The 48603-nt window shown below is 40.5% G+C and carries 38 protein-coding genes, 1 tRNA gene and 1 pseudogene; 33 read left to right on the forward strand and 7 right to left on the reverse strand.

From position 1 onward, the window contains the following. Window positions 1–264: ISAon1 family transposase N-terminal region protein (locus tag DDV96_RS15940; protein WP_116693169.1), on the reverse strand; the 264-nt coding region annotated here is incomplete at its 3' end. A 157-nt stretch (window positions 265–421) separates the two neighbouring features. Beyond that, window positions 422–494, reverse strand: a tRNA-Lys gene (locus tag DDV96_RS14610). 163 nt (window positions 495–657) lie between these two features. On the opposite strand from DDV96_RS14610, the gene DDV96_RS14615 reads away from it, so the two are divergent. Further along, window positions 658–1179 (forward strand): shikimate kinase, encoded by a 522-nt coding sequence (locus DDV96_RS14615; protein ID WP_206074033.1) that lies wholly within the window; start codon window positions 658–660, stop codon window positions 1177–1179. Here the strand turns inward: DDV96_RS14615 and DDV96_RS14620 are convergent. Continuing rightward, a complete protein-coding gene (locus DDV96_RS14620) occupies window positions 1171–1671 on the reverse strand; it encodes a phosphoribosyltransferase family protein (protein WP_116695564.1) in 501 nt (166 codons plus the stop codon). The two genes, DDV96_RS14615 and DDV96_RS14620, sit on opposite strands and share 9 nt — an antisense overlap. Window positions 1672–1823: 152 nt before the next feature. Then, window positions 1824–2201, reverse strand: a complete 378-nt coding sequence (locus DDV96_RS14625) for an RNA-binding S4 domain-containing protein (RefSeq protein WP_116695531.1) — start codon at window positions 2199–2201, stop codon at window positions 1824–1826. A gap of 77 nt (window positions 2202–2278) precedes the next feature. Here DDV96_RS14625 and DDV96_RS14630 point away from each other — a divergent pair, with 77 nt between their 5' ends. From DDV96_RS14630 to DDV96_RS14640, 3 genes are all read left to right on the forward strand, one after another. Further along, complete coding sequence (locus tag DDV96_RS14630; RefSeq protein WP_240607746.1) at window positions 2279–3202, forward strand: FKBP-type peptidyl-prolyl cis-trans isomerase; 924 nt, start codon at window positions 2279–2281, stop codon at window positions 3200–3202. Window positions 3203–3350: 148 nt separating this feature from the next. Continuing rightward, window positions 3351–5972 carry a M1 family aminopeptidase gene (locus DDV96_RS14635; protein WP_116695533.1) on the forward strand — a complete coding sequence of 874 codons (2622 nt, stop codon included), beginning with the start codon at window positions 3351–3353 and terminating at the stop codon, window positions 5970–5972. A 126-nt stretch (window positions 5973–6098) separates the two neighbouring features. Beyond that, the gene (locus DDV96_RS14640) at window positions 6099–6731 is read left to right on the forward strand and encodes a hypothetical protein (protein WP_116695534.1); all 633 of its coding nucleotides are present in this window, start codon (window positions 6099–6101) and stop codon (window positions 6729–6731) included. 39 nt (window positions 6732–6770) lie between these two features. Here the strand turns inward: DDV96_RS14640 and DDV96_RS14645 are convergent, their stop codons facing one another. Beyond that, window positions 6771–7235 (reverse strand): hemerythrin domain-containing protein, encoded by a 465-nt coding sequence (locus DDV96_RS14645; RefSeq protein WP_116695535.1) that lies wholly within the window; start codon window positions 7233–7235, stop codon window positions 6771–6773. 322 nt (window positions 7236–7557) lie between these two features. On the opposite strand from DDV96_RS14645, the gene DDV96_RS14650 reads away from it, so the two are divergent. From DDV96_RS14650 to cls, 18 genes and pseudogenes are all read left to right on the forward strand, one after another. Further along, a complete protein-coding gene (locus DDV96_RS14650; protein ID WP_116695536.1) occupies window positions 7558–8673 on the forward strand; it encodes an NAD(P) transhydrogenase subunit alpha in 1116 nt (371 codons plus the stop codon). Between the two features lies 1 nt (window position 8674). After that, window positions 8675–8971: an NAD(P) transhydrogenase subunit alpha gene (locus DDV96_RS14655; RefSeq protein WP_116695537.1), complete on the forward strand. Its 297-nt coding sequence runs from the start codon at window positions 8675–8677 to the stop codon at window positions 8969–8971. 6 nt (window positions 8972–8977) lie between these two features. Beyond that, complete coding sequence (locus DDV96_RS14660; RefSeq protein ID WP_116695538.1) at window positions 8978–10366, forward strand: NAD(P)(+) transhydrogenase (Re/Si-specific) subunit beta; 1389 nt, start codon at window positions 8978–8980, stop codon at window positions 10364–10366. Between the two features lie 130 nt (window positions 10367–10496). Then, window positions 10497–11078: an RNA polymerase sigma-70 factor gene (locus tag DDV96_RS14665; protein ID WP_116695539.1), complete on the forward strand. Its 582-nt coding sequence runs from the start codon at window positions 10497–10499 to the stop codon at window positions 11076–11078. Between the two features lie 183 nt (window positions 11079–11261). Then, window positions 11262–12410 (forward strand): FecR family protein, encoded by a 1149-nt coding sequence (locus DDV96_RS14670; RefSeq protein WP_116695540.1) that lies wholly within the window; start codon window positions 11262–11264, stop codon window positions 12408–12410. 165 nt (window positions 12411–12575) lie between these two features. Beyond that, window positions 12576–16007, forward strand: a complete 3432-nt coding sequence (locus DDV96_RS14675; protein ID WP_116695541.1) for a SusC/RagA family TonB-linked outer membrane protein — start codon at window positions 12576–12578, stop codon at window positions 16005–16007. 12 nt (window positions 16008–16019) lie between these two features. Then, complete coding sequence (locus DDV96_RS14680; protein WP_116695542.1) at window positions 16020–17438, forward strand: RagB/SusD family nutrient uptake outer membrane protein; 1419 nt, start codon at window positions 16020–16022, stop codon at window positions 17436–17438. Between the two features lie 71 nt (window positions 17439–17509). Continuing rightward, window positions 17510–18541 carry a TlpA family protein disulfide reductase gene (locus tag DDV96_RS14685; RefSeq protein ID WP_116695543.1) on the forward strand — a complete coding sequence of 344 codons (1032 nt, stop codon included), beginning with the start codon at window positions 17510–17512 and terminating at the stop codon, window positions 18539–18541. Between the two features lie 141 nt (window positions 18542–18682). Further along, a complete protein-coding gene (locus tag DDV96_RS14690) occupies window positions 18683–21484 on the forward strand; it encodes a M16 family metallopeptidase (protein WP_116695544.1) in 2802 nt (933 codons plus the stop codon). Window positions 21485–21574: 90 nt separating this feature from the next. Continuing rightward, window positions 21575–23593: a protein-disulfide reductase DsbD family protein gene (locus DDV96_RS14695; RefSeq protein ID WP_116695545.1), complete on the forward strand. Its 2019-nt coding sequence runs from the start codon at window positions 21575–21577 to the stop codon at window positions 23591–23593. 11 nt (window positions 23594–23604) lie between these two features. Then, complete coding sequence (locus DDV96_RS14700; protein ID WP_116695546.1) at window positions 23605–25089, forward strand: aminotransferase class V-fold PLP-dependent enzyme; 1485 nt, start codon at window positions 23605–23607, stop codon at window positions 25087–25089. Between the two features lie 125 nt (window positions 25090–25214). Continuing rightward, window positions 25215–25994: a TrkA C-terminal domain-containing protein gene (locus DDV96_RS14705; protein ID WP_116695547.1), complete on the forward strand. Its 780-nt coding sequence runs from the start codon at window positions 25215–25217 to the stop codon at window positions 25992–25994. Window positions 25995–26128: 134 nt separating this feature from the next. Further along, complete coding sequence (locus DDV96_RS14710) at window positions 26129–27289, forward strand: MFS transporter (protein WP_116695548.1); 1161 nt, start codon at window positions 26129–26131, stop codon at window positions 27287–27289. A 169-nt stretch (window positions 27290–27458) separates the two neighbouring features. Next, entirely contained in the window at window positions 27459–28088 is a 630-nt protein-coding gene (locus DDV96_RS14715; protein WP_240607747.1) for an HdeD family acid-resistance protein, read from the forward strand. A 253-nt stretch (window positions 28089–28341) separates the two neighbouring features. Next, window positions 28342–30063: an amidohydrolase gene (locus DDV96_RS14720; RefSeq protein WP_116695550.1), complete on the forward strand. Its 1722-nt coding sequence runs from the start codon at window positions 28342–28344 to the stop codon at window positions 30061–30063. A gap of 4 nt (window positions 30064–30067) precedes the next feature. Further along, window positions 30068–30813: pseudogene (locus DDV96_RS16160) on the forward strand (SDR family NAD(P)-dependent oxidoreductase). 16 nt (window positions 30814–30829) lie between these two features. Beyond that, window positions 30830–31606, forward strand: a complete 777-nt coding sequence (locus DDV96_RS14730; protein WP_116695551.1) for a glucose 1-dehydrogenase — start codon at window positions 30830–30832, stop codon at window positions 31604–31606. 145 nt (window positions 31607–31751) lie between these two features. Next, complete coding sequence (gene cls / locus DDV96_RS14735; RefSeq protein WP_116695552.1) at window positions 31752–33206, forward strand: cardiolipin synthase; 1455 nt, start codon at window positions 31752–31754, stop codon at window positions 33204–33206. Window positions 33207–33296: 90 nt separating this feature from the next. Here the strand turns inward: cls and DDV96_RS14740 are convergent, their stop codons facing one another. Beyond that, complete coding sequence (locus DDV96_RS14740) at window positions 33297–35966, reverse strand: cation-translocating P-type ATPase (protein ID WP_116695553.1); 2670 nt, start codon at window positions 35964–35966, stop codon at window positions 33297–33299. Window positions 35967–36432: 466 nt separating this feature from the next. Between DDV96_RS14740 and DDV96_RS14745 the strand changes: the two genes are divergently transcribed. The 11 genes from DDV96_RS14745 (at window position 36433) to DDV96_RS14790 (ending at window position 46795) form a co-directional block, all read left to right on the forward strand. Then, entirely contained in the window at window positions 36433–36975 is a 543-nt protein-coding gene (locus DDV96_RS14745) for a ferritin (RefSeq protein WP_116695554.1), read from the forward strand. 117 nt (window positions 36976–37092) lie between these two features. Next, window positions 37093–37992, forward strand: coding sequence for a DMT family transporter (locus tag DDV96_RS14750; protein WP_116695565.1), 900 nt, complete (start codon window positions 37093–37095; stop codon window positions 37990–37992). Between the two features lie 490 nt (window positions 37993–38482). Then, entirely contained in the window at window positions 38483–39598 is a 1116-nt protein-coding gene (locus DDV96_RS14755) for a mechanosensitive ion channel family protein (protein WP_116695555.1), read from the forward strand. Window positions 39599–39712: 114 nt separating this feature from the next. Next, window positions 39713–40531 (forward strand): universal stress protein, encoded by an 819-nt coding sequence (locus tag DDV96_RS14760; RefSeq protein WP_116695556.1) that lies wholly within the window; start codon window positions 39713–39715, stop codon window positions 40529–40531. A gap of 52 nt (window positions 40532–40583) precedes the next feature. Continuing rightward, window positions 40584–41495, forward strand: coding sequence for a PD-(D/E)XK nuclease family protein (locus DDV96_RS14765; RefSeq protein ID WP_165806020.1), 912 nt, complete (start codon window positions 40584–40586; stop codon window positions 41493–41495). A gap of 54 nt (window positions 41496–41549) precedes the next feature. Next, window positions 41550–42626 carry a sensor histidine kinase gene (locus DDV96_RS14770; protein ID WP_116695558.1) on the forward strand — a complete coding sequence of 359 codons (1077 nt, stop codon included), beginning with the start codon at window positions 41550–41552 and terminating at the stop codon, window positions 42624–42626. Between the two features lie 4 nt (window positions 42627–42630). Further along, entirely contained in the window at window positions 42631–43980 is a 1350-nt protein-coding gene (locus tag DDV96_RS14775; protein ID WP_116695559.1) for a sigma-54-dependent transcriptional regulator, read from the forward strand. 184 nt (window positions 43981–44164) lie between these two features. Continuing rightward, window positions 44165–44338: a hypothetical protein gene (locus tag DDV96_RS15885; RefSeq protein ID WP_165806021.1), complete on the forward strand. Its 174-nt coding sequence runs from the start codon at window positions 44165–44167 to the stop codon at window positions 44336–44338. Between the two features lie 138 nt (window positions 44339–44476). Next, window positions 44477–45772 carry a Glu/Leu/Phe/Val family dehydrogenase gene (locus DDV96_RS14780; RefSeq protein WP_116695560.1) on the forward strand — a complete coding sequence of 432 codons (1296 nt, stop codon included), beginning with the start codon at window positions 44477–44479 and terminating at the stop codon, window positions 45770–45772. Between the two features lie 23 nt (window positions 45773–45795). Then, entirely contained in the window at window positions 45796–46215 is a 420-nt protein-coding gene (locus DDV96_RS14785; RefSeq protein WP_116695561.1) for a GreA/GreB family elongation factor, read from the forward strand. 187 nt (window positions 46216–46402) lie between these two features. Then, window positions 46403–46795, forward strand: coding sequence for a hypothetical protein (locus tag DDV96_RS14790; RefSeq protein WP_116695562.1), 393 nt, complete (start codon window positions 46403–46405; stop codon window positions 46793–46795). 124 nt (window positions 46796–46919) lie between these two features. On the opposite strand, the gene DDV96_RS14795 is transcribed toward DDV96_RS14790, so the two are convergent. Next, window positions 46920–48389, reverse strand: coding sequence for a T9SS type A sorting domain-containing protein (locus DDV96_RS14795; protein WP_116695563.1), 1470 nt, complete (start codon window positions 48387–48389; stop codon window positions 46920–46922). Window positions 48390–48603 lie beyond the last annotated feature (214 nt).

Consider the following 48603-nt stretch of genomic DNA (forward strand, 5'->3'; position numbering starts at 1 on the left):
TCTTCGCTTCAAGCTTAAGCTTACCAAATTATCTCTGATTGGGTAATCCTCAATTATTCGGGGCTCCATAAAGCCGCTAGCTTTATATTGGTGATTTTTATAGGCTTCGGGGATTTCCTTTTTTTCTTCTAAATAAATGGTCAGCCGATTAACGTATAAGGGGTCTTTAATGGGTTTTTTATCAAACCCAACAATGGTAAAGTAAGTTAGTAAACCTTCAGGAAGGATTAAGCTTAGCAGGGGTAAATCAGTCTCTTTATTCATTGGAAAATATTTATCCGCAAAGAAAACTATTTTTCACTCTAGACCCAACTTTTGGACTTGATCCAAAATGTTCTTGATCCATAAACCTCTCGCCATCTGCGAAATAGGCATAAAATAAAAAAACCCGCTCAAAACGAACGGGCATCTCTTTGTTTAGTGACCTGGCTGGGGCTCGAACCCAGGACCCTCTCCTTAAAAGGGAGATGCTCTACCAACTGAGCTACCAGGTCATTATTTCTCTTTAAAACTTTTGCTTTAAAGTGCTATTGCAGTTGCTTGCCTTAGCGGGTGCAAATATACTATCATTAATTTTATTTTTCCAAAGGATTTTCAATTAAATTTGAGGGAAATTACAAAGTCAGTGAAAATCAGTAAAAACCGAAACTAATTTTTATGAAAATCATACTTATCGGGTATATGGGAAGCGGTAAATCGACCGTTGGAAAACCTCTTTCAGAAAAACTGAACTACCCTTATAAAGATTTGGATACCGAAATTGAACACAGGGAAGGTAAACCTATCGCTTCTATATTTGCTGAAAAAGGGGAAATTTACTTCCGAAAAAAAGAAGCAATAGTTTTACAAGAAATACTTTCAGAAAAAAGTAATATGGTGTTGGCTACCGGCGGAGGTACACCTTGCTATGGCACGGTAATGGATGATCTTAATAAAGCAGAAAACGTAATAACCGTTTACTTAAAAGCTTCGGTAGAGGAGTTGACAGCACGTCTTTTTCCAGAAAAAGAAACCCGCCCCTTGATTGCGCATTTAAAGGCGGAAGAAGACTTAAAGGATTTTGTACGGAAACACCTTTTTGAACGCGCCCACGTGTATAACAAAGCCGATTTCGTGATTCACACAGATGGGCTGCATACTTCGAAAATCACTGAAAAGTTGATCTCGCACTTATTCTAAAATCGCCCTATCATTTCCTTTTTCAAAAATCACCGCTACGTTTTCATTGAGCGATGTGGATAGGGAAATTCCTTTAAAGTCAGCTTTAATAGGATATTTCTTATGGTTTCTATCTACCAATACCGCCGTTTTAAACTGTTTTAAAGGCACTTCCAGAAAATGCTTTACCCCATAAATGAGCGTGGTGCCAGAATGCAGCACATCGTCCACCAAAACCAACGATTTATTGGTGTATTCTTGCTCGGGGATAGATGTTTCTATAGGGTCTGTAGGTTTTTTCTTGTTGATGGAAACCTCGCATAGTGTAGCTTGTATGGGGGAAATCTCCTCAACAGCAGCCTTGAGTTTTTTTGCAAGCGTAAATCCATTGTTCTTTATGCCGGCAATGACCACTTCGTGCTCCGTTACGTTGGTTTCATAGATTTGATAAGCTATTCTTTTTATTTTATGCTCAATTTGCTTCTTGTTGAGAATAACGGTCTGTTCTTGCATAGTTGAATGTTTTATGGAGCTGCCACTTTTATAAGGTTTGGTCTTTTTTTTGGATGCTATGGGTTTCAAAAGTTCTTTTCTGAAATTTTAATCATTGATACCCTGCTTTAGGCTACTTTTCCGATTGTGCTTCAAAGATAGTAAATGGTTGGCTATTGGTCGTTTTGTGAATCGGTAAAATCCTCCAAGTCCCTTCGGTCTTTTTTGGTTGGCCTTCCCGTCCCTTTTTTTCGATAGTATTTTTTGGCGTATTGCAGTGTTTCTTGGCCTTCAAAAGCTTCTTTTGGGGTGGTGTCTTTTCGGTATATATCCACCAATTTTGCGCCTAACCGGTTTTTGGGCAGGTCCAGCACTTCCAGTTGATAATTTATTTGGTTTTTGCGCACTTTTATCTCGTCGCTGGGATATACGTCACGGGAGGGTTTCACGGCATCTCCATTTACTTGTACAGCTCCTTTTTTACAAGCCCTGGTAGCCATGCTTCGGGTCTTGTAATAACGGACGCACCATAAATATTTATCGACTCTCATAATAGGGTTCAAAAATCTACGTTAATACATACTGCAAAAATAACGGAAAATTGTATCTTTCCGCCCCGAAAAAAACGATGATGAAAAAATTAAATGCTATACTTTTTGCAACACTAATATGTGGTGCGCTGTTTACCTCCTGTAAAAATGATGATGACAATGGCCCAGAAGTGATCCCACCGAGGGATAGAGGCGAAGAAGCCGCTGCTGCTGAAGCCGAAATAACCGCTTTTTTGGAAACCCATTTCTACAATTACGAAGAGTTTGAAAATCCACCACAAGGGTTTGACTACCAAATTAAATTTGATACCATCGCTGGTGAAAATGCCGATAAAAAGCCCTTGATGGAACAAGTAAAGATAAAAAAAGTAAAAGACCGGGTAGAAGAAGAGCTGGAGTACAACCTATATTTTCTTAAAGTAAGACAGGGTGGAGGCGAATCCCCAAACTTCACCGATGTCGTTTTAATGAAATACCGAGGCATGTTTTTAGACTTAGAGCCTTTTGATGCTTCCATCATTCCTACAAATTTAGACCTTCCCGGGAGTGCTCCGGGCCGTGGTATAATTACCGGTTTTCAACAAGCAGTGGTCGAGTTTAACGCAGCTGCTTCGTTCACCAACAACGAAGATGGCACCACCACTTTTACCGATTATGGCGTGGGGGCGGTGTTCATTCCCAGTGGTTTGGGCTATTTTAACGCCAGTACACCAACCATTCCAAGCTATTCCCAGTTGATCTTTACCTTTCAAGTGCTCGATTTTACCGTGGGCGATCAAGATGGCGACGGGATCATTTCCATATTGGAAGACCTTGACAAAAACAAAATCGTGAAAGACGATGATACCGATGGGGACGGTATTCCCAATTACTTGGACCCCGACGACGATGGTGACGGCATTCCCACAAGTGTAGAAGTAGAATTTGACGAAGACGGAAATATCATCTTTATGGATAGTGATGGCGATGGCATTCCTAACTATTTAGATAAAGACAGTTGATTTTTTTTATACGTAAAAAAACAGCCCTCAAAAACAATTGTTTGTGAGGGCTTTTTTAATGGAACATTGTTAACCATCTCTTAATTTCAAGTTGTTTCCCTTTGCTTTTTTTACTTTTGATTACCGTAAATAAAAATCCATTTTTCTTATGAAACCTTCCATTAAATCATGCTTCTGCATGCTGTTATTTGGTGCTTTAAGTTTTAGTGCCTTTGCACAAGAGCAACCAGAAAACGACAAGGCTCCAAAATCCATTTTTAATAAATACGAAGCATTTAGCCCCTTGTTCATGAACGAACATGCAAACGCGTTTCACAGCGCTACGGGCCACCCGGGACCAAAATATTGGCAAAATCAAGCCAATTACAAAATAAAGGCGACTTTAGATACCCTAAATCATTCGGTTAGGGGCAATATGACCATAACCTATATCAATAACAGCCCATACGATTTGGATTTTCTATGGTTGCAACTGGACCAGAACACTTTTAAAAGAGACTCCCGGGGATCGGCGCTCTATCCCGCCACAGACCGAAATGGCGTACAAACCTATACCAATGGGTATAAATTTAATAAGGTAGCCATTAAAATGGGCCGTGACACACAACAAGCAAATTATATTGTAAACGATACCCGCATGCAAATTCGGTTACCTGAAGCCTTGGAAGCAAAAGACGGAGAAATGGAAATAAGCATCGATTATGCTTTCGACATCCCCAAGCACGGGAAAGACCGAATGGGGCGTGTAAAAACGAAAAATGGTTGGATTTATACCTTGGCGCAATGGTATCCACGTATGGCGGTTTTAGATGAAGTAGAGGGCTGGAATACTTTGCCTTATCTGGGTACCGGCGAATTTTATTTGGGATACGGAAATTTCGACTATCAAATCACCGCTCCAGCAAATATGGTGGTGGTCGGGTCTGGCGAGCTCCAAAACCCAAAAGAGGTATTGACAGATTATGAAAGAAAACAATTGGAAAAAGCCAGAAACAGCGATAAAACCGTCATGATTCGTTCTAAAGAAGCGATGAAAGCCGGCAAGCATGCCAATGGCAAGAACGGCATGCTCACGTGGCATTTTGAAATGGAACAGAGCAGGGACATTGCGTGGGCTGCGTCAAGTGCTTTTATTTGGGACGCTGCGCGCATTAACCTGCCCAAAGGTGAAAAAGCCTTGGCGCAATCGGTCTATCCTGTGGAAAATTCAGGAGAGGACGGCTATGCTAGGTCAACCGAGTATACCAAAAATTCAGTAGAGTTTTATTCTGAACAATTGTACCCTTACACTTATCCAGTAGCGACCAATGTCGGGGCACACGAGGGTGGTATGGAATATCCCGGAATCGTTTTTTGTAGCTATAAAAGCAAAAATGCCAGCTTGTGGGGCGTGATCGACCACGAATTTGGCCACAATTGGTTTCCCATGATTGTGGGTTCCAATGAACGTAAATATGCGTGGATGGACGAAGGCTTCAACAGTTTTATCAACGAACTTTCTACAAAAGCGTTCAATAATGGGGAGTATTACCAAGAAAAGGAAATGCAAAGCTTGGGCAAAACCATGTTCAACGAACAATTGGACCCACTTTTTACTGTTCCAGATGTTATCCACAACCAGCGCAACCTTGGGATAGAAGCGTATTATAAACCAGCAACTGCACTCATGGTGTTGCGCAATTCGGTATTGGGAGAAGACCGTTTCGATTATGCCTTTAAAAACTACATCAAGAGATGGGCATTCAAACATCCAAAACCTTGGGATTTTTTCAACACCATGAACAATGCGGCAGGCGAAGATTTAAGCTGGTTCTGGAAAGGATGGATCATGAACAACTGGAAACTGGACCAAGCAGTGGAATCTATAGATTACGTAAATGGCGACCCCAAACAAGGTTCGCAGATCACCTTGCTCAACAAGCAAAAAATGGTCATGCCAACCACCTTGAAAATAACTCAGGAAAACAATACCAGCGAAACGGTAAAGCTTCCTGTAGAGATATGGATGACGGGACCAGAATACGTTTATACCTATCCCTCTACTTCAAAAATAGTTTCAGTAGAGATCGATCCAGAAAATGAGGTGCCAGATTATAACCCATATAACAATATATTGGTAAAATTAATGGATGCCCCAACAGGACAAACGGCAAAAAAAGTAATCGAGTCATACCTTGAAGCCATCGGAGGGCGTAAAGCTTTAGAAAATGTGAACGATATTTCCATGACGATGTCGGCCAATGTACAAGGCGCAAACGTAAATATCATAACCAAGAAAAAACGTCCGGGAAAGTATTCCTTGGAAGTATTTGTTCCGGTCATGAACCAAACAATGGTGCAATACTTGGTTAATGACGATGAGGTGACCGTCTTTAGCCAAGGCCAAGAACAAGAAATCAACGAGGAACAAAAAGAAGCCATTAAAAAAGGGGCCGAAATGTTCCCCGAATTAAACTATGGAAACGAGAATTATACAAGTACCCTGTTGGGCATGCAAAACAGCGACGGCAAACAGTTGTATGTAGTAGAAACAATCACGCCTGATGGTGAAGTGATAAAAGAATATTTCGACACGGACAGTGGCTTAAAAATAAAACAGGAAATACAAGCCGATGGTACCGTGTCGACTACTGCCTTCGGAAACTATAAAAACGTGAACGGGATTATGCTGCCCTTTGAGCAAACATCTGATACGTTTGGCCAAACCCTTACCTTAAAAGCAACCGATGCTAAAATAAACAGTGGTATAAAAGATACCGAGTTTGAATAAAGGTTTTATTGCTTGGTAGTGTGTTATCTAAAGAAGATATCTGATTCATTTCAAGTCATATAGGTTGCCATATTGGCGTTTGAACAAATAATCCGTATCTTTAAAAGGAACAAAAAATGTAGTATTATGAAAAAAGCAATTCTTCTCTCACTTATGGTATTAATCGGTTTTGCCACTGAGGCACAAACACCTACCGTACTTCCCGAAGCTGTACAAATCAATATGGCCAGCCAAGTTGCTCCCGAAAAAGACCGGGAAGCAGTGACCGTTTATGGTTATGACGAGTCAGGCAAGCTAAAGCTACTTAAAAAAGGCACCAACAACCTTATTTGTTTGGCCGATGATCCTAATAAAAAAGGAGTTCATATAAGTTGTTACAGTGTGAAACTGGAACCTTTTATGGCACGTGGCCGCGAACTGATAGTCGAAGGGAAAAGTGTACCCGAAATGCGTGAGATCCGTAAAAAAGAAGCAGAAGAAGGAAGCCTGCAATTGCCCGATGTACCCAGCATGCTTTACGTACTGGACGGGGAAGAAGCTAACTTGAACCAAGAAACAGGCGAACTTACCAACGGATTTGAACGCTACGTAATCTACACGCCTTATGCCACCACCGAATCAACAGGCTTGCCCGATGCCCCTTTTGCTCCGGGAATGCCTTGGCTTATGGATCCTGGCACGCACAGGGCACATATTATGGTAACCCCGCCCAGGGACAAGAAAAAAAACAAAGTTGATGATATGGGGCATAAACATTGATTTTCCTTTTTTTGAAATATAGTGTAAAGCTATGGTATGTTAAGCAATCCAAAATTTGTCCTTCCATTCTTTATCTGAAAAAGATACAGCTTCATGGTGTTTTTTAATATCCTGAAGCTGTTTTTTTGTTGCCACAGCCTGGATTTCGTTGTACAATATCCGTTCTTCAAAACGAATATAACGCCCTATTTCTTCCTCTATTCTATTAAGCGATTTATACACATTGGTTGTATCGTTAAATAAACGTAAAAGGCGTCTATGGTTTGCCATTGCCTTTTTAACGCGAACGTTATCCATACCAAGGATAGGGAACACATGTTTTTTTTCAATTTCAGTGTGTGGTTCTAAATACTTTTCTTTAAACCAATCGGCATAGGCTTTTATGCGTTCGGTTTCGATATTGTTGCGCATCGCTTCACTTATTTTCCAACCAAACATTAAAAGATTGTAATGCTCGTCGCTAATGGGCTCTAAAGACTCGTCTCGTTTTGGAGGTTTTTTCATGGCAGGTTGGCACATATTATTAAAAAAAGCAAATTACAAGATAGAAAATAAGAGGCCAAATAACAAAATAAGCCTAACGCGTTTTTAAACCTTATTTTGTAACATGCGGGGCAAAAAGTACCGCCTGGGGTTATATTGTTCGATCGTATTTTAGAGATGTTTATGTTTCTTAATTGTAACTTATTGGAAAACATTATGTTGTGTATTTAAGTTTAATAATTGCAACCGTGGCACAGCGATTGACTAAGGAGTAGGCTTTGAAACTAAAATGTGATGGTATCGCATTTCAAATTAGATTTTATTTTAATTCTGAAAGAAACGTATGAAAACATTAGGACTGGTCAAGGAACCGGAATTTGAAAACCGAATCTGTTTTTTGCCAAAAGAAATTAAACAATTAAGCCAACAATTTGAAGTAGAGATTTTCATAGAACCTGGCTTAGGCGAAAGATTGGGCATTCCAGATACTGCTTACCAAGAGGCCGGAGCAACTGTGAACGACCGTGAAACTGTTTTAAATAATACTGATTGCATTTTGTCCATTAACCAAATTGACGATTTTGTTGTCAATGGCAAACCGAATACCCACATCGGTATTTTCAATATGTTGTATTATCCCGAACGAAGTGAAAAATATCTTAACAAAGCCACAACAGTCTATAGCTTGGACCTCTTGCCCCGTACCACCTTAGCACAGTCCATGGACGTTTTGTCCTCTATGGCATCATTAGCGGGATACAAAGCGGTTTTAAAAGCTACCGCTCATTACAGTGGTTCGTTGCCAATGTTTACAACAGCCGCCGGTACCCTTAACCCCGCAAAAGTATTAGTGTTGGGTGCCGGTGTTGCAGGCTTGCAGGCCATTGCCACGGCCAAAAGGTTGGGCGCTATCGTAGAAGCTTTCGATGTCCGAAAGTCGGCTGGGGAAGAAGTACGGAGCCTCGGAGCCAAATTTGTAGCGGTGGAAGGTGCCGAAGAAGCGAAAGATGCAGGCGGTTATGCCGTAGCTCAATCTGAAGAATACCTGAAAAAACAAAAACAATTGATTCATGAGCGTGTGCGCAATGCAAATATTGTTATTTGTACCGCTAACATCCCGGGAAAAAAAGCTCCTTTATTGCTTGAAAAGAACACTGTTGAAGCTATGCAACCGGGATCGGTGATTATCGATATGGCGGCCGAACAAGGCGGAAACTGCGAGGTGAGCCAGCCGGGAAAAACAATAGATTATAACAGTATCACCATTATAGGCGATTCCCATCTGTCCCGCGAAGTCGCGCAGGCTGCCTCGCAATTGTTGTCCACTAATTATTATAATTTCTTGAAATACCTGCTTCAGTCAACCAAAGAAGACGATGAATTATTGCAAAAGAGCAAGGTGATTGACAACGGAACCCTAACAAACCCTATACTAATCAATAAATTTGAACTCGCGTAATATGGAATTTATTCAAAACAACCTCGACATTGTCTATTTCGTTATTTTTTGCATCTTCATTGGTATTGAAGTGATCGCAAATGTGCCGGCCATTCTGCACACACCCTTGATGTCCGGTGCCAATGCCATTAGTGGCGTTATTATGGTAGGTGCCGTTATCATGATGTTTCAAGTATCACCAACAGACTATGTAACCCTAACAGTAGGCGGTATTGCCGTATTTCTCGGTGCTTTGAATATTTCCGGAGGCTTTTTCGTCACGGGGAGAATGTTAAAAATGTTCAACACCAAAAAATAATTTCAAATGAATGTATTAGTTGAAGTTGGTTATTTATTGGCCACCGTTTCTTTTTTGGGTGGATTGAAGTTTATGAGTTCCCCAAAACTTGCCAAAACCGGAAATGCCATTGCGGCAACGGGCATGATAATTGCCGTGCTCTGTACTTTTTGGATGTTGACCACCCAAACGGTACCCGCCACAAACATAATTATTATCTTAATTGCGATTGTGTTGGGCACGGTGGGCGGAAAAGTCATGGCCTCTAAGGTCGAAATGACCGCCATGCCACAATTGGTATCCTTGTTCAATGCTACGGGCGGTGGTTGTGCGATGCTTTTGGGTATTGTGGAAGCAAAACAAGTAAGTCTTGGTTCTTCATTTGTAGGAATGCAAATTTTACTACTATTAGGATTAATAACTGGAGCTGTAGCAGCTTCAGGAAGTGTGGTGGCCTATCGAAAACTTGCAGGAAAAACCAAAGATAACCGACAGGCAGCCGTAGTGATCGGTTCCAGAATCCTGTTAGCATCATTTATCGTGTTGCCCGTGCTTTACTTTCTTGGTGCCATTCCGTTGCCGTTTGAAATAATAGCATACATAATGGCTTTCATCGCTTTGGTTTATGGTGTGTTATTCGTATTGCCTATTGGTGGTGCCGATATGCCAGTTGTAATTTCGCTATTGAACTCAATAACCGGTATTGCCACCGCCTTAGCAGGATTTGTCTATGGCAACAAGGCGATGATCGCTGGTGGAATTTTTGTAGGTGCAGCTGGAATCTTATTGACCTTGTTAATGTGCAGGGCGATGAACCGTTCCTTGCTTAAAGTTTTGGCGGGGAAATTCAAAAAAGGAAAAATAGCTGAAGACACCGAAGAACAAAACATAAAAGAAACAACTGTTTCCGAAACGGCTATGCAATTGTCGTTCGCCAATAAAATAGCAATAATTCCTGGCTATGGTCTCGCCGTTGCTCAAGGACAACATTTATGCGGGCAATTGCAGCAAATGCTGGAAAAACGGGATACCCAAGTAGATTTTATCATCCATCCCGTAGCCGGAAGAATGCCCGGCCATATGAATGTGTTGCTCGCAGAGGCCAATATCGATTATGAACACCTTAAGGAAATGGACCAGGTAAACGACGAAATGACCCATTACGATATGGTTTTGATCATCGGGGCGAACGATGTGGTAAACCCAGCCGCCGAAAACAACCCAGACAGCCCCATATTCGGGATGCCAATAGTAAAAGCGCACCAAAGCAAGCAGGTAGTGGTCATGAAACGTGGTATGAGCAAAGGCTATGCAGGTGTTTCAAATGATTTATTCGGGATGGACAATTGTAATTTGTTGTTTGGCGATGCGAAAGATTCTTTGCAAAATATCATCAACCAGTTGAAGTTGATATAAAAAAAGACAAAGTACTTCCATTTTAACGCAGGTTGGTGTCCATATAAGGTACAGCCTGCGTTTTTCTGTTAAAAAGGGTACGATTACTAAATGGATTTTAATTACTTTAGCGGGTAAACAATCCATTGCAATGTTAAAGTCGTATTCAAACAACGAACTTTTAGAACGTATTGCGGTCAATGATACCAAGGCTTTTGAAGAAATTTATCAACGGCACGCAACCAAAATGCTTGTGTATGCCACCAATATTTTAAACAATCAAATGGTTTGTGAAGATTTGGTTCAAAATGTATTCATCGACCTATGGAAAAAACGAAATACAAAAAAGATAACCAATCTGGAAGCCTATCTTTTTCGTGCGGTCAAATTTCAGGTTTTCAATTATTTCCGCAACAATAAACTACGTGATACAGACCTTACCCGGTTAAACATAGTAGATCTATCGATAAATGCTTCAAAAAAAATGGAGTTTGAAGAATTAGAGGCAACTATTCAAACCTTGGTGCAAAAACTTCCGCCACGTTGTCAAGAGATATTTGTGCTCAGTAGGTTTGAGCACAAATCCAATAAAGAGATCGCTTCAGAATTAGAAATTTCAGAACAAGCAGTAAAAAATCAGGTTTCAAAAGCACTTATATTTCTTAGGGAAAACCTTCAAAAAGACGAATACCTACCTATCTTTTCTTTGTTTTTTGGATTATTAGCACAGTAATTGTAAAAAAAACCACATTTTTATTAAAAAATATTTTTCTCTTGATTAGCTGTATTTATAGGGGTTTACAAGTATTTTAAATACTTTCTTAAAAATAAATCCACTATAGACGTGTACCAAACCCTTTTTTCGGGTACTTATATATGAACAGGATAAATACAGTTCTAATTTTTTAATTCTATAATGAACACAAAACAAGCTAACGAGCTTTTTAAAAAATACGTAAACGGCAATTGTTCTTCGGAAGAATTGGAATTGCTCGAAGCATTTCTCGATTCGTATCAAGATAATAAAGTCAAGAATATTTCAGATTTAGGTCCAGATGGGTTTAAGGCTGCAAAAGAACGAATGTGGCAGAATATTTCCGAAAAATTAACCGATACCGCTTCGCCGGTTAAAAAGAACCATTTTAAAAGTTATTTCCTGTATGCTGCAGCGGCGACTTTAGCAATTATTGTTGCAGTTTCTTTTTTCTATACCTACCAAAAAAATACTAACAATACAACTATTTCGGAAACCGAAACCATAATGACGGGTTCTGACAAAGCAACGTTAACACTTGGTGACGGAACACAAATAGCGCTTGAAAAAAATGAAAACTTTAAGGACAACTATGCTGAAAGTAATGGTGAGAAAATCGTATATAACCGAAACACAAATACTGAAACTGCAGCAATAAAACACAATTCCCTTACCATCCCTAGAGGAGGGCAGTTTTTTGTAGAACTGGCAGATGGAACAAAAGTTTGGTTGAATTCTGAATCAAAAATTAAATATCCCATTGCATTTACAGAAGGAAAAACCCGTACTGTCGAACTGATTTACGGAGAGGCATATTTTGATGTTTCGCCAAGTACAGAACATAAAGGGGGGGCGTTTCAAGTAATATCAAGAGGACAGAATATTGAAGTCTTGGGCACACAATTTAATGTAAAAGCGTATCAAGATGAAAAAGCTACATACACTACGTTGGTAGAAGGGAAAATAGCCTTGCAAGCAAAAGATGAAAAAGTAGTCTTAAAACCGAAACAACAGGCAATAGTTGTTCAAGGAAATGAAACCATAGCTATAAATACTGTTGAAGTTTACAACGAAATATCGTGGAAAGATGGCATTTTTAGCTTTAAGGGGAAGCCACTGAAAGAAATTATGAAAGTGATTTCACGATGGTACGATGTGGATGTTGAGTTTGAAAACAAACAACTGTCAACAATGACCTTTAAAGGCGTGCTTTCAAAAAATCAGCAGATAGAGAATATTCTTTCAGCAATAAAAAGCGCCAGTGTGATAAATGATTATGAACTTAAAGAAAATACTGTGATACTAAAATAAAATATAAAAAGGGAATAAAGATTAGACCGTCGAAAGCATAATACTTTATTCCCAGAAATCAATACCTATCAATTAATGTTTAACCAATAGATAATTCACAAATTTATGGAAATTAAATTAACGACCTCTTTTTTCCTTAAGGGAAAAAGACTGCTACTTCATCTTATGAAACTGTCTCTCTTTTTATGTTTCTTAACCGCTTTTAGCTTCACGCCAAAGGAAGTGTTGTCTCAAAATGCCAAAATTAATATCAATACTACTAAAACCGTATCGGTTGATGAGGTATTTGATATAATTATGGCGCAAACTGATTATCAGTTTATTTATCAGGAAAGCATTTTTGATAATTTACCAAAAATAAACCTTAAAAAAGGAACTATTAAAGCCAATACACTGCTTAATAAAAGCCTTTCACAAAGTCTGTACGAATACGATTTTTTGTCGAACACTACCATAGTGATCAAGAAAAAACAAGTGCAATCTACCCAAGCAGCTTTGCAGCAAAAAATTGAAGGAACCATAACAAATACCAACGGCACACCCATGGTTGGAGTTACTATTGTGATAGAAGGCACAAACAATGGCAGCATAACTGACTTTAACGGAAACTACGAATTGGAAGTCACCAGCGCAGATGCGGTATTGGTGTTTTCTTCTTTAGGGTACAAAACCCAACGCATCCCGTTAAATGGACAAACGATTTTAGATGTGGTGATGCAAGAAGACTTTAGCCGGTTGGATCAAGTGATGCTCATTGGTTATGGCAAACAAAAACGGGAAGACGTAACAGGTGCCGTTTCTTCGGTCGACACCGATGAATTGGTACAATCTGCAACAGGAAACATTGGTTTTGACCGTGCCTTGGGCGGTCTGGTAAAAGGGGTGCAGGTGTCGCAAGGTAGCGGTCGCCCAGGTTCTCCAGTACGGTTGAACATTAGGGGAATTACTTCGCCGCTTTCATCTTTGTTTGGAGGAGGACTCAACCAACCATTGTATGTAATCGATGGGGTTCCTTTTAATTTGGACAACATTCAAGGCGCCAATCCATTGTTGACCATAAACCCAAACGACATTAAAAGCTTCGATATCCTAAAAGATGCGGCTGCCACCTCCATCTACGGATCCCGTGGAGCCAATGGGGTGATCATTATCGAAACCAAAAAAGGAAAACGCGGGGAAGGTCCATCTATGAACTTCTCTACTTCTACAACCCTTGCAGAGCCTATAAACACGGTGGAGGTACTCAATGCTTCTCAGTACAGGGACTTTTACGACCTATTGATCAAAAATAGTGTAAACGCCATCAATGCAGGACAGTTGGATTCTTTCTACGGAAATGATCTGAACAACGTAGGCATTGTGGATTTTGACGGCCAAACCTATACCTATAACGGTCTGCGGGACGATTATTTTGGCGATGCCGATACTGACTGGAACGACTTGGTTTACAGAAGCGCAGCCATTACCAAACAGGCAAACTTTAGCCTCAACGGCGGTAGTGAAGCAACCAACTATGCCTTGAGCCTGGCTGCCATAGACCAAGAAGGGCTTACTGTTCGCGACGAGCTTAAGCAATATACCTTGAGCATGTCACTGAACACCGATGTAAACAATTATATCACAACCGGAGGTTCTGTAAATGTATCCCACACCAATTCAGAATCAGGAAAAGACGATCTCTTTGGCCAATATACCTTGAACACCTCCATTGCCCGGGCACGTCCAGATTTACCGGCCTATGACGAAAACGGAATGCTGATGGGACAGCCAGACTATGGCTTCGGTTTCTTGACCTTAGAACCCAACCCATTGATGAGGTTGGAAAACAAAACCAGTGAAAAATCCTATAACTTCATAGGAAATGGATTTGTGGAAATCGAGCCCTTAAAAAAATTAAAACTGAAATTGGACGTAAATGCAGCTGTTTTCCACAACAGAAATAGGAGCTTTGTTCCAAAAATCACTCAGACCGATTTTATTTCCTTCGGTAACGATTCGTTTTTGAGCACTTCAGAAGGCTTGGTAACCAACCTTACCACTAATTTGACGGCAAATTACGGTTTCAACCTTTCAGATCACCATTTCAATATTTTGGCCGGTGCCGCTTGGGACCGTACTAATTTTGAGAGCTCCAGCCAGCTTTACACGGGTTTCCCAGATGATGACGTATTGATTAACGGAACTTCGGCCGAATCGGTATTGGGCTATACGGACGACCGTACCGAAACAGGCTTAAACTCCCTCTTCGGAAGGGTGACCTACAGTTATAAAAGCCGCTACAACCTTACGGCCAACTTTAGGTCCGATGCTTCCAGTAAATTTGGACCAAACAATAAAAGAGCGTATTTCCCATCGCTTTCGGCAAGTTGGAACATTGCCAATGAAGAATTTTTGATAGACAGCGATAAGGTCAATAACCTGAAACTGCGCGCCAGTATTGGGAGCGTAGGTTCAACTAACGTGGCAGATTTTGCGTATTTGCAGTTTTTTGGAACGACCGCCAGTGATATTTACAACGGTGGCTCTGGAGTGGTGCCAGACGATAACTTCCCAAACCGGGATATTGGTTGGGAAACCACCAAGGAAATAAATCTTGGCCTGGATTTCGCTTTTTTCAATTCCCGTCTTAAAGGAAGCGTGGATGCCTACACACGAAAAACCTCAGACGCCTTGGCAAGCACCCCCATAGCTTTGGAGTTGGGGCCAAGCACCTATTTTTCAAACTTCATAGACGTATCCAACAAAGGTATTGAAGTGAGCTTGGGCGGCGATATTGTACGAAATGAAGATTTTACTTGGAACACTACCGTTAATTGGGCCTTTAACCGAAACAAATTGGATAAACTGAATGGAGCCAACATTGACGAGTTCTTGCTTGATTATTTCGTAGAAGGCGAACCCGTCGGGACCATTAAAGGCTATGAAGTGGAAAAAATTATTCAAAGCCAAGAAGAAATCGATGCGCTCAATGCCGCTTCGCCTTCTGGTCTTTATGATCAATTTGGTACTGGGATTGGCGATTATAAGTACAAAGATATCAATGGTGATGGCGAAATAACCATAGACGACCGTACCATTATTGGCGATATAGAACCAGATTATTTTGGAGGTATTTCAAACAGGTTTACCTACAGAGCCTTCACTCTTTCGGCCTTGTTCCAGTTTTCGGTAGGGGCAGAAACTATATGGAACCCCATAGCACAGAGTACGTTCAACCTGCTTGGCGATAACAAATACAGCGCTTATGCTTTGGACACATGGACACCAGATAACCGTGATGCACGCTATGCAAGGGCTGTTTATTTCGATCCCGCTGCCAGCGGAAGGATCTCAGATCGGTATTTGTTCTCTACATCGTATTTGCGTTTAAAGAGTTTACAGCTTACCTATCAGGTAGATAACCGTCTTATCGAAAATTTGGGACTTTCCAGCGCTAGCCTTTCTCTAACCGGCAGTAATTTGGCCACGTGGACCGATTGGCCCGGCTTGGACCCGGAAACACTCTCTGAACGCGGTACCATTTCGGACCAAGTTAGTTCCGAAGATCCATATCCGCTGTCAAAATCGTTCTCATTGGGAATTCAAGTTCAATTTTAAAAACAAGAAAAGATGAAATTACATATAAACACATTAAAAACAGTTTTGTTGTCGTTTTGTATCGTTGCCCTTACCGGTTGCAGTATAGACGATGTAAAACCTTATTACAAGCTTTCTAACGAGAACACCATACGCGATGAGGATTCTGCACAAAAAGTGCTCAATGGCGTGTACGACCTTGGCCGGGCTTTCGACGTGGGCTTTTTCCCGTTGCACTTGGCCGCGTATGGCGATGAGGGGCTCATTACCGGCGCCCTGTCTGGTGGCGAAGGATTTAATACTAACGAAGTACCGGTAGAAAACAGGTTTTTGGCCAATTTGTACAACGGCCAATATAAAATAATCAATGCGGCCAACTTTTTGATACAGGAACTGGAAGCTGGTAGTGCCGAAGGTATTTCAGAAGAACGTAAAAACGAAATGATTTCCGAAGCCAAATTTCAACGCGCTTTTGCTCATTTCAACCTTTTGCGTTACTTTGGCGAATATTATGATTTATCTTCTTCCTACGGAATCGTGCTCCGTACCGAATTTGCTTTGGAGTTGGAAAGCAACCCAAGAAACAGCGTTCAGGAATGTTATGATTTAATATCGGCGGATCTTGAATTTGCTGCTGAAAACGGTCCTATCCTTATCGAGCACTTTTATTCGGGCAGCTTGGCTGCAAAGGCTTTGTTAGCTAAAGTAGAGTTGTACAAAGGGAATTACCTGCAAGCCGCCAACTTGGCACAGGAGGTGATCAACAATGGCGAAGGCTATGCGCTAGAAACTCAATATGAAAGTATTTTTGCAAATCAATTTAACTCTTCGGAAGTTATTTTTGCTCCTTTTTCCGGCCCAGGAAGCGAAGGCGGCAGCGGTATGGATTTGATCAGCAACACCTCTTACAGCCAATACTTAAACGGCTTGGCCGATGCCCAAGTAGGTGCCCCGGATGACGGTAGCTTGACAGGCGCAGGCGAAAACTATGATCCACGTTTTAGTTATGCCTATTCCAGTGCTACTGCAGGCGTTAACCAACAAGGTAAATACCCTTTTCAGAGCAATGCAAGCTCCCAGAACAACACCTTGTACCACTTACGCTTAGGGGAAATCTATTTAATATATGCCGAAGCCGAAGCAAGACGTGACGGCGGTGACCTATCAGCGGCCTTAAACCGTATGAACGATATTCGTTTACGGGCCGGTGTGGACCCTAAAACATTAGTGGATAAACCCACCTTGCTCGAAGACATTAGAAAGGAAAAACTGTTAGAGCTGTTTTTTGAGAACGGCGAGCCTTTGTTTGATCTGGTTCGGTATGATATCTTGGGCAACCTTGATGCCGCCACGGTAAAACCCACCTTGAACAATCAGGACAAATTTATCCTACCCATCCCTGTGCGGGTATTGACCGGTAATAGCGCCTTAACACAAAACCCGGGATACTAATATTAAAATCATTTCATAAAACGGAACCAATCAAATTTTGTGTCCGTTATATAAACTTAAAAAAAAATCAAATGAAAAATTTATTCATACTAGCTCTTATACCCCTATTTATAGCTTGTAAACAAGAGCAATCACCTAAAGATTACGCAGTGATTCACGGGAAAATAGAAAACCCTGAAAAAGAAATAAACCTTCGTCTTTACAATCCTGTAAGTTCAGAATCCACCCTTATCAATGTAGATGAAAATGGAGTTTTTCGCGATACATTAAAATTAAAGGAGCCAACCTATTTTACAGGTGTTTATGAAAATGTTTTTGATCTATACCTGAAAAATGATATGGATGTGGAAGTAAATTTTGATGCGAAAAACACAAACAAAAGCATTACATTTTCCGGAAAAGGAGAAGCTGAAAATAAGTTTCTGAAATATAAAGGAAAACAAAACAGCGAATTGGTGGGCGAGGATTATAAAAAATATTTGGGCCTTGAAAACAGTGCGTTTAATGCTAAAACCGATGCGTATGTAAACGATTTATTAAAAAAGATGGACTCTCAAAAAGAGACCCTGGATTCATCGTTTATCGCCTCCGAAAAAGAAAAGATACAAGAATTTAAAAAAAGCATTCAAGAACAGCACGAAGAACAATTGATAATCAATGAAAACTTGGCCTCAGGTAAACCATCCCCACAGTTTACCGATTACCTTAACTATAAAGGCGGCACCAGTTCGTTGGAAGATTTTAAAGGGAAATATGTGTATATAGACGTTTGGGCCACGTGGTGTGTGCCTTGTATTTATGAAATGCCTTTTATGAATAAAATTGAAGAAGAATACGAGGGTAGGAACATTCATTTTATAGGGCTTTCCATTGATAACCCCGACCACGAGAAAAAATGGCGGAAAATGATTGTGGACAAAGAATTGAAAGGAACACAGTTATTGGCCGATAACCAGATAGACTCACAGTTTGTAAAAGACTACCATATTTATGGTATTCCACGGTTTATCCTTTTGGATCCAGAAGGAAATATCGTTACCTATGATGCTCCAAGACCTTCACAACCAAGGTTGAAAGAACTGTTTGATTCCCTCGACATTTAGTTGATTTATGTTTGATGTTTGGCTTGCACTTTCAGATTTTGTTGATTGTAGTCTCGAAAGTGCGCACAAAAAGCCAGAAAATTAATTTTTTCTGGCTTTTTATCTCAAAAAAAAATTCTCTTAAATTTTAATTTCCAAAATATGAAAAATATACGCTCATTAGTTACTCTATGCTTATTTGTTTTATTGGCGTCGGTACAGACAGCTGTTGCCCAACAAAACAATCCAAAATTCAAAAAAATAAAATCGCTGGAAGGCGTTGAGGAATATCTGTACACCCCTAACGGATTAAAGATGTTACTGGTACAGGACAATGCCGCTCCTGTAGTGACCGTACAAATGGTCTATAAGGTAGGTTCAAAAAATGAAGTGCCCGGCAATACCGGTTCTACTCATTTGTTGGAACACTTAATGTTTAAGGGCACCAAAAAATACAACAAAAAAAACGGAAACTCCATCGACACCCAACTTACCCGTGTAGGTGCCCAAATGAATGCCACCACTTGGAACGACCGTACCAATTATTACGAAACCATACCAAGCGACAAACTGGAACTGGCATTGGATATTGAGGCTGACCGTATGCGCAACCTATTGCTTCTAAAAAAAGACAAGGAAGCCGAAATGACCGTAGTGCGTAACGAATTTGAACGGGGCGAAAACAACCCAAATTCACTGTTAAATAAAGAGATTTGGGCAACGGCCTACCTGGCACACCCATACCATCACTCCACGATTGGATGGCGATCCGATATCGAAAACATGCCCATTCAAGTGTTGCGTGACTTTTACGACACGTATTATTGGCCCAATAATGCCGTGCTGACGGTAGTGGGCGATTTTAATAAAGAGGAATTATTCCCGTTGGTGGATAAATACTTCGGAAAAATTCCTAGATCTGAGCATACAATTCCTGTACCTTATACCGAAGAACCTACACAATATGGCCCACGGCAGATAACCGTTAAAAAACCGGGCGAAACCAGTGTGATTAGTGTAGCTTATAAAATACCGGGCGTGATGCACGAGGATATTCCTGCATTGGATGTTTTGGCAGAATTATTGGGGAGCGGAACTTCATCAGTATTGAGTAAAGAGTTTATTGATAGTGGAAAAGCGTTTTACGCCAACGCTTCAACGTCAGGTTTTGCTGAAAATGGCTTGTTCACCGTTAGTTTGGGTTTTGATCCTTCAAAAGATATTGAAACACTTAACAAACAACTATTGGAAACCGTAGCGAAGGTTAAAAAAGAAGGTGTAGAACAAAGCGATGTAGATCGTATCGTTTCAAATTTAAACGCCCAAACAATTTTAAGCCGTGATGGTTCTGGTAGTATCGCTGCACAGTTAACGGAGTACATTGCCGGTGGTGATTGGACCAATTATATTAACGAAAGCAAAAAATTAGCAAAAGTTACTGCAGCAGACGTACACCGTGTTGCCAAAAAATATTTGGTAGAGGATCAAAGTACCACAGGCCACTTTATTCCGAAGCGTTCAGGTTCTAATGCTGATACTGAAACTGGAGAATCAAAATTATATTCAGAAGTAGGAGGAAAGCAATATTATAGAAATCCAGAGATGTCTTTTGAAGAATTCGGTTTTAAAGCATCTTCAAAAACAAATACTTTAGCTGTTTCCGAAGAAAATACAGAAAAAGAAAAAGATTTCAGCAGAAAAACTGTTTCCGGTATCGACGTGATTACCAAAAAGACCGGTGCCAAAGGTTTTGTAACCGTAGCGACCAGTTTTCCTATTGGCAACTACTTTAATGGCAGCAATAACGAAATGGTACCAACCTTAACCACAGCAATGTTGAGCAAGGGAACCACAAAAAACGATAAATTTCAATTTTCACAAAAGCTGGAACGTTTAGGGGTCAATATCTATGTAAGTTCAGATTCAAACCACGTAAACATTAGCTTTAAGTCACTTTCAAAAGATGTGGAAACCGTAATAGGTTTATTGGCCGAAGAATTACGTCACCCACTTTTTGACGAAAAAGAATTCGAGTTGTTGAAAACACAGTTTATTGGCAATTTGCAACAAGGTATTTCAAATCCTGGAAGACAAGGTTCTATCGCATTAAAACAAGCACTTTATCCCAAAGGACACCCTAACTACGCACTTAGTATCGAGGAATCTATCGAGCAAATAAAAAATGCCAAGTTGCAAGACCTGAAAAACTTTCACAAAAGGTATTTTGGCCCGGCAGGAATGCATTTGGTAGCTGTTGGTGATATAGATAACAAACAACTTTACAGTGCTTTAGAAAAAAACTTCAAAAACTGGAAAGGTGGAATAAAACGTTCGGAAAAAAACTATGACGTTAAAAAAGGAAAAGGGATGACCAAAGTAATGACCATTCCAGAAAAACCAAGTGCCGAGCTTTTTATAGGCCAATACACCGGTTTGCAACGCACCGATGCCGATTTTCTACCGTTTCATTTGGGCAACTATATTTTAGGCGGTGGTTTTTCAGGCCGATTGATGCTTACCGTGCGCGACGAAGCTGGACTTACGTATGGAATTTATACCCGTCATGCAGGTCACACTTATATCGGTGGATATTGGTATATCAATGCTTCATTTAACCCGAGTTTGTTCAACAAAGGGAAAAATGCTGCCTTAGAACAAGTTGAAAACTGGGTTAAAAATGGAATTACCGAAACTGAGTTAAAGGACAATAAATCAAATATAATAGGCAGTTTTAAAATAGGGCTTTCCACTACCAGCGGGATGGCTGCCAATGTACTGGCCGTTGTGGAAAGGGGAGAAGACCCTAGCTATATTTACCAATATCCAAAAGATTTGGAGGCAGTAACCCAACAGCAAATCAATAAGGTCATCAAAAAATACATCGATCTTGACAAGTTGGTGATCATTGGTGCCGGGTCTTTAAATGAAGAAGGCAAACCGTTGGAAGAAAACACCAAAGAATAGTTGAAAATACACTAAATTTGCAGTTTTTTAGGAGTCCGAAGAAACGGGAAACGCAAAATTAGGATTTATAATACATTAAAAAGTTACATCATGAAGCAGCTCATATTGTTAGGGATTTTTTTCGTTCATTTGGCAACCATCGCGCAGGTACTTGATCCTGTTGACTGGAAAACCAGGGTTGAAAAGGTATCAGATTCCGAATTCGATTTGGTTGCTTCAGCGACTATAGATGAAGGATGGCACTTGTATTCACAAGATGTTCCCGAAGACGGCCCCATACCCACCGTATTCACTTTTGAAGAAAACAAAAACTACGAGTTGGTAGGAAGCGTGGCCGAGGAAGAAGGCATCACCACAGACGATCCGGTTTTTGGCATGCGCATCAAGTTTTTCGGAAACAGTGCCGAGTTTAGGCAACGCATAAAAGTTTTGTCTAACGAACTGTCACTTGTAAAGGGAGAAGTAGAGTTTATGGTGTGCGACGATACCCGTTGCTTGCCACCATCTTATGTGGACCTGGAGTTTAACTTAAACGATTTTACCGAGGCTTCAGAAGATGCGGCCAATGCCGTTGTTCCAAAAAAACACAACACAGAACAAGATGAGGTAAAAGCCGACAAACCAGCAGTAAAGAAAATAGAAAAAGAGGAAAAGAAAGCCGAACGGAAAGGACTTTGGTCCATATTTTTCATTGCGTTTCTTTCTGGTTTTGCAGCATTGTTGACACCTTGCGTGTTCCCAATGATCCCTATGACGGTCAGCTTTTTTACCAAGCAGAGCAAAACAAGGGCTAAAGGCATTAAAAACGCCATTATTTACGGTATTTCCATCATCGTGATCTATTTGCTTTTGGGAATTGCCGTTACCGCCATTTTTGGAGCCGATGCCTTGAACGCTATGGCGACCAATGTGTGGTTCAATGTTATTTTCTTTTTGTTGTTAGTGGTTTTTGCGCTGTCGTTTTTAGGTGCTTTTGAAATTATGTTACCTAATTCTTGGCTCAATAAAGTAGATAGCCAAGCCGGTAAAGGCGGGCTGATTGGTATCTTTTTTATGGCGCTCGCTTTGGCGTTGGTGTCTTTCTCCTGTACGGGCCCCATTGTCGGGACCTTGTTGGTTGAGGCCGCTTCAAAAGGGGGAATTGCACCCATGATTGGGATGCTGGGCTTTTCGTTGGCATTGGCACTGCCATTTGCGTTGTTTGCAGCATTTCCGGGATGGCTCAATACCTTGCCAAAATCAGGGGGGTGGCTCAATACCGTTAAAGTGTGTTTAGGGTTTTTAGAACTGGCTTTGGCTTTCAAATTCCTTTCGCAAGCCGATTTGGTGTTGCAATTGCACTTTTTGGAACGCGAAGTGTTCATCGCCATTTGGATCGCCATTTTTGGGGCTTTCGCACTGTACCTCTTCGGAAAAATACGGTTACCGCACGACTCGCCATTGGAGTACATTTCAGTAGGGAGACTCAGTCTTGGTCTATTGGTGTTGGCTTTTACCATTTATATGATTCCGGGGCTTTGGGGCGCACCGCTTAACTTAATCAGTGCATTTCCGCCGCCATTGGATTATTCCGAATCACCTTACGGCGTAGGTAATTCTAAAGTCGCCGTAGGTTCGGGCCCCCAACAGGAGCAAGACATACCCGAAGGGGCACATTTGTTGGCACCACACCAAATATTAGCATTCAACGATTATGACAAAGGATTGGCATATGCCAAAAAAGTAGGCAAACCCGTTATGCTCGATTTTACCGGTTGGGCCTGTGTAAACTGTCGAAAAATGGAGCAAAATGTTTGGGTGAAGCCTAATGTGCTCAACAAGCTTAAAAACGATATAGTGCTTATTTCGCTTTACGTGGACGACAAGCGGAAATTACAAGGCGATGAAATTGTGGAATCTAAACTGAAACCCGGAAAAAAACTCAAGTACATTGGCCAAAAATGGAGCGAGTTCCAGACCATCAGATATAAGACCAATACCCAACCTTTTTATGTGCTAATGGATACCAACGAAGAAAACTTGGTTGATCCCGTGGGCTATACCCCTGATGCGGAAGAATACAACCAATGGTTAAGCGAGGGGATTGAAAATTTTAAAGAAGAAAATTAAGGCAAGAAACAATGATTCAAGCTACCGAAAACAAAACAGAACTGGAAGTTTATTTCGAACGTTTCAAAAAACATATAATTGGCAACAACGCTTGTTTTGATTCAAAATATGGAAAACAGGAGCTGCTCTATGCAGACTGGATTGCCAGCGGAAGGCTGTACCGTCCTATTGAAGATGTAATCTGTGATAACATAGGGCCTATGATGGCAAACACGCATTCTTTTTCCAGCGAAAGTGGGAAAACCACCACCTATGTCTATCATGAGGCGCGTAGAATAATTAAGAACCATGTGAACGCAACCCACGATGATGTTCTGGTAACAACCGGAACAGGCATGACGGCGGCGCTTAACAAACTGTTGCGCATTCTCGATTTAAAGCCTAAAAATTCAGATACCCCTTACAAAGACGAAACAGATCGCCCCGTGGTGTTTATAAGCCATATGGAGCACCATTCCAATCAGGCGTGTTGGTTTGAGATAGATGCCGATGTGGTGATCCTCCCTCCAAACGAAGCGTTATTGATCCAGCCAGGATATTTGGAAAAGGAACTTGTAAAGTATAAAGACCGAAAAATTAAAATAGGTTCGTTCACTGCCTGTTCCAATGTGACCGGCATAATTAGCCCGTATCAAGAATTGGCAAAAATCATGCACCGCCATAACGGGCTTTGTTTTGTGGATTTTGCCGCTTCGGCCCCCTACGTCGATATTAATATGCATCCCGAAAATAAAGCCGAAAAACTGGATGCTATTTTCTTTTCGCCCCATAAATTTCTTGGGGGACCGGGAAGCTGTGGGGTGTTGGTGTACGATAAAAAACTGCATAAAAAGGCTATGCCCGATAATCCCGGAGGCGGTAACATTAAATGGACCAAACCTTCGGGCGAGCAATGTTATTTTGACGATCCTGAAGTGCGTGAAGATGGTGGCACTCCTGGTATTCTTCAGGTAATGCGTGCTGCTTTGGCCATAAACCTGAAAGAAAAGATGGGTACTGAAAACATCCATCAACGTGAAGTAGAGGTGTTGCGGTTGTTTTCAGAAGCATTGAAAGACACCGAAACGGTTGAACTGTTGGGAGACCCAAGCCAAAAACGTATTGGTTGTGTTTCTTTCAATATAAAAAAGATGCATTATAACCTTGTGGTAAGGTTGCTGAATGACCGTTTTGGCATTCAAGTTCGCGGCGGCTGGTCTTGTGCCAGTACGTATGCACATTATCTGTTTGGTATTGATACAGAAACTTCGGAAACAATCATCGGCCAGATAGAGCAAAAAAACCTGACCAACAAACCGGGTTGGGTACGGGTGTCGTTGCATCCCACCATCAGCAACAAAGAGGTCTTGGCCATTGCCGATGCCATTAAAGCCATTGTGAAATACCGTGAAGAATGGGCGCAGGATTATACCTATAACCCGCAGACCAACGAATTTGACCCTACCGAACCCGTAGCGGAGGACTCACAGAGGTATAAAGAGATGTTGAGTTTTTAAAACGGTGACACCTTGTTGGTTATAATTAAACGCTAATGGCGGCATTCTCATATAGGATGCCGCCTTTAACTTTTATGATAAATCAGTTATAATGATTGTCGTATATTTAAATTAAAATTTCAATTATGATAGCAGCAATCACTTTATTTCTCGTTGTTTCCCTATCTGCCTTGATCACAAAAATAGCGGCAATCGCCTTGATCCATACAGGATTATCGACCGATAGTGCCCGCTTTCAAGCCCGATCGGCCTATACTGGAGCAGGTTTCAGCACTGCAGAATCTGAAAATATCATGAACCATCCCGTTAGGCGTAAGATCATTTATACCTTAATGCTGGTGGGAAATGCCGGTATTGTTACCGTGATGTCTTCTTTGATTTTAACCTTTGTTCTGCCAGATACCCTGGCGACCAAATTGTATGGCCTGCTCATTGTGATTGTGGGGATGAGTATTGTTTGGTGGGGCATAAAGAGCAAATGGGTAGATCGTGGGCTGTCTAAGGTGATCAACAAGATGCTAAAACGGTATACCGAATTAGAAATTACAGATTTCGCCGCCGTGCTGCATTTAAAAGATGATTACAGAATTAGCGAAAAAAAAGTATCTGAAGATGATTGGCTTTGCAACAAAACCTTGATAGAGCTCAACCTGATCGAGGAGGGGATTATGGTGTTGGGCATAGACCGCAAGGACCAGGATTATTATGGGTCGCCATCTGGCGATTTTAAGATTCTTCCCAATGATGTGATAACGGTGTATGGCAAAGCCGAAGGCATACAGAGCGTTTACAAACGCAAAAAGGGCTATCAGGCAGAGTTTGAGCACGAAAAATATGTAAGGAAGGAAGAAGTCCGTAAAGCTACCGAAAAAGAAAAACAGCAACAAAACAAAACAGAAGAATAAGTTAGGTGTAGGTGCTTGATGCTGCAATCAATTTTATGAAAATTTTGAGCTGGAACCCTGTGCTTACCCGTTTAAAATAATGAACTTTGTCGCTTCTTTTTTAGTTCAAAATAACATCAAGGAAATTACCCAATATGCCAAAATTGACCAATTCTGTTCTGTATTTAATGAGTATTTCGGCAGGTTTGGTGGTGACTAATTTGTATTATAACCAACCGTTGCTGCATCAAATGTCCGAAACATTTGGCGTAAGTGAAGCAGCGGTGAGCAATGTGGCGCTTTCCACTCAACTGGGTTATGCATTTGGGTTGTTGTTTATCATTCCGTTAGGGGATAAGGTTTCCAATAAAAAAATCCTGAAATTTGATTTTCTTATAATGATTGCCTCCTTGATAGCGGCAGGACTTTCCAACTCCCTGTTTTTATTGATCATGAGCAGTTTTTTTATGGGGTTTTCGTCTGCCATCCCGCAGTTGTTTGTTCCTATGGCAGCACAGTTGGCAGACAATAAAGGTCGTGGCCGGGCCATTGGTATTGTTATGAGCGGATTGCTCATTGGTATTCTGGGCAGTCGTGTAATTAGCGGTCTGGTGGGGGCCGAGTTTGGATGGCGCATTATGTATTATGCCGCGGCAGTGGTTATGGTGTTTTTATTTTTTTTGTTGCACTATAAATTGCCAAAAATAAAACCTAACTATACAGGCAGTTATGGCAGTCTCTTAAAGTCCATTGGCTTTTATTTCAAGACCGAACCGGCAGTTCGGTTGGCTGCCTTGCGCGGCGGATTGGCTTTTGCCGGGCTTAGTGCTTTTTGGACTACGCTTGTTTTTTTAATGGAAGATTCCTTTGGCTATGGTAGTGGGGTCACCGGTGCTTTCGGTTTATTGGGAATTGCCGGGGCCTTGGCGGCGACCATTGTGGGCAAAATGAGCGACAAGCTAAGCAAAAACAAGATCATAATATGGTCGGTTTTGTTGCTCATTGTATCGTGGGGCATTTTTCTGTTTTCTGCCCATTCGATCATAGGGTTGGTAATTGGCGTTATTTTAGTTGATTTGGGGCTACAAGCGCTGCATATTACCAACCAGAACATTATCTTTTCTAAAAACCCCGAAGCCAGAAACCGGGTGAACACTATTTATATGGTAGGTTTTTTCACGGGCGGCGCCTTGGGGACTACGCTGGGGGCATACGCTTGGGAACAGTATAACTGGATAGGTGTTTCGGTATTGGGGCTGGTACTTTCCATTGGTATCGCTTTAGTGCACTTAATCTTCAAAAAGAAAACAGTTTAAAACTACAAAAGTCCATCTTGCACTAACTATTCGCGCTGTAATTAAACTTTAACAAGACTTTAGTTTCTTTTAGTTCGTTTAGTTACGAACTAATCGTAAATTTGTGGTGTTGAAGGTGAAAACAGCGGTAGTATAACACGAACACCAAAAAGATCAAAGTATGGAACCCATGTTTATAAAATCGATTAAAAGTACCATCAAACATTGGTACATTCCATTATTAGTAGGAATTTTCTTTGTTGTTGTTGGCATTGTGGCATTTAGCTCTCCGTTAAGTTCCCTACTTGCCTTGTCTATTCTCTTTGCGCTCTCATTTTTGTTGGGCGGTGCTTCAGAAATTATCTTTTCCCTTGCAAATAGGCATCGGCTCCACAATTGGGGTTGGTCCCTCGGCTTTGGAATAATTACTCTTGTTATAGGTATCCTCTTAATGTCTCATCCCAGGTTATCCCTTAGCGCCTTGGCTTTTTTTGTTGGCTTTACCATTCTTTTTAGGTCAATTTCGTCTATTAGTTTCGCAATGGATTTAAAACGTTACGGAAATAAGCGTTGGGGCGGTTTGTTGATTTTTGGCATTTTGGGAGCGGTTTTTTCGTTTATTTTGATTTGGAACCCTGCTTTCGCAGGCCTAAGCATTGTATGGCTAGTTGCCCTTAGCTTTTTATTTGGAGGTTTATTTAGTATCTTTTTTGGCTTGCAACTGCGAAAACTGCATAAACACACCAAAAAAATTAGTCCGGAGTTACGCGAGCGTTATGAGCAGTTAGAACGAGATATAAAAGAAGAAGGGGAACGATAAGAAAATAAAGTAAGTTTATTTCGTGACAAATAGCAGTGGAATCCCGCACGCAATGTTAAAGACAGAGAAGAATTACAACGTACAGTTTGGCTCCTTACTCGTGGTAATGCCAAAGCGCACGGAGACACGCCCGGGCAAATAGTGTGATTTCAGTATTAATTACTATTAGAATTATCGCCGAAATTGCTTCAGGTTATGTGAATTATCTTATCTTAAAAGAATATACTTTAACTGAGAAACACAAAGCTGAATTATGAGAAAACTTATCTATCTGTTTTTACTGCTAACTGTGAATTTTGGTTGTAAAGACACCGAAAGAAATTTGGAAACCAAAACAGCCAATTCCGCCGTGCAACTATATCACAACGGCGATATCCTTACGATGGATTCTGATCAGCCTACCTACGCCGAAGCTTTGGTGGCAAAAGACGGAAAAATCGTTTTTGTAGGCGATAAAGCTAAAGCGGAAGAAAAATATGCTGAAGCAGAAAAAATAGATTTAAACGGAAAGACCTTATTGCCCGGTTTTATAGATCCACATAGTCATTTTGGGATGGTAAGTAACACGATGGGGCAGGTAGATTTAAATTCCCCTCCCGTGGGCGATGTGGAAAACATTGCCGATGTATTGCAAAAAATGAAAGCTTATAAAGAGGACAAAAATATCCCTGACGGGGAATGGATTTTTGGTTGGGGCTACGATGAGAGTCAATTAGAGGAAAAACGCCACCTCAACAAAACTGAAATCGATTCGGTGTTACCTAGCAATCCGGTGTATTTGGTGCATACCAGCGGCCATATGGGTGTGGCAAATTCTATGGCTTTAGAGAAAATGAATGTTTCCGCAGAAACAAAAAATCCCGAAGGAGGCAGTATTGAGCGTATGCCCAACTCACAAGAACCCGCCGGTCTGGTACAGGAAACCGCAATGTACCCTTTTGTGGGAAATATGCTGAAAATTTTGGAAAGTAAACAAGCCGAGTTTTTTGCGGAAACCCAGGATAAATATGCCAAAAATGGCATCACTACAGCTCAAGACGGAATGACCGACCGCAATGCTATCAATTTTTTTCAATCCCAGGCAGATGCCGGGAAATTGGAAATAGACCTCATCGCCCTACCCGGTTTTTCTGAGCTGGACAAAAATTTAAACGATTCCACGTTAGTCTGGAAAACCTATAAAAATGGCTTTAAATTACAAGGCACAAAGATTATTGCCGATGGTTCTCCACAAGGAAAGACCGCCTACTTTACCGAGCCTTTTTTAACCGAAGTTCCCGGCTGTAAAAGCGAGTGCCGGGGCTTGCCCAGCCTTTCGCAAGAAGCACTCAACGATTTATTTTTAAAAGCTTACAAAGCAGAAAACCAATTGTTTATTCACAGTAATGGCGACGCTTCTATAGATATGGTGATCGCTGCCCACGAAAACGCCTGTAAAAAGTTAGATCAGCCTTTGGATAAAGACCGCAGGACTATTGTGATCCATTCGCAATTTGTGCGTCCGGATCAACTAAAAACCTATAAAGAATACAATATAGAGCCTTCTTTCTTTACTAATCACGCCTACTTTTGGGGTGATGTGCACGTAGAGAATTTAGGAAAAAAACGCGCTTTCTTTTTAAGTCCTATCGCTTCCGCGGAAAAGCTGGGTCTAAAATATACCAATCATTCCGATGCTACAGTAACGCCCATAGATCCTATTTTTACAATTTGGACGGCGGTAAACCGTGTTTCCAGAGCCGGAAAAGCAATTGGCCCCGAAGAACGGGCAACACCTTACCAAGCTTTAAAAGCGATTACCAGCCACGCGGCTTATGAGTTTTTTGAAGAAGACCAGAAGGGAAGCCTAAAAGAAGGAAAACTGGCCGATTTGGTGATTTTGGATAAAAATCCGCTAAAGGTAAAGCCAATGGAAATTAAAAACATAGAAGTATTTGAAACCATCAAAGAAGGAACAACTATTTATAAAAAATAATATTATGAAAAATTTAGAAGGAAAAACAGTAATTGTAACCGGAGGCGCTGCCGGAATTGGCGGAGCAATCACTACCGAACTAACAGAAAGAGGCGCTTATGTAGTTGCTGTAGATTTGAATGATGATGCCGGAAAAGAAAAAGTAGCCACCAATCCAGAAAAAATTGCGTTTTTAAAAGGAGATATTTCTAAAGAATCGGTCGCAAATGAAGCAGTCGCATTGGCCGTTTCTAAATTTGGAAAACTAACAAGTGTGGTCAACAATGCCCACGCCTCACGTCAAAAACCCTTAATGGAACTTACCGATGAGGATTGGGCATTGTCTATGGAAACAGGTTTAAAAGGCACATTGCATTTTATGAAGGCAGCCTATCCAGAACTTAAAAAACCAAAGGATCTATTGTAAATTTCGGATCTGGAGCTGGGCTCCTTGGTCAAAAAAACCAGGCGAGTTATGCAGCTGCCAAAGAAGCGATTAGAGGCTTATCCCGTGTGGCGGCAAATGAATGGGCAGAAGATGGTATTAGGGTAAACGTGGTCTGTCCGTTGGCACTTACCGAAGGGGTTAAAAATTGGAAAGAAAATTTCCCCGACCAGTATCAAGAAGTAATTGGTAAAAATCCTTTGGGCCGTTTTGGCGATCCTCAAAAAGATGTGGCACCAATTATCGCTTTTTTATTAAGCGAAGATAGTCAGTATATGACAGGCCAAACCCTTATGGCAGATGGCGGAGATATAAAGTTAAGATAACCTAAGGATAATAAATATGAAAACGACAAATTTGTTCGATTTAAAAGATAAAACAGCCATCGTAACCGGTGGCGCAAACGGAATAGGCAAAGCAAGCTGTGAGATGCTTGCGGCTTATGGCGCCAATGTGGTGGTTTCAGATTACAATTTGGAAGACGCCAAAAAAACTTCAAAAGCGATTAATGACGATGGAGGAAAAACCATTGCCGTAGATTGCGATGTGACAAAAGATGAAGCTTTGGTAAACCTGGTTGATAAAACCGTAAAAGAATTTGGCGGAATCCATATTTTGGTGAACAATGTTGGCGGCGGTGGCGCAGGAAAAGAAAGTCCGTATGATATTGATGTGGAGCAATTCAAAAAAGTATATGAGATGAACGTGTTTAGTATGTGGCGCCTGTGCCAATTGGTGGCCCCGCATATGAAAAAAGCAGGTTACGGAAGTATTATTAATATGTCTTCTATGGCATCCATCAACAAGAGTCCGGCGATTAGTGCTTATGCTTCTTCTAAAGCGGCCATTAACCACATGACACGTAATTTGGCTTTTGATTACGGCCCGGATGAAATTAGAATTAACGCTATTGGCCCGGGAGCTGTAAAAACACATGCTTTAAGTACGGTTTTAACGCCGGAAATAGAAGAGAAAATGTTGGCACATACGCCCATAAAGCGTTTGGGGGAACCTGAAGATATTGCGGGAGCGGTATTGTACTTTGCAGCGCCAATTTCTAAATGGACCAGCGGACAGGTAATTTTTGTGAATGGTGGCGGCGTGCAGACGTTGGATTAATCAAAAAACTTATCTTACCTAATAATTTTTGAAAGCAGTTGTTTTTTGAGCAACTGCTTCTTTTCGATTACTCGAAATAAAGATATTTTGCATACAGAAAACTTTAATTGTTAGTATTTTAACCAAGAATTAAGCACGGTTTGTTATGAATTGGATTCTATTACTTCAGTTATTTTATGTACTCTTAGTCATTTTTGTAATCCTTCGAATTCTCTACGACACCCGAAGTGGCACCAAAATTTTAGCCTATATACTACTGATCATTTTGGTACCAATTGGCGGTATAATTTTCTATTTTTCCTTCGGAATAAATTACAGAAAACGTAAACTTTACAGCAAAAAAATTATTGCCGATGAACCCTTACGGAAAGATATAAAAAATCGGTTACAGCTTTATAGAAAAAAGTTAGTCGACCTAGCACTTTTACCGCAAGCACATTATAACTTATCCAGTTTTATAGATAATACTTCCGGAAGTCCACTAACCGGAAATAATGAGGTAGAATTACTTTTAAACGGCGAAGAAAAATTTCCGAAGGTGCTAGCCGCCATAGAAGCTGCGAAATCCCATATCCACCTGGAATACTATATTTACGAAGATGATAAAACCGGTAATGAAATTGCAGACCTTCTCATTAAAAAAGCACAGGAAGGTGTTGAAGTCCGGTTTTTATATGACGATTTTGGAAGTCACGATTTAGGAAAGAAATTCATTAAAAAATTAGAAGACGCCGGGGTTGCCACTGCGCCGTTTTACAAAATCAAATTGTATGCGTTAGCCAATAGATTAAATTATCGCAATCACCGCAAAATAATTGTGATAGATGGGGAACGTTCTTTTGTAGGCGGCATTAATATGAGCGATAAATACCGAAATGACACTAAAGCTAAAGACGGTTTATATTGGCGGGATACGCATTTAATGCTTAAAGGCCCGGCCAGTCTTTATTTGCAATATCTTTTTCTATGCGACTGGAATTTTTGCAGCAAACAACAACTGGAGTTTGGCCCGAAGTATTTTCCGGAGCAACCAGAAAACAAAACTATTGAAAAAGAACTACTGCAAATTGTGCCCTCGGGCCCGGATTCTAACCTGCCGGTTATTTTCTATTCTTTAATGCAAGCCATCGCCTCGGCGAAAGAAAAAATTTGGATTACCAGTCCTTATTTTATTCCGGGAGAAAGTTTGATGGATGCCTTGATTATCGCGGCAAAAAGTGGCGTGGAAGTGAAATTATTGGTACCGGGAATTTCAGATTCTAAAATGGTAAATGCGGCGGCGCGGTCGTATTATTCTGAATTGTTGCCGCACGGAGTGCAAATCTATCTTTACAACAAAGGTTTTGTACACGCAAAAACTATGATAGTTGATGACAACCTGGCCGTAATAGGCTCGGCCAATATGGATTATCGTAGTTTCGATTTAAATTTTGAAGTTAACGCTGTACTCTTTAGTGAAAATATCAATAAAAAATTACAAAAAGCTTTTGAAAACGACCTAAAGGAATCTTCAAAAATCGATTCACAACAATGGTTAAACCGCCCCAAACACCTTCATCTTTGGGAGAAATTTGTTCGTTTATTATCGCCGTTTTTGTGATATGGGTAAAAGATTTCAGTAAATTATATTTTTTTTGTTCAATAAAAAACATAGTACCAACACTCTTAAACACTAAAAAAACTAAAAAAACTAAAAATCTTTATTTATAAATTTAATCAGCTGAATAATTACACTCGGCAATAAACTTGCTACTGCTATTAAAACCCAAACATGCGTTTCCAACTCCTGAAAGTTAAAAACTTCGGCCAGACCGGGAATGAAATAGGCTACAATTACGGTTACAAAACATAGAGCCACGGCCATCCAAACATATTTATTTCGCGTTACCTGATTGTTAAAAAAAGATTCAGTGCCATCGCGCATATTAAAAACGTGCAGAAATTGCGAAAATGCCAAACTAAAAAATGCGATGTTGTTGGTAATATCTTCGGGACTTTCCCATACAAAATGTGCATAAAGATAAGCACCGCTCACACTTGCTGCGATTATAAGTCCATAAACCGCAATCTGCGCCCAGTTCTTTTTGGTCACAATAGGTTCTTCCGGGTCTTTAGGCGGCAAGTTCATTACACCCGGATTTCCGCGTCCAATTCCTAAGGCCAGCGCCGGAAAAACATCGGAAAGTAAGTTGAGAAACAATAATTGCAAAGGCAAAATTGGCAACACAAACAGCGTAAAACTCATTAATGCGATGATGATAATTTCACTTAAGTGATACGAAAGTTGATACACCACAAATTTGCGGATGTTTCCAAAAATAATGCGGCCTTGCTCGATGGCTAGCTCGATAGATTGAAAGGCATCGTCTTTTAGCACTACATCGGAAACTTCTTGCGCTACCTGTGTACCGCGTTTTCCCATCGCAATGCCAATATCGGCTTTTTTTAAGGCGGGCGCATCGTTTACGCCATCGCCGGTCATTCCCACAATTTCGCCCTGCTCCTGGTAAAACTCGATGAGTTTTAATTTTTGCTCCGGCGTCACGCGTGAAAATACTTTGGTGGCCAGCACTTTTTCGGCGTCTTTATTCAATTCTTCGCCCATATCTTTTCCGTGGACAACACTTTCCTGCTCCTCGTCTTCTTCTTCGGCAAGGTGTACTTCTTTGGCTACGTTTTGCGCCGTTCCGGGATGGTCTCCGGTAACCATAACCACTTTTATTCCGGCGTTTTTGGTCATATCCATACTATTGGCTACTTCTTTTCGCGGCGGATCTATAAATCCTACCAAGCCGGCAAAAACAAGTTCATACAGAAAATCTTCTTCCGCATCGCCTTGCGGAAGTTCTTTTGGTTCTTTATAGCCGAAGCCCAATACGCGCAAGCCATCCTTAGAAAGTTCATTGTTTTTTTCGAGCCAGTGATTTTTATCTTCTTCGGTAAGCTCTTTTACTTCGCCACTTACCAAAATCTTTTTGGAGCGTTCAAGCATTTTATCGGCAGAGCCTTTTCCGGCCATATAATAACCGTCTTCTACTTTATAAACTGCTCCCATCACCATTGAATCGGAATCAAAAGGATCGTGTAATTTTCGTTCTAATTGTTGATGTTGCTGAAATTTCTCTTTATTGAAAGCTTTGGTAAAATTCAGTAAAGCAATTTCCAACGGATCACCCTTGGCATCTTTATCGTCTTCTTGCAAGGAAGCATCGTTGGCGAGGACGCTTATTTTAAATAAAGCTTGAAAATTATCATGATTTTCGGCCTCTTCTGCATCAGGAAGTTTTGGCTTGTCGTCTTCCCAATTTACTTTCCAATAGGTATCACCGGGAATGGCAAAAGATTTAACGGTAAGTTCGTTTTTAGTAAGGGTTCCCGTTTTATCGGTAAAAATAACGGTGGTTTCGCCCAGGGTTTCTACCGCACTCAGGCGTTTTATTAGTACATTTTGTTTGGAAAGCCGAAGCATTCCGCGTGCCAGCGCAATACTGGCTACAATAGGTAAACCCTCCGGAATGGCCGCAATAGCCCAGGCAATAGCGGTCTGCACCAATAAATACACATCTTTACCCGCCAAATAACCAAAGGCAAAAAATGCAGCGGCCAGACCGAGAATTACATAAATAAGGACTTTGGTAAGTTTGTTTAGTTTTTTATCTAAAGGGGTTTGACTGGCTTCTTGATCTTGCACCATTGCCGAAATACTTCCCATTTCGGTGTTCATTCCCGTAGCAACGGCAATAGCTTTTCCCTTTCCGCCGGTAACGGGCGTACCTTTATAGACCATATTTTTGCGGTCTGCTACCTGTTTTTCTTCTTGTATAACATTAGGTTTTTTATCTACCGGAACCGATTCGCCGGTTAGGGCGGCTTCATCTACTTTAAATTCGGTGGCTTCGATCACACGGGCATCGGCGGCGATTAAATCGCCTGCATTAACAATTAAAATATCGCCCGGCACTACTTCTTCGGCATCAATTTCTTCTTCTTTCCCGCCCCGAAGTACATTGACTTTTACCTTGTCTATTTCTTTAATGGCCTGCATAGATTGCTGGGCTTGATACTCCATCCAAAAACCAATAATGGTGTTGACTACAAGCACGACGGTAATGGCAATTCCTTCGGCCAAATCTCCCATTACAAACGCTAAAACCGTAGCTACCACCAACAGGTAAACCACGGGATTATTGATTTGCGCCAAAATGATTTCCCAAATGCTTTTACCTTCGTGTTCCTCTAATTTGTTGCGGCCGTGTTCTTCCAGCGCTTTTTCAGCCTCTTCTTTGCTCCAACCTTTTTCAGGATTTACTCCGAATTTTTCGGCTACTTCGGCGGCTTCTTTTCGGTAAAAATTTTCCACAAATAGTTGGTTTTTTAAATTATTTCAGAAAATATAAAAAACACATTAAAGCGTCCTTTAGCTTAACGTATTTTTAGCAATCTTTTCATTTTTTTAGCATGATCACAGATTTTGGTTGTGGTAGGTTTTTTTTCTGGATTCAAATTAATTTGTTGATCGATGACATGACATTTGCTTCGGGACGGTTTAAAATAAAATGAGATCAGGAACAGCTTGTTAATTTTACCTTTTCTTTAGCTAAGTCTTGTTCGATGTTTTCTTAACTTGCCTGTACAGGAGCAGGTTTTTCGACTTGCAAAATTTGAAAATCGTGATCTCGTGTTTTACTATTTGGAAAATCATAAAAATTTCAAATTTGTTGAAGAAGAAACATATGGTGGGAGTGCGTGAAGTTAAATACTATTCACTATTTTATAGTATCATAAAATTTCAGAAAATATAATAACGAAACTTAAAAACTAAAATCATGGCAAAGAAGAGAATTTCAGACAAAATGGAAAAATTGTTGAATACCCAAATGACGCGGGAAGCCTATCAGGCGCAGGTTTACCTTTCGTATGCCTCTTGGGCTGAGGTAAACAGCTTTACCGGAATTGCCAATTTCTTGTACGGACATATGCACGAAGAACGCGAACATATGTTTAAATTTTTAAAGTACATTAACGATCGTGGTGGCGCGGCCAAAATTGAAGCGATTGATGCGGCACCTAAAAACCCGAAAGATATTGGCGATTGCTTGCAAAAAACGTTGCAGCACGAGATAGATAATTCTAAAGAAATAGATAAGATTGTCAATCTTGCACACGAAGAAAAAGATTGGGCAACCTTTAATTTTGCACAATGGTTTGTGCAAGAACAAATTGAAGAAGAAACGTTAATAAATAGTATTATTGACAAATATAACTTGGCATCTACCAATGTGGATGGCAATACCAGCTTATATGAAATGGACCGCGATTTGAGCGATGCCTCGCAAGAAGCGGAAACACCAAGAGACGAAGCGTTTTAAACAGGTATTAAGCACAGATGTGGATTAACGCTTTATTCACAGAAACGTAACTAAAACTTTAACAAAAGCAACTATATTCAAATACAGAACGGTAGTTGCTTTTTTACTATGGGAATTATGGGAAACGCATTAGAAAACCGATGGGTACTGCTCATTATCATTGCCCTTACCTGGGGAAGTTCTTTTATATTGATTAAAAAATCACTGATAGCTTTTACTCCTTATGAAATTGGCGCAATACGTGTTGGCGTTTCAGGATTGATTATGGCGTATTTTGGAGTTCCAGCATTGCGCAAGATGAATAGTAAAACATTGATGTGGGTAGCAGTCGCTGGATTTTTTGGCAACTTTTTTCCCATGTTTTTGTTTCCATTGGCGCAAACCGAGGTAAGCAGCTCGTTGGCAGGAATTTTAGATTCGTTGGTGCCCGTTTTTGTCTTGGTGTTGGGATTTGTCCTTTTTGGCGTTCGAAGTAAATGGATTCAAGTAGTAGGTGCTTTATTGGGGTTTGCGGGAGCAGCCATCTTGATGTATTTTTCCGAAACCAGTGAAGAAGGAACGCAGTTGGGCTATGCTTTATTAGTTGTTTTGGCTACGGCCTGTTACGCAGTATCGGCCTTGGTAATAAAACAAAAACTAGACCATGTTCCTTCTATGGAATTGTCCGGAGGAATTTTTACCATTTGGATGGTACCATCGTTCTTGATTTTAATAACATCCGGTTTTTTCACTAATTTTCAATCCAATCCCGAAACTTGGGAAGCGATGGGATATCTTGGCGTGCTTACGATTGTGGGCACGGCCATTGCCATGATTTTATACTATAAGCTAATCCAGAATACTTCTCCGGTGTTTGCCAGTACGGTAACCTATTTGTTGCCTGTCGTGGCAGTTATTTGGGGATTGGTTGACGGTGAGCGTTTCAGTATTTGGTATGTTTTGGGTGGTTTGTTGATTTTAGTTGGCATTTATTTAATTCGCGAAAAGAAAAAAGACCCGCGACCCACCGCGAGATAACCTAAAAATATTAGGTGTCATTGGTGTGCGATTAATGTTATTTAGATTTTGAAAAGTTCAATAAGCATAGCTGTTTCGAACGTTTTACCTTTTAAACCCCTTGCTGTTTATTTCAAAAAATATATTACTTTAAATCCTACTGTCTAATTGTCAATGCATTAAAAATAAAGTCTTATGTCTATCAGCGTAGCGGCCCACCCGAATATATCGTTTCGGTACGAGTGGGTCTTAAGTCTTAGATGGACACCACTAATTGGGTATAGTGATTTAATGTAGTTATATCCGTAAATAAAAATGTATTCCAGAGATCAATGGTGTTTGGCGACAGGTTGTCTTTCGTTTCTTTATAAAACTGAGCAAAGCAAGGTCGCAATACATATTAAAAAAATGCTTTTTGTAAGCTAAATGGTCTCGTTAATATATATTTTTAGGTGTATTATAAACTGAAGTCAGGGTTTTTATAGTATTTTGGGGAAGTAAAGAAAAATCAATGGAAGAATTTTTAACAGAATATAAAACAGAAATCATTTGGGTAATCGGGGTGATTGTAACGGTCGTTATGTTGCATCTTTTGACCAATGTTTTATACACATGGTTGTTAAAAAAAGAACGCAGGCGATTTCCCGAAGCGGGGGCACAACCTGTAAAATTGGTAAAACGGATTTTAAATGCCCTTTGGTTGGTACTCGGCTTAATCGCGTTAAGTTTCATTTTTGTTGACGAAGAAGATTACGGCGTTTTAGAGGATAACTTTAAAATAGTGCTGTATGTGGGTGCAGTGGCGGTGGTGACCATCGTTTCGGCAACCTCGGCAAATTTATGGTTCAAAAGGAGCATTCAAAAGAAAATTCAAAACCTGGACGACCCTACCAGTTATAAGTTTTTGAGGTACGTAGCTGTATTTGGTATTTATTTTACAGGTATTCTTTTTGCATTATTGGCGTTTCCGTCGTTAAAAGGTGTCGCCCAGACCGCACTGGGTGGGGCAGGGGTTATAGCACTTGTTATTGGGGTCGCGTCTCAAGAAGCGTTAGCAAACCTTGTGGGCGGTTTGTTTATTATTTCGTTCAAGCCATTTAAAGTGGGCGACCTAATCAAGGTGACCGATACCATGGTAGGTACGGTCACCGATATTACCTTGCGCCATACCATCATCCGGAATTTTGAAAACAAGATGATCGTCATTCCAAACTCCATTATCAATAAAGAAAAGTTGATAAACTACGATCTTGGTGAACAAAAATGCTGCGAACGCATCGAGATAAATATCTCTTTTGACAGTGACGTGGACCTGGCCAAAAAAATAATGAAAGAAGAATGTGAAAAACACCCGTTGCTACTGGATAACCGCACCCAACAGGAGGTGGCAGCTGGTGCTCCTTTGGTAAAAACTGCCTTGCTCTCCATCAACGATTATTCGGTTACGGTACGGGCATGGACGTGGGGCAAAACCTTTAGCGATTGCTTTCAGTTGCGAATCGATGTTTTGGATAGCATAAAACGACGGTTTGATGCCGAAGGAATTGAATTGGCCACACCATACCGAACCGTAGTGATGAAAAACAGAGAAGAAAACCAACCAGCCAAAACCCAGACCGATGCCTAATACAGAAAAACCTTAATGGCAGGAATTAAATAAAACTATGACGTTCAACAAGTTCAGTTAATAAAATACCTTTACAATAGAAACCAAAAATTAACAATTAAAAATAGAATGAATATGAAAAACATCATCATACCCGTAGATTTTTCTGAAACATCTGAATATGCCCTTAAAGCAGGAGCAAAATTGGCGAAACGCCACGGTAGTACTCTGCACGTATTGCATATGCTCGAGTTGGCAGATTCAATTTTGATTAAATCTGAAACCGAAAACACCAATAAAATGCTTTTTCTGCTCAATGTTGCCAAGCGTAATTTTGAAAGCTTTTTAGACAAACCCTATTTAGAAGGTATTGATGTAAAGCCAGTAGTGAAACATTACAAGGTTTTTAAAGAGGTAGATGCTGTTTCAAAGGAAGTAAATGCAGACCTTATTGTAATGGGATCGAGGGGCATCACATTGCAGGATGGAATTTTTGCGGGATCCAATGCTGAAAAAATGGTCCGTAACAGCAGTACCCCTGTCATGATCATAAAGAGAGACCCAAAAGAGTTTGACCTAAATAAGGTGATTTTGGCTACTGCGATGAATCCAGATAATGTGGCTACGTTCAAGAAAGCAATGAACACCCTAAAGATATTAGGTTGCGACGTTTATCCTGTATATGTAAACACTCCTGGCAATGATTTTATAAGCTCAAAAGAATTTTATGAGCAAGCAAGGATGTTTCAGGCAGCAGGGGGAAGCAGTGATATTCAATTTATCGCCGGGCATACTGTTGAGGATGGGATTACACAATACGCCGACGAGATTAATGCAGACCTCATAGCCATTAGCACCCATGCCAGAAAAGGGCTTAATCATTTTTTCAGGGGAAGTATTTCTGAAGACCTTGCAAATCGTGCAAAGTTACCTGTGATGACATTTAAATTGTAAGGCTTTATAACAATTGAAATTAATGCGTTGTAACCAATTTGAGGAGCGAAATATGAAACAAACCATTTTACCAGTTGAATCAATTCAAGAAAGAGATGTCGATTTAATTTTACTTGAAGAATTGTCGACTGACAATTCATTTTGCGAATGGTTTATAAGAGAACTTGAATTGCCAGATTTGACTTCTGTTAATGGAGCTTGGAGAAGTATTTCAGCTTTCGGACTTGGAGAAACTGACATTTTATTTTCATACAATTCAAGCGATAAAAAAATATTTTTGCTTATAGAAAATAAATTAGACGCTACATTCCAAAACGAACAATTCAATCGATACCTAAAAAGAACGGAAGAATATTTGACAAAAAAGGAATGCGATAACGCTTTTGCGGTATTAATTGCACCAGAACTTTATTGTGAAAACCAAAGTGATTTTGAAAATTATTTGACTTACGAAACAATTGCCGAACGACTTGAATTTGTTGGAAGCAAAAGAAATTTATTCAAAAGTAATTTACTGCAAATCGCAACTGAAAAATTAAGACGAGGTTATCAACCTGTAAACTCGGTTCCTGTTCAAAGTTTTTGGCATTCATATTGGGAATTTAAAGAAGAGAACTATCCTAGTCTAATAATGAAAAAGCCAGATATTGTTCCTCACAATAGTGATTGGCCAATGCTTTATGACGACAGATTAAAAAACATAGTGTTTTATCACAAACTTGGACAAGGAAATACAGATGCTACTTTTAAAGGTTTTCCCGAACAAGTTGGAGTTAAAATAAAAGAACTGCTTCCTGAATGGGCTAAATTTAAAAAGCACACCAAAAGTTTTTCAATTAGAGTTTTTTCAGGAAAAATTGACCGAACAAAAGATTTTAACGAACAATTAGAAAGTGTAGCTAACGGTTTAAAAAATCTTGAACGGACTAGAAATTGGATAATTGAAAATAAAAACTGGCTATAATTAATTGCTTGCCTGTCTGTCATGCCTCTGGCAAGCAACCTAATGACAAATTAAATGAACACCGAACACACCCTAAAAGAACGCATAAAGGAGTTAACGTGTCTATACGAGGTATCCTCAATCATTGTCAATGCGGATATTGCAGAAGTTGATGACACTTTAAAGGCCATAGCCTATAGTTTAAAAAAGGCTTTTCAAGTTCCCGAAAAAACCAATTTCAGTATAAAAACCCCAATGGGCAATTTGAAAACAGGCAAGGCGGAAGGTGAGATAGAGATTACTTCCACCATTAAAGTATTCAATAAAGATGAAGGAAGCATCACAGCCTATTTAAGTGATGCTTCCATTGGGTTTTTGGAAGAAGAACAACAACTGCTGGACAACGTATCTATGAAAGTGGGTAATTTGTTAGAGCGCATTGAAATAAAACAGAGCGAAGCCTCCTTAAAACGGCAAATGGAACGCGCCGACCGGTTGAGCATCATTGGCGAGATAACCGCAGGCATCGCCCATGAACTCAATACACCCTTGGCCAATATCTTGGGTTTTGCCGAATTATTGAAAGATGAATTCAAAAACCAAAAAAACGCCACCGAAGACCTGGATAAAATAATCCACAACGCTATATTTTCTAGGGAAGTAGTAAAAAAACTGATGTTTTTTGCCTGCGAAATGCCGCAGGAAATGCAAAAAGTGAACATTGTGCCCAATATAAAGGACGCCATTAGCTTGTTGGATGCCACCTTTAGAAAAGAAAATGTAAAATATGTGGTAAAAATTCAGGAAGAAGAAATGTGGTTGAAGGCCGATAACATTCAGCTCACGCAGATTATCTTCAATTTAATTATCAATGCCATTTACTTTTCACCCAAAAAGGGGTTGGTCACCATTGAAGCATTTCAAACCGAAAACGAAAACATTCTTAAAATATCAGATGAAGGCCCAGGAATTCCAGAAGACGAAATCGATAAAATATTTCAGCCATTTTTCAGTACAAAACCCACGGGAGATGGTTCTGGCCTGGGGCTTAGCGTGGTCCACGGTATCGTAATGAGCCACAAAGGCAGCATCAAGGCCGAAAATAATAAAAAGAAAGGGGCTACCTTTACCGTTAGGCTCCCAAAATCATAATTTTATGCAATTGCGCAACGAGAACATACTTATTGTAGATGACGATATCCACATATTGGAACTATTGCAACGCCACCTTCGGTCGTGGGATTTCCACACCTACAGGGCGGTTTCGGTAAAAGAAGCGGTGACCATATTACGCGATACCCGTATCGATTTATTGATCACCGACCTCAAAATGCCCGAAATAGACGGCCTTGAACTCATTAAGTTTGTTTCTGAACATTATCCAAACCTGCCAAAACTGGTGGTTACCGGCTATCCCTCCATACAAGATTCACTCGCTGCAATTAAATCGGGCGTAGTGGCCTACCTTACCAAACCCTTTACCAAAGACGAATTGAAAACAGCGGTCGATGGCACGCTACAAGCCGATAAACACAATAACCCTAAAGTGCCCACGGCCGTTACAGCCCATGCCAAGACCCATGATAAAGATAAGGAGCCTTATGGCGAAATAATTGGCCATTCGGAAAAAATACAAGAGGTCATACAAATAATCGAGCGGGTAAAAAACAATAAGGCCACCATTTTCATTAAAGGGGAAAGCGGCACGGGAAAAGAACTCGTGGCACGGGCCATTCATTATAAAGGAAAGTTTTCAAGGGCTCCTTTTATTGCCGTAAACTGCGGTGGCATCCCTGAAAACCTGTTAGAGTCGGAGTTGTTCGGCTATAAAAAAGGTGCGTTTACAGGTGCCGAAAAAGACCGCGACGGATTTTTCCAAGCGGCCAATGGCGGCACTATTTTTCTCGATGAAATAGGCAATGCGTCTCTCGCGGTACAGTCGCGGTTGTTGCGGGTATTGCAAGAAAAAGAAGTGGTAAAAGTAGGAGCGCAACAAGCCACGCCTATCGATGTACGCATAATCGCCGCCACCAACAGCGATTTACAGGAAATGATACAAAAGGAAACCTTTAGGGAAGACCTGTTCTACCGGCTTACCGTGGTGGAAATCAACGTTGCCCCATTGCGGGAGCGCAAAGAGGATATCCCGTTGTTGACCGATAAGTTTTTGTTTAAATATGGAGTGGAATATAAAGACCGTTTCGTGAAAATAACCCCCGAAGCCTTAGCGGTGTTAAAACGATATGATTGGCCCGGAAACATCAGGGAGCTGGAAAACGTGGTGCAACGTGCCGTTATAATGTGCGATGGCACCATTACCGTGGCTCATTTGCCCGATACATTAAAAATGAACATCGATTTTCCCGATGACGAATTGGTCCCCTTAAAGGAAATGGAAAAACGTTATATACAAAAAGTATTGGACGCCATGGACAATAACAAAACCAAAGCAGCCGAAGTTTTGGGGATTGACCGTAAAACCATTAGGCAAAAACTTGCGGAATAACAGTCGCTCACCGGTACATTTTTTCCATACCGGGTAATTTTGTACCGCTTTGCTAAATACTTATTTTTTCTTATATTCTGTGTAAAATCAAGTATAACAGGCTTTTGAAGGTTTTTTGGTGCTTTTTGGCACACCGTGGCACATAGATTGTCCTTAATGCAGCAGTAACAACAAAGAATGCATTATGGAAACAAATTCATTTAACATTTGCCCTACTTGCCTGCACCGGAACACCTGTGTGTTGACCGAACAGAAAAGCCAAGTATGGTCGTGCAGTGAATATGACGAAGCAGGGTTTGAAGGTAAAGGCCAACCTCAAATCCTTCCTGAAATGGAATATGAAATGGCCACCCATTAAAGAAGTAGTTTTTTAAAAAAAGAGTAATTTTACAATAGACAAGATTTAAACCCAAATCCAATTTTTTGAAGCAAAGCCTTTTTCAGAAAACAACAAAAATAGGGTAGGGCTTAAAAAAATTAAATTAAAATCAAAACTATGATAGCAACATCAGAAGTTAAAAAAGAAAAGAAACCGGTTCGTGGCATGATGGAAAATGTCATGGAGCAGTTTAACAGTGCAGCAGACAGAATTGAACTGCACCCAAGCATCCGTAAAATATTGAGTATCACCAACAACGAGATCGTTGTCAATTTCCCCGTAAAAATGGATAATGGTGATGTAGAAGTTTTCACCGGTTACCGTGTACAGCACAACAACGCTTTGGGCCCTTACAAAGGAGGCCTGCGTTACCATCCTACGGTTGATATCGATGCCGCAAGGGCATTGGCAATGTGGATGACCTGGAAAACATCTTTGGCGGGATTGCCTTACGGTGGCGGAAAAGGAGGCATACAGCTGAACCCCAAAAAATACTCTGAAAACGAGTTAGAGCGCATAACCCGTAGGTTTACTTTTGCCTTGGCCGATAATATTGGTCCTGAGCACGACATCCCTGCACCAGATGTAAACACCAATAGCCAAACCATGGCTTGGATGGCCGATACCTATATGAGTACGCGCCCGCCTGCAGAACGCTCTGCAAACCAACACATAGTAACTGGAAAACCTGCTGGCAGCGGCGGCTTGGATGGTCGTGACCGTGCAACTGGATATGGGGTGTTCTTGAATATTAAATTCTGGGCAGAACGCAACAAGGAAGACCTTAATGGACAACGATTTATCGTTCAAGGTTTTGGCAATGTAGGCTACTGGGCCGCTCATTTCCTTGAAAAAGAAGGTGCAAAATTAGTGGCCGTACAAGATGCTTCAGGAAGTATCCATAACCAAAACGGTATTTCCGTAGAAGACCTTTTTAATTACAGTAAGGCAAATAGAGGGTGTATTGGCGATTTCCCTGAGGCAGAAGAAATGGAGAACGATGCGTTTTTCGCTACCGACTGTGAAATTTGTATCCCAGCGGCTTTGGGTAACCAGATAACCAAGGAAAATGCCCCTGAAATCAAAGCAAAACTCATCGCCGAAGGTGCCAATGGCCCAACCAACGTAGATGGCGAAAAGGTACTTTTAGATAGAGGTGTAACCATTATCCCAGATATTCTATGTAACTCTGGTGGGGTTGTAGGCAGCTATTTTGAATGGTTGCAGAACCGAAATGGCGAGCTGTGGCAATTAGATGAGGTAATGGCCAAGCTGGATAAGAAAATGAAAGAATCGTTTAACAAAGTGTTCGAGTTTTCAGAAAAAGAATCAATGGATATGCGCACCGCTGCCTACTGTATAGCCATACAGCGTATAGAAAGAGCGTACATAGAACGAGGCATTTTCCCATAATTGTCAACTTAAAAGAAAGAAACATGAAGTACGGAAGTATAATTATAGAAAAAAAAGAGTATGTCTATTTAAAGCGCATCATCAATATATCGGGCTATGCCAAAGAATTTGAAAGGCAGAAATCCATGCAAAAATTCAGTGATGAATTGCAAAATGCCCAAGTTGTTGATGAAGAAGACATGCCTAAAGAGATCATTCGCTTTAACAGTAAAGTAACGGTCGCTTCTGAAAAAGGATGGGAGCGCACCTTACAGGTGGTCATCCCCTCCGAAAGGGATATGAAACAAAACAAAATTTCAATCCTTACCCCAATGGGGTCTGCGCTCTTCGGTTATGCTGAAGGAGACACGGTAAACTGGGATTTCCCGGGTGGCCAAGAAGCATTGAAAATTGTCTCTGTTTCTCAAGTAGAAAGCAAGGAGAGCTTTAATGTGCCCATTTAGAGGAAAAAACTTGATAATGTGCCATAGGCATTTCCTCAAGGTTGAACTTAATTTTTAACCTTGCCTATGGTTTTTTTATAAAAGAAGCGCACCGATAAGAATCGATTTTCATTAAAATACTATTGAAATCGTTTCGGTACCTGTGGACAGATTGTGCCACAACGAACTATTAAAATTTTTAAACACTATGGATTTGAATACTGAAATATACGAGCACGACAACGATGTGGACGTAACTCATAAAATAAACACCATTGAGCTGGACAATTGGATCAACCACTTAAAATATATTGAAAAAGAGGTGAACAATCTGGTAAATATGTGTGCTTTAAACGATGAGTTGAAGGACGAAACCGTGCTGCAGCAATTTCAGAAGAAAAAGGACGAAAACGAAAACTTGCTGAATGCGTTGCTCAAATACAGTAACTCCAGAGTGGATATTGCTGAGTGTGAAGATATGAACTGTGATATGACCTTTATCAAAGAACACGAAACGTACCGTAAAAGCTATTTGTATCACTTGGATAAATACAGACGGTTAAAAGATGAGTTTTTTGATAAGGTGCAAGGAAAATTTTAATTGATTAACTCAAATTCTTAAAACGAAAATAGTACTGAAAATTCAGGATAAAGATATAATAAAGAAAAAAGGGTTCTGCTTCGACTAAAAGCAAAACCCTTTTCTTTTTAAAGGAATCACCTTGTTATTTTTTAATAACCTTTTGGGTGTTCACTTTTCCTTCAACAATTGTCCTTAAAATATACGTTCCAGCCGGAAGGCTTGCCAAACTAATTTCGGTAGCGTTCTTGCTTACGTCTCTATATAGTAATTCTTGTCCCAGTAGGTTAAACAGGGAAATTGATTCTATGTTCTTATTGGTTCTTAAATAGAGCATATCATCTGTAGGGTTGGGATAAACCTCAAATTGCGCAAAATCGTTTTCTTCCACGCCTAAAACAGGACTACAGTCTCCACTCCAGGTATAAAGACCATCGAGACCAGGATAATCTACAAACCAACCACTACCGTCGTTTGATGTCATTGGGTTGGAGATCTGGTTATCGTAAGTTCCCACCCAAAACACATTAGAATTCTGGGAATTGGTAACAGTGAGTTGAATCCAGTATAAAGTAGGGTTGTTTTCATCTCCTGTAAATTCAAATGGATCCACTGTCAGGTTAACTTCATAAACATTGAGTGCAGGATAATCGTTGATACTGCCAACAGCGTTCACATTGTCAATAGTAACAGAATTCTCAGAACCAATAACGGTACCAGGTTTTCCATTGTCATCATCATAATAGGTGACATTTACCTCAGTGATAGGCCATTCAGATCCAAGAAAGGCTGAAATATTCTGAAGGGTGAAACTTTCATCCGCCGCAAGGGTTAAATCGTTGGCATTTTCATAAATTGAACCGGCCGAAACTTGTAAGCCAATCTCAAAAAACCACTCATAAGGCGGATTCATTTCTACACAACCATTGCCACCTAAATCAGCAACTCCATATATTTGCATCGGAAGCCCCTGAGGCTCATTAGCTATTTCATCTACTATTGCCTGCCAAGTACCCGCTACATTTTGAAGCGCATTTCCTGTCATAGTTTCTCCTAAAACCGCAACCGGTGGTACCCATGGGCCAGAGGTACCAGAACCTTCAAAGGTATATTCAACCCAATACGTACCCGAGGATAGGGAAAGACCATTGGTATTGGCTGTTACCTTTTGAATTTTTCTATCCGTATTGCTTTGATCGCTTTCCAAAACCCTGTAAACTCCAGTGTCAACAACATCATCTAAAATATTGGTGGATAAATCACCCCAGACAACTGAAGCACTTCCGCTACTGGGATCTCCATCCCAAATCTGCATATAGACTGCCGTAATCGACGGTGGCGCAGAACCTGTTTGATAGGCATATACATCTATGGAAGTTATATCGAAATCCATCGGAAGCACAACTTCTTCGGCTACACTATTATAGGATGTTTTTTGGGCTCCAAGGCCAAACGTTCCCATTCCTTCACTAGTGTCCTCCAATATACTCAAATCCGGTCTATCATTAATATATGGGCCGGTGGTACAAATAAGGTTCTCACCAAATCCATCGATGCCATCCGGCTTGGCCGCTGAACCATACGCTCCAAAAGAAGAAATTCGCTTATTTTGCAAGTCGATAGCGATTTCCGAATCATTAATTCCAACTGCAGTTTCTCGTACCGGAGCCGTAGTGGTTTTGTAATGAGCAGCAGGTAATTGTGGATCAAGAACATTTTCTGGGTTTTTGAGTTTTTAAGCAAATAATTTTTCAAGTCTGTACAGGAAGAATTCAGTTCTTCTTACGCCTCTTAATTGTGCTCTAAATGCTTTAATTTTTGCATTAAAA

The sequence above is a fragment of the Marixanthomonas spongiae genome (genome assembly GCF_003095375.1).
In the GTDB taxonomy this organism is placed as follows: Bacteria; Bacteroidota; Bacteroidia; order Flavobacteriales; family Flavobacteriaceae; genus Marixanthomonas; species Marixanthomonas spongiae.

Coding starts and splice junctions, on each gene's coding strand:
- DDV96_RS14615 (WP_206074033.1), top strand. CDS start 658: ATGAAAATCATACTTATCGGGTATATGGGAAGCGGTAAATCGACCGTT.
- DDV96_RS14620 (WP_116695564.1), bottom strand. CDS start 1,671: ATGCAAGAACAGACCGTTATTCTCAACAAGAAGCAAATTGAGCATAAA.
- DDV96_RS14625 (WP_116695531.1), bottom strand. CDS start 2,201: ATGAGAGTCGATAAATATTTATGGTGCGTCCGTTATTACAAGACCCGA.
- DDV96_RS14630 (WP_240607746.1), top strand. CDS start 2,279: ATGATGAAAAAATTAAATGCTATACTTTTTGCAACACTAATATGTGGT.
- DDV96_RS14635 (WP_116695533.1), top strand. CDS start 3,351: ATGAAACCTTCCATTAAATCATGCTTCTGCATGCTGTTATTTGGTGCT.
- DDV96_RS14640 (WP_116695534.1), top strand. CDS start 6,099: ATGAAAAAAGCAATTCTTCTCTCACTTATGGTATTAATCGGTTTTGCC.
- DDV96_RS14645 (WP_116695535.1), bottom strand. CDS start 7,235: ATGAAAAAACCTCCAAAACGAGACGAGTCTTTAGAGCCCATTAGCGAC.
- DDV96_RS14650 (WP_116695536.1), top strand. CDS start 7,558: ATGAAAACATTAGGACTGGTCAAGGAACCGGAATTTGAAAACCGAATC.
- DDV96_RS14655 (WP_116695537.1), top strand. CDS start 8,675: ATGGAATTTATTCAAAACAACCTCGACATTGTCTATTTCGTTATTTTT.
- DDV96_RS14660 (WP_116695538.1), top strand. CDS start 8,978: ATGAATGTATTAGTTGAAGTTGGTTATTTATTGGCCACCGTTTCTTTT.
- DDV96_RS14665 (WP_116695539.1), top strand. CDS start 10,497: ATGTTAAAGTCGTATTCAAACAACGAACTTTTAGAACGTATTGCGGTC.
- DDV96_RS14670 (WP_116695540.1), top strand. CDS start 11,262: ATGAACACAAAACAAGCTAACGAGCTTTTTAAAAAATACGTAAACGGC.
- DDV96_RS14675 (WP_116695541.1), top strand. CDS start 12,576: ATGAAACTGTCTCTCTTTTTATGTTTCTTAACCGCTTTTAGCTTCACG.
- DDV96_RS14680 (WP_116695542.1), top strand. CDS start 16,020: ATGAAATTACATATAAACACATTAAAAACAGTTTTGTTGTCGTTTTGT.
- DDV96_RS14685 (WP_116695543.1), top strand. CDS start 17,510: ATGAAAAATTTATTCATACTAGCTCTTATACCCCTATTTATAGCTTGT.
- DDV96_RS14690 (WP_116695544.1), top strand. CDS start 18,683: ATGAAAAATATACGCTCATTAGTTACTCTATGCTTATTTGTTTTATTG.
- DDV96_RS14695 (WP_116695545.1), top strand. CDS start 21,575: ATGAAGCAGCTCATATTGTTAGGGATTTTTTTCGTTCATTTGGCAACC.
- DDV96_RS14700 (WP_116695546.1), top strand. CDS start 23,605: ATGATTCAAGCTACCGAAAACAAAACAGAACTGGAAGTTTATTTCGAA.
- DDV96_RS14705 (WP_116695547.1), top strand. CDS start 25,215: ATGATAGCAGCAATCACTTTATTTCTCGTTGTTTCCCTATCTGCCTTG.
- DDV96_RS14710 (WP_116695548.1), top strand. CDS start 26,129: ATGCCAAAATTGACCAATTCTGTTCTGTATTTAATGAGTATTTCGGCA.
- DDV96_RS14715 (WP_240607747.1), top strand. CDS start 27,459: ATGTTTATAAAATCGATTAAAAGTACCATCAAACATTGGTACATTCCA.
- DDV96_RS14720 (WP_116695550.1), top strand. CDS start 28,342: ATGAGAAAACTTATCTATCTGTTTTTACTGCTAACTGTGAATTTTGGT.
- DDV96_RS14730 (WP_116695551.1), top strand. CDS start 30,830: ATGAAAACGACAAATTTGTTCGATTTAAAAGATAAAACAGCCATCGTA.
- cls (WP_116695552.1), top strand. CDS start 31,752: ATGAATTGGATTCTATTACTTCAGTTATTTTATGTACTCTTAGTCATT.
- DDV96_RS14745 (WP_116695554.1), top strand. CDS start 36,433: ATGGCAAAGAAGAGAATTTCAGACAAAATGGAAAAATTGTTGAATACC.
- DDV96_RS14750 (WP_116695565.1), top strand. CDS start 37,093: ATGGGAAACGCATTAGAAAACCGATGGGTACTGCTCATTATCATTGCC.
- DDV96_RS14755 (WP_116695555.1), top strand. CDS start 38,483: ATGGAAGAATTTTTAACAGAATATAAAACAGAAATCATTTGGGTAATC.
- DDV96_RS14760 (WP_116695556.1), top strand. CDS start 39,713: ATGAAAAACATCATCATACCCGTAGATTTTTCTGAAACATCTGAATAT.
- DDV96_RS14765 (WP_165806020.1), top strand. CDS start 40,584: ATGAAACAAACCATTTTACCAGTTGAATCAATTCAAGAAAGAGATGTC.
- DDV96_RS14770 (WP_116695558.1), top strand. CDS start 41,550: ATGAACACCGAACACACCCTAAAAGAACGCATAAAGGAGTTAACGTGT.
- DDV96_RS14775 (WP_116695559.1), top strand. CDS start 42,631: ATGCAATTGCGCAACGAGAACATACTTATTGTAGATGACGATATCCAC.
- DDV96_RS15885 (WP_165806021.1), top strand. CDS start 44,165: ATGGAAACAAATTCATTTAACATTTGCCCTACTTGCCTGCACCGGAAC.
- DDV96_RS14780 (WP_116695560.1), top strand. CDS start 44,477: ATGATAGCAACATCAGAAGTTAAAAAAGAAAAGAAACCGGTTCGTGGC.
- DDV96_RS14785 (WP_116695561.1), top strand. CDS start 45,796: ATGAAGTACGGAAGTATAATTATAGAAAAAAAAGAGTATGTCTATTTA.
- DDV96_RS14790 (WP_116695562.1), top strand. CDS start 46,403: ATGGATTTGAATACTGAAATATACGAGCACGACAACGATGTGGACGTA.